The sequence below is a fragment of the Paenibacillus sp. FSL R7-277 genome (genome assembly GCF_000517965.1).
Taxonomy (GTDB): Bacteria; Bacillota; Bacilli; order Paenibacillales; family Paenibacillaceae; genus Paenibacillus_AQ; species Paenibacillus_AQ silagei.
On record NZ_ASPX01000071.1, the window covers coordinates 1 to 57,671 of the forward strand.

Here is a 57,671-nt window from a genome sequence, read left to right on the forward strand (position 1 = left end):
AAAACAGCATACATTGTGGCAGCACGCAGGCGCATGGGCCGAATGTATGCGAAAAACAGCATACATTGTGGCGGCGCGCAGGCGTATGGGCCAAATGTATACGGAAAACAGCATACATTGTGGTGGCGCGCAGGCGCATGGGCCAAATGTATGTTGAAAACAGCATACATTGTGGCGGCGCGCAGGCGTATTTGGCCAAATGTATGTTGAAAACAGCATACATTGTGGCGGCACGCAGGCGCATGGGCCAAATGTATGTTGAAAACAGCATATATTGTGGCGGCACGCTAGTGAGCCCGTTCATGTGATAGGATGGGCAATGATTTATCTTGACAAAACTCCCGGGGTTTGGAGAATAGAGTTGGAAACGCTGCCAACGAAAGAGGGAATTCTGATGCTTCAGAGATTCAGAGAGCTCAACACACTGCGCAATCAGATATTCATCGGTTTTTTGCTGGTGATGCTCATTATTATTCTGGTGTCCGGGGCATTTGTGTATGACCGTGTCTCGATTCTGCTCAAAAATAATGCCGAGCGGCATATCCAGCAGACGGCGGTTCAGGCCAACGGAAGGCTGGATGCGCTGACCGGCCAGATTGACGGTCTGATGGAGCAGGTGGCCAATCATCCTACCGTTCAACAGCTGCTGCTGGAGGAGCTGGACGGCAATGAGGTGTCCTTCAATCAGCGCCAGTCGCTGCTGCAAATTGTCTCCAGCTATCAGGCGTACATGCCGAGTGTAGGCTCGCTGGAGCTATATACCGCTGATTACAGGCTGCTGTTCCCGATTAAGGAAGGCAGCCTGGAGAGCAGGATTAACGAGCAGCATATCAGTGAGGCTAATGCCCAGAAGGGGAGGCTGGTCTGGATCGGCGTTGATCCGCATGATGATCAGAGCCTGCTGGCGATCCGCCAGGTCAGCCTGATGGACCGCTGGTTCTCGCGGGGTGGCTACCTGATGGCCCGCATCCAACGCAGCTACTTCCAGCTCGACGATCCGTTCTCAGGCAGTGACAGCGGGGAGTCTGTGCTGCTTGTGAATGATGAAGGACAGCTCCTCGGGAGCAGCGGAACGCCGCAGGAGGATCTGCTGCCGCTGCTGGAGAGCGGGGATCAGACGGTGAGCTTCCGGGGCAAGGAGTATGTGCAGGTCAAGCTGCGCTCGGACAAGACCTCCTGGACGCTGCTGGTGCTGACACCTGTCAGCTATGTCACCAAGGGACTGTCCGTGCTGCGGACGGTGCTGCTGGTGTCAGGCGGAATCGGAACCCTGCTGTTCCTGATTATATCCTTTCTGTTGTCGACAATGATTACCCGGCCGATTATTCACCTGATCCGGGCGATGCGCAAATCCCGTATGGGGGTGCTGACCCCCAATTCGCAGAAGGTATCGACCATGGAGCTCCGGGAGCTGAATAATACCTACAACGGTATGGTGGCTAATATTAATGATTTGATCAGGGTGGTCTATGAGAAGGAGGTCCTGCAGAGCCGGACCGAGCTTAAAGCCTTGCAGGCGCAGATCAATCCCCATTTCCTGTTCAATACGCTGGAGGCCTTCAACTGGTCACTGGAGGAGAAGGGAGAGGAGGAGCTGGCCGGATTAGTGGTCATGATGTCCAGGCTATTCCGCTACATTATGGGCAGCCCGCACAACAAGGATGAATGGGTCACGCTGAGTGAAGAGGTGGAGCAGATCAGGCGGTATCTGCGGATTATGGAGATGCGGATGGGAGAGCGGCTGTCCTGGGACATCAGGCTTGACCCGCATGAGGCTGCTGTACCGGTACCTAAGCTGCTGATTCAGCCGATTGTCGAGAACGCAATTCTCCATGGAGTAGAGAGTCGAGTCGGCAAGGGCGTGATTGAAGTAATCATCACCCCCTCCTCCCGCAAGGGTTGGACCTCAGTGGAGGTGTCGGACAACGGGCCGGGTATGGATGAGGCCACGCTGCTGGCGCTGCGTGATGCGCTGGATGGCGGGCCCCCGGTCTCTGCCAAGGGCAGCGGAGTCGGGCTGGTGAATGTGCAGCGGCGGCTGAAGCTGTACTATGCGGAAGCGGGCATGAAGACGGAGGGGCTGATCGTAGAGAGCCGGCGGTCTGAAGGGACTGTAATAAGGTTTGAGATTCCAAGCAATGGAGGAGATACCTATGAGTCTGGGCAACAAGACGATTCTAATCGTAGATGATGAACCAAGAACGCGTCAGGGGATTAAGCAGACGCTGGAAGTATGGGCGGCAGGCCGGTATATCGTGGAGACCTGCGACAACGGGGTGGAAGCGCGCGAGCGGCTGCGGCAGGAGCGCGTCCATCTGCTGATCACAGATGTGCGCATGCCGGAGGTGAGCGGGCTGGATCTGATCCATTCGCTGCAGGAAGCTCCCCGGAAGCCGGTGATCATTGTCATCTCCGGCTATGCGGAGTTCGATTATGTGCAGCAGGCGATGCGGCTGGGGGCAGTCAATTATCTGCTGAAGCCGCTGGACAAGTCCGAGCTGCTGACAGTGGTCGAGGATGCGCTGAAGCGGGAGGAGGAGCAGCAGCGCCATGTGAAGCTGGAGAAGCTGGTGGATCACAAGCTGCTGGAGATTGACCCGGAGCAGGCCGGGATGGGGCAGCCGGTTAAGGAGGCCATTGCCTATGTGGAGCAGCATTTGCACGAACAGCTGACGATGGCTGAGGTAGCGGGGATGATTCACCTGAATGCCAGCTATTTCAGCGTGCTGTTCAAGGAGCAGGCCGGGGTCTCCTTCACTGAATATCTGTCCCGTCTGCGGATTCAGCGGGCGAAGGAGTTATTGCTCCAGACCGCGCTGCCGGTCGGGGAGATTGGAGAGCGTGTAGGGTATCGGACGGATAAATATTTCATTAAGGTTTTCAAGTCCTTGGAGGCGATAAGCCCGAGCCGGTACCGTCAGCAGATGAAGGGCGGAGCGCAGGAAATCCAATAGATGTGGTATTTTAGCCAATAAATGTGCCCTTATCTGCCTCAGAGTACGATGCTAGAATTTGAATGATAGCGATTACATGGATAATTACGGCCTTTTGCAATGTGAGATGGGGAGGCAATGGCAATGCGAAGGAATCACATGACCAAGGGGCTGCTCCTGGCCTGCATCTGGCTGCTTGTTCTGACAGGCTGCGGCTCTGCGGGAGAGAATAATAGTGAGCTTGCAGCTACCGGTGCCTCTTCCCCCAAAATAACCATTCATATGATGCACATCTGGCCCGCCGGACTCTCCGCGCAGCAGTATAAGCTGGTCAGCCAGATTATCGCAGAATATGAGAAGGAGCATCCGGGTATTATCATCAGGCAGGATGTGCTGGAGAATGAGCAGTATAAAAGCAAGCTCAAGGTGCTCTCCGCTTCCAATGACCTTCCCGATGTGGGCATAACCTGGGCAGCCGGCTTCATGGAGCCTTATGTAAGAGGCGGATTATTCGCTCCGCTGGATGACATCCTGCATGGCGGGCAGCTTAAGGATAAGTTCCTGAAGAGCACTACTGAGTCTTATGTTGTCGATAACAAGACCTATGCGCTGCCTCTGGAGATGAACATCTCACCGATCTTTTATAATAAAGAGATCTTTGCCCAATATAATCTTCAGGTGCCAACAACATATGAGGAGTTCAAGGCAGTTGTGAGAGCGCTCTCCAGTCATGGTGTGCCTCCGGTGGGGCTGGGTAATAAGGACCGGTGGACAGGCTCGCTGTGGTATATGTATCTGGCGGACCGTATTGCCGGAAGTGAGACGCTCAAGCGGGCAACGAAGGGGACGGGCTATTTCGATGATCCCGGACTGGTGCAGGCAGCAGCGGAAGTGCAGAACCTCGTCGATATGAACGCCTTCAACAACGGCTTCAACGGCTTGTCGTATGATGAGGGCAAATCGGAATTCATGGAAGAAAAGGCGGCCATGTACCTGACCGGTACCTGGGAGTTGCCCAACTTCACGACCAACCCGGAGATTCCGCAGGCCTTCAAGGACAAGGTCGGCTTCTTCAAATTCCCTACGGTGGAAGGCGGGAAGGGGAATTCGGGCGACTGGGTAGGCGGTCCGGGTGTCGGACTGTTCGTAGCGGAATCGTCCAGGGTGAAGGAGGAGGCCAAGGCTTTTGTCGAATACTTCGTCTTCAAATGGGGCGAGGCTTCAGTGACGAGTGCGGGGGTGATTCCGGCGACCAAGGTCGATACCACGAATGAGGAGCTGCCGCAGCTATACGTGGATCTGCTGAATGAATTGAACAATGCCAGCAGTATTACCCTGTTCGCGGATGTGCAGATGAAGCCGCATGCTGCCCAGGTCCATCTGGATATGATCCAGGCGCTGTTCGGCAAAGCAGTCACGCCGGAGCAGTTCGCAGCCAGACATAAGGTTGCAGTAGCCAAGGGGAACTGAGCAGGGGATAAGCTTACAACAAAGGGATGCTAATCAGCCGTATTTCCGGTGGCTGATTAGCATCCCTTATTGGTGTGGCGAGCCGGCCTGAGGAGCTGCCGCAGAATTAGTGCGCCGGAGCCGCCGGAGCGGCTTCCGGCGGTTCGTGCTGGATCAGGCCATGCTTCTCCCACGCTCGGCTCTTCCAGCGGAAGTACATAATGACTGCCCGCACCCATTCGTCGAACGCTGTGGCCAGCCATACCCCGGCCAGACCCAGATCAAGTGTGAACACCAGGAAGTAGCCCAGCGGCAGACTCATGCACACCATGGAGATCATGCCCATGTAGACCGGGAACTTGGCATCGCCCGACGCGCGCAGCGAGTTGATAATGACCAGATTGCAGGTCCGTCCGGTCTCCAGGAAGAAGCTGAGCAGGATGACCTGGGCGCCCATAGCGATAATCAGCTCATTATCCGTGAACAGACCCAGCAGCGGCTTCCGGAACAGAATGACGATCAGGTCCATGATGACTGTGACCAGCAGCGCCCACTTCACACTGGTGAACACCCGTGAGTAAGCCTCCTGCGTCCGTCTTGCACCTACAAGGTGCCCGACAATAATCGAGGTCCCCATCGCTACCGCTACGCTGAACAGGAAGATGTAGTTCGAGATATTAACCGCATACTGGCGGGTAGCCATGGCCTCGGCTCCCAAATAGGTGATGTACAGGGTGAAGACGAGCTGGCAGCACTGGTACATTACGGATTCGAAGGCGGACGGAATACCGATTTTGAGAATCTGCAGCACGTATTTCTTGGAGAGGTGAACGTAATAGCTCCATTTCACGCGTACCTCCATAATCCGGTAGAGCAGCAGGAAGAAGATCAAGAGAGCGATGGAGCGGCTGATTACGGTTGACACGGCCGCACCCTCCACGCCTAGCGCAGGCAGTCCGAAATGGCCGAAGATCAGCAGATAGTTACCGCCGACATGGATAACGTTCATCAGCAGCGATACCGCCATCGTCTGCTTGGTGAAGCCATGGGTCCGGATGGTGGCGGCCAGCGCGTTGATGAGGGCCTGCAGGAAGATCGCGCCTCCGACAATGTTGATATACGAGCGGGCGTAGGCGAGAATGTCACCCTTCACGTTCAGCGCCTGCAGCAGGTGGCCTCCGAGCAGCAGCATCACTGTACTAAGTATGATCCCTACCGCAAGATTCAGGGTAACTGCATTGCCGATCACTCTGGCGGCTTCTTTGGGCTGCTTGGAGCCGAGGTATTGCGACACGACGATCGCCGCGCCGTTCCCGATGACACTAAGCGCCAGAATGGCTATGGCAATAATCTGATTGGCCGCGCCGACACCGGAGACCGCATCATCGGACACCGAGCTGATCATGAAGGTATCCATACTGCCCATCAGCATGAACAGGAACAGTTCCAGGAAGATCGGCCAGGTCAGCTTCATTAAGTTGAATGTCTTGGGCTTGCTTGTTTCCATCATACACCTTCTTATTAGGATTCCCTCGCGGCTGTGAATCTTTGAATCAAATGTATGGTAGCACAGCTGTTGTGAAAATGCAGTAGGATTTCAGACATGCTGCCTGAAAATCCGCCGGCGTCACCCAATAGTATCCTCCAGGTGACTACCTCACTTTAAAGTGCCTACTTCCCTAATCGGCAGTATATCCCTAAACTGAGAAGCAGCACTTCCTAAAATATATTACGGATAAGGAGAACTTACACATATGAAATTACAGTTAGCACTCGATCTGGTGGATATTGCCGGAGCCAAGGCGGTTGTTGCAGAGGTTGCCGAATCTATAGATATCGTTGAGATTGGAACACCGGTCGTTATTAATGAGGGGCTGCATGCGGTGAAAGCGATCAAGGAAGCTTTTCCGGCGCTTACGGTGCTGGCCGATCTCAAAATCATGGATGCGGGCGGATATGAGGTCATGAAGGCAGTGGAAGCAGGCGCGGGCATCGTAACTGTGCTGGGTGTATCTGATGATTCAACGATCCGAGGTGCGGTGGAGGAAGCGAAGAAGACAGGTGCAGAGATCCTGGTCGATCTGATTAACGTGAAGGATCTCAAGGCCAGAGCCGCTGAAGTGGATGCGCTGGGCGTGGATTATGTCTGCGTGCATTCCGGCTATGACCATCAGGCTGAGGGCAAGAATTCCTTCGCAGATCTGAGAGATATTAAGAGCGTGGTTACCCGGGCCAAAACTGCAATTGCCGGCGGCATTAAGCTGAGTACGCTGCCTGAAGTGATTGCTGCGCAGCCTGATTTGGTAATCGTGGGCGGCGGTATTACTAGCGAAGCCGACATGAAGGCAACTGCTGCGGAAATGAAGCGCCTTGTAAGCCAGGCTTAAGCAGCCATGGACACGCAGAATTATGCACAGGAAATTGTGAAGGAGCTGGAAGGCGCTGTCTCCGGGCTGAATGCCGGAGAAGGTGAGGCGCTGACGGAGGAGCTGCTGCGCGCAGGGCAGATCTTCGTGGCCGGTGCCGGTCGTTCCGGCCTGATGGGCCGGGCCTTCGCCATGCGGCTGATGCAGGCCGGGCGGACAGCTTATGTGGTCGGAGAGACAGTAACGCCGGGCATTGGCCCCGGCGATGTGCTTGTACTGGGGTCCGGCTCAGGCGAGACGAAGGGACTGGTCTCCATGGCTGAGAAAGCCAAGGCAATCGGAGCGGCTGTAGTCCTCGTAACCATTCAGCCGGATTCGACGATCGGACGTCTCGCAGATTATACAGTCAAGCTGCCTGGCGCTCCCAAGGAACGGCCGGACGGCGGCTATACTACGCTGCAGCCGATGGCCTCCTTGTTTGAACAGACGCTGCTTGTATTCTATGATGCAGTTATTCTGCGGATCATGGAGCAGACGGGGCAGACCTCCGGCCGGATGTTCGGCAAGCATGCCAATTTGGAATAGCATACGATTTGGAATAGAATAGAGCTTGGAATACAATGTAGCTATCACACGGATGCTTTCCTTGACGGGAGGGCATCCTTTGCTGCTTATGTGCGGTGGGCGATGGATTTGTATTATGATGATAGCCGGAAGGGGGCTAAATATTGGCGACTGAAATTAAAGACCGTATCAACCTGAAGGAGATCAACTGCGAGAAGGAGCTTACGCTCGCTGTGATCGGCGGCAAGTGGAAGCTGATTATACTGTGGCACCTGGGTCTGGAAGGGACTAAGCGGTTCAGTGAACTCAAGAAGCTGATCCCCCATATCACCCAGAAAATGCTGACCAACCAGCTCCGCGAGCTGGAGGAAGATCAGCTGGTATTCAGGCAGGTATATGCGGAGGTTCCTCCGCGGGTAGAGTACTCCCTGACAGAGTATGGACATACCCTGATGCCGGTGCTGCGTATGATGTATGACTGGGGCAAGAATTACGGGGACAAGGTGATCTGGAAAGATGCACCTCACTGTGATAGGTAGCAACTGTAAACGAAGTCGTTCTATTTGTATTGTGCAAAATTAAGTTGTATACTAACATTTGTGAAGATTTAAATAAATGGAGGCTGATAGGTATGCTGAAGACAGAATATAGCCCGCTGCTGGAGACGTTCAAATTCAAGAACGGGATTGAACTGAAGAACCGTGTGGTCATGGCACCGATGACTAATTTCTCCTCCAATGAGGATGGAACCGTCTCCCGGCCGGAGCTGGATTATTATATCCGCCGTTCGGGCGGGGCGGGGATGGTCATTACCGCGTGTGTCTATGTCTCACGCGGCGGGAAGGGCTTCCCGGGTGAATTCGGAGCTGACCATGACGGGCTGATTCCAAGTCTGCGTGAGCTGGCGGAGGCCATCAAGGGCGAAGGAGCGAAGGCCGTGCTCCAGATCTTCCATGGCGGACGCCAATGCCCGCCGGAGCAGCTGGTTGACGGACAGCCTGTCAGTGCAAGCGATGTGCCGGCCGAGCTGCCGGGCGGCGGACAGGGGGCGGTTCCGCGCCCGCTGACAGACGAAGAGATTACCGGAATTATCGCTGATTTCGGTGAAGCGACGCGCCGGGCGATCGAGGCCGGCTTCGATGGCGTCGAGATTCACGGTGCGAACGGATATCTGCTGCAGCAGTTCTTCTCGCCGCATTCCAACAGACGCGAAGACCGCTGGGGCGGGGATCTGCAGAAGCGTCTCGCCTTCCCGCTGGCCGTTCTGCGCAGTGTCAAGGCTGCGGTGAAGCAGCATGCAGAGGGTGCGTTCCTTGTAGGCTACCGCTTCTCGCCTGAAGAGCCGGAAACGCCAGGGATTACGATGGCTGACACGTTTGCTCTAATCGATGCGCTGACAGCAGAGGGGCTGGATTACCTGCATGCGTCCCTCATGGAGCTGTGGTCGCTGCCGCGCCGGGGAACGGAGGACAGCCGTCCGCGTATTGAGCAGATCGTTGACCGGGCAGGAGACAAGGCGCCGGTAATTGGCGTAGGCTCACTCTACTCTGCCGCCGATGCCCTGAAGAGTCTGGACAGCGGCATCAGCCTGGTGGCGCTGGGCCGTCCGCTTCTGATTGAACCGGACTGGGTGCAGAAGCTGGCCGGGGGCCGGGCCGATGAGATTAAGACAGAGCTTGATCCGGCTGCCCAAGCAGAGCTTGTGATTCCGGACCCGCTCTGGAGAGCATTGATCCATACACCGGGCTGGCTGCCGGTTAAGCAATAAAGCAGGCAGACGGATAACGGTCTGTGACCAAAGCAATATAAGAACCCCGTGCTCCCTGTTTCCAGGGCGGCACGGGGTTCTTGCTGTTTTTAATATAATCTTATTTACGCTTTATGTTCCGCCAGACGGGCAATCTCAACGATAACCTGTACAGCCTTCAGCATTACGTCTACAGAAGCGTATTCAAATTTGCCGTGGAAATTCTCGCCTCCGGTGAAAATATTCGGTGTGGGCAGCCCCATATAAGAGAGCTGTGAGCCGTCAGTCCCTCCGCGGATTGGACGGATAACCGGCGTGATTCCGAGGCCCTCCATCGCTTCCCGGGCGATATCGACGATATGCCGGACGGGCTCGATTTTCTCGCGCATATTATAGTATTGGTCATTCATCTCCAGCACGATGTTGTCCGCTCCGTATGTAGATTTGAATTCCTCCACAATTGCGGCGATATTCGATTTGCGGTTCTCGAAGCTGTCGCGGTCAAAATCACGGATAATGTAATGCAGCTTGCTGTGTTCGGCACTGCCTTGCATGGAGATCAGGTGGTAGAACCCCTCGTAGCCGTCTGTGAATTCAGGGGCTTCACCGGCGGGCAGACGGAGATGGAAGGCCATGGCGATTTTGGACGAATGGATCATCTTGCCCTTGGCTGTACCGGGATGGACATTGACTCCGTGGAAGGTGATTTTGGCGGCGGCGGCATTGAAGCTCTCATATTCCAGCTCCCCAAGCGGGCCTCCGTCCACGGTGTAGGCATAGGAAGCACCGAAGGCGGCAACGTCGAACTTATGCGGGCCGCGTCCGATTTCTTCATCGGGGGTAAAAGCGACCCGGATCTTGCCATGCTTAATCTCCGGATGCGCCAGCAGATGGGCCATAGCCGTCATGATCTCAGCGATGCCTGCCTTGTTGTCTGCCCCCAGCAGGGTGGTGCCGTCGGTTGTAATCAGCGTATGCCCCTTGTAACCGCTCAGCTCCGGGAAGCTCTTCGCGGACATGATAATATTCTGGGCTTCATTCAGCACCAGATCCTGCCCGTCATAGTTCTCTACAATCTGCGGCTTCACATTCGTGCCGGTGAAATCCGTGGCGGTATCCAGATGGGCCAGGAAGCCGATCACCGGAACCTCTTTATCTGTGTTGGCGGGCAGCGAGGCCATGACATAGGCATGCTCGTCCACCGTAATCTCCGTCAGTCCCAGCTCCTGCAGCTCCTCTGCCAGCTTATGCGCCAGTACCATTTGGCCTGGAGTGGACGGGCAGCTCTCGCTGTCCTCGCTGGATTGGGTATCCATTTCAGCATACGATACAAAACGTCTAATTAATTCTTCCTTCAATGCGGGTCATCTCCTCTTCAGCTTCGTATGTCTATATTATCACGATCCGGCCCGGGTCTCATACTTTAGGCGGAGGGTGAGGAGTGAAAGGGGATGGAGGCTGGCTGGAGACTAGCTTGGCCGAGAGCAGGTAGCGCTCGGGCGCTGCGCCTACATAAGAGAATGGGTAACAGGTAATCAAGGTGAGTACGGGGTCTCTGCTGGGCTTAATCGCTCCCCGCGTATCTCCGTCAACAATCCGGCTCCCGGTCACTTCATATGTAAAAGTGCCTTCCGCTGTAGCAAGCTCAAGCCGGTCTCCGGTCTCCAGCTCGCCGAGACTGCGGAAGACGGTATCACGGTGTCCGGCCAGGACGCTGTTCCCGGAAGCGCCCGGGGCGGCGCTTGTCTCATCGTGTCCGGCCCCCTGCTTAAGCTCCGCCCGTCCGGTTCCCTCCAGAATGGCAACCCGCTTCTTCAGCTTCGGAAAATAGATCTCCCCGATTACCTCTCCTGCTATATAAGCAGGTTTGTCGCCTGTTGGTGATTCTGCGCTGCTGACCATACCTTCAGGCAGTGGTATTTCTTCTTCAGAATTTAGGGGGAGCCGGGCTTCCTCCCTCTTTTTGTCCCAGATTCTCAGGGCTTCGCGGGCTTCGGCGGGCGCTTTGAGGATCTGGAAGGCGGAATACAGCATAACACACACAGAGAGCAGGAAGATCAGCTTGACGGCTAAAGTGAATCCGCTGCGCATCTTCATGCTCTCTCCTCCTTACTTATACGGGTAGTTACTTCTTCTGGCCCAGCCTGCGGAGCACAAGCACACTAATCATGGCGACAACCAGGCTGGCCGCAATCAGATTGTACCAAGGGCTGGCTGTGTCGGGCAGTCTGCCGTCTTCCTCCGGCCCGCCCAGCGGAAGCGCGTCACCAGTGAGGTTGACCTCCTTCCCTGGTGAAGGGGCTGGTGTGCTGCCAAGTGCAGCGGCTCCGGAATCCGGAGTCGCGGACGGACGGTTGCCGCCGTCTTCCTCTCCTGCCCCTAGCGGAACAGGCTCCTCGCTTACGCTCACTCCATCCGGTGCTGCTGTAGCAGTTGCCGGTGCCTGTGAAGGTGCTGCTGAACTGCCAGGCGATGCACTGCCGGCCGGTGAGGCTGTAGGGACTGTTGTTGCAGCAGGCGGCGTACTGCCAGGGCTGCCGGTGGACCCTGGCGTTGACGTAGGCATAGGCGTTACTGCAGCCGTTGGCGTATCTGTGGGTTGAGGTGTAGAAGTTGGCCCGGCTGTAGGCGCAGGATCTGCTGTGGCAGTGAATTCAAAGGCGACACTTACCGTCTTCTCCTGGAACTCGTTGCCTGCCTCCGGCGGGAACAATACCTTCATTTCGATCGCTTCCTCTTCCCCTCCGGCAAGCGAGCCGATGGTCACTACCCCCGGGGCCTCGCTCATTACCCCTGAGTAGAGGATTACTCCCTCTTTTTGCAGGGTCATTTGCAGGATATTGTACAGATCTGCGTCCCCGGAGCGGAACTGAAAGGCTACTGCATAATCGAACGGATCATTTCCGTCATTGATAATCTTATAATCCGAAGCCATCGTATCTCCCGGCTGCATGTTGTTCATGGTTGCCGTACTGGTCGTATGTGAGTTGACAGTGAGCTTGATCGTATCCTCAGCGCTGACCCCTCCGGCATGCCAGATTACACCTGCCAGAACGGCCAAAATATACGCGCCAATTATAGATGTATGTCTCTTCTTCACTCTCCCCGCCCCTTCCTGTGCAGACCTTCGGCAGCCACCAGCCACAATCCGCCCCGGTTCGCCCTGGTTCGCCCTTCTGAATCATAGTTTGTCGAATAAAGTGGTTTCTTGAAGAACTACTACACATTAAAACGATAGTATAAATCAGAACGAGCATGAACGGATCTGGATGAGCCTGAACGTGCGTGAACGAGGCGGAATGGTAAAAATGCGCTGTTGTTCGTTATAACGAATAATACTTACAGTATAATCAAAATGAAGCATAAAGAAAAACAGAAAAAGATACTTTAAGTGAATGAATTGGGGCGTTTATTATAATTTTACGGCATTTATTTAATATTTACTGCTGTTAACTCATTATTTCTCTGTATATTAGTTGATTTTGTATTTTATAAAGAACGATTTGGGCTGTAAAGGCCCGGCTCCATCATTTCTACTCCGAACACATTTGTTTTTTGCTGCAAGACTAAAATAGCCCATTCAGCTACCTCAATGGAGTTCTCCATAGGTAGTTGAATGGGCTAATTATATAGACTGGCTTGTAATCAGACTAGTACAGTGTCAGGTTTAAAAGGGTGGATAAGCTTGTTAAACTCCACCCCGAATCTAACGGACCGGAGAGATCTTATCCCCACGAAAACGCCACTTTTTGCAGCGTAACGGACTCAGGCGGCCTTATTGTCTCCCTACGAGACGTTTTGGAGCCGAAGTGTAAAGGATAAGGCCCATGGAGTCCGTTACTCGCCCAGTTGGCGACTTTCTTCCCAAATAAGAGCACCTCAGTCCGTTACGCTAAGCCAAACGCCCCTGAAGAACAATCCCCGCTTGGAAAAGATGTAATTTGAAGGGTAATTGCTTCTGCTCCACTATTTTAAATCTGATGAGCTACTACGGCCTTATTACTTCTTCAACAGGTCGGCCACAAGCTCATACGAATGCAAGCGGGCAGAGTGATCATAGATCTGTGAAGCGATAATCCACTCATCGGCACCCGTCTCTTCGAGAATCTGGAGCAGCCGTTCTTCGATCAGGGCCTGGTCGCCCGCAATGGAGTATTGCTGTTTGCTCATAAGCAGTGCTTTCTCCTGGGAGGTCCAGATTCCGTCCAAACTGTCTACAGGCGGCTGGAGCTTGCCGGTGCGGCCACGGATAATGTTCAGGAATTGCTGCTGCTGGGAAGTGGCAAGTCTGCGCGCTTCTTCTACCGTATCCGCTGCCGTAATTCCCAAGCCCACCATAACATAAGGCTTGTCGAGTTCAGCTGAAGGCTTGAAGCTGGTACGGTACAGATGCAGAGCCGGCAGCAGATAATCCGGTGCGAAGTGGCTGGCAAAAGCAAAAGGCAGACCCAGCTGGCCCGCAAGCTGGGCGCTGAAGCCGCTGGAGCCGAGCAGCCAGATCGGGATGTTCAGTCCTTCACCGGGTACGGCGCGGACACCGGCCGGACGGGAGCCTGATCCTTCGGGGTCGAAATACGCCCGCAGCTCGCTAAGCTGCTCGGGAAATTCACTGCCATCGCTGCCGAGGCCGCGGCGCAGTGCTCTGGCTGCCGCCTGATCCGAGCCGGGGGCTCTGCCCAGACCCAGATCAATCCGTCCGGGATACAAGGATTCCAGCGTGCCGAATTGTTCTGCAATCATAAGCGGTGCGTGGTTGGAGAGCATGATGCCGCCTGAACCTACGCGGATGGTGTTAGTTCCGGCTGCGACATGTCCGATAACAACGGAGGTGGCGGAGCTGGCAATGCCGGTCATATTATGATGCTCTGCCAGCCAGTAACGGTTATACCCCCATTTCTCAGCATGACGAGCCAAATCAAGGGTGTTATGAAAAGAATCCGCCGCCGTTCCGCCCTCCCGGATAGGGGCTAAATCCAGTACGGAGAATGGTATGTCGTGCAATTGCTTCACATGAATCCCTCCTATAGTAGATGCATTCCGCATCAGTAGCATTATTTGCAGCCATGAATCAATATACCCGCCAATTATAACATGAAATAATATAATTTACACACTTTAAGTAAGCGGCATGACGGGGAGAGGGAGTGTGAAGGAGAAAGGTCCAGTTACTGAAGGGATGAATTTGGAGTATTTGGACTGAATTTGGACGCTTACAAACGTACAGTAAGGGCTCCGCAGGCAAAAATGTAAGCGTATAACAATTTGCTTGCCAATTTAAGGGAGCCTTGCTATAATCGCTTTGAAAAGCTTTTCTAACTTAAGCGGCTAGGCCAATCCTGATAAGGAGGGCACACGTTTCGGGCTAAAAGAATCAAGAAGGAAGTCAGACTATGAAGCCAACAATCAGAGATGTTGCCAAGATGGCCGGAGTATCCATCAGCACTGTGTCCCGTGTAATGAATGCCCCGGATACGGTCGTGGAGAGTAAGCGCAGCCGGGTCATTGAAGCGATAGAAGCGCTCAAGTATCAGCCTAATGCATTCGCACGGGGGTTAATTTACAGGAAGTCATTCACTCTCGGGCTACTCATTCCCGATATTGAGAACCTGTATTTCGCAGGGGTGATCCGGGGAATGCAGGATGCCTGCATTAAGCTCGGTTACAGCCTGATGATCTGCAATACAGACCGTGACAAGGAGCGGACATTGTCCTATATGGATACTTTTCATGAGAAACAGGTGGATGGTGTTGTGTTCGCCAGTGATATTCTGCACCCTGAGTATTATGAGAAGCTTATAGGCTGCAGAATTCCATTCGTGCTGGTCTCTTCCCATTCCGATGAGTATGAGGTAGCGTCGGTCGAGGTGGATGATGAGAAGGCGGCGTATGATGCTGTGAAATTCCTGATTGAGCTGGGGCACCAAGAGATTGGGATGATCGGCTTCAATCATGATAATTCGGTGTCCGGACCACCGCGGATGGCGGGATTCGTGAGAGCCTTGAGCGAATCGGGGCTGGAGCGTAATATCGGGAAAATCAAGTACGCTAACCACCGCTTTGAGCAGGCCTATCAGGCAACGCACGAGCTGTTCACTGAATATCCGGAATTAACAGCTGTATTCTGTGTAGCGGATGAGTTCGCCATGGGAACGATCTCTTACTTAAAGGACCGCAATATTCTGGTTCCCGGGCAAGTGTCGGTCATCGGCTTCGATAATCTGCGGATGTCGGGGATGTTCATTCCGAAGCTGACAACAATCGCACAGCCTATCTATCAGCTGGGGTACCGGGCGGCCGAGAAGCTGCATGAATTGCTGACCACCGGCAAGGTGGCTGTCATGAAAGAGAAGATGGAGCATAAGCTAATCGTAAGAGAATCCTCGCGTGAGAAATGAGATGTAGTTCCTGCGGGCTGAAGCACGGCTGCCTGGGGATAGGGCAGCACGGTTTCTTTACGCTCTTCTGAAAAGCTTTTCAGAGTGACGCGTTAGAGGAATGTGAGCGAATCGTTTCGGGAACCGTTTCAGGAACTGTTTCAGAAACCTTATCCACAGAAGAAGGTACTAACTGACTATTGGAAGCGCATACATTATTGTGGGATATGGAGAATGTACGTTTGAATTAGCGTTGTTAATGGGTGTGGGTGCCTGTTGTCTGTGAATTACTATAAGGGGGTGAGTTACTGCTCTGCCGGAAGGGGTTCCGGTAATGAAGCTGGTTCAATGCAGTCTCTAAAAACAATTAAAGGGGATGTATGAAACAATGAAGAAAGCTCCAGCACGTAAACTGTCACTTGCGATGGTGTTGTGTCTATCCTTCACCATGATGCTCAGCGGCTGCGGCGGCAATAACACCGCTGCGCCAACGAAGGCCCCGGCGGTTACAGAAGCTCCCACAGCAGCACCATCGGCAGATAACAACGCAGAATCAACAGATAGTCCAGATCCCGCTGCGGCAGGAAGCCCGTTGGATTTGGCAATGAAGGGTGAATATAAAGGCACGAAGGTCACGATGTTCGGCCCGTTTGTCGATGCGGACCAGGTGAAGTTCGAGAGCAGCATTAAGGAATTTGAAGAGAAAACCGGCATTGATATTCAATACGAAGGCTCCAAGGAATTCGAAGCTACGATTAATATCCGGGTCGATGGCGGCAATGCGCCGGATATCGCGGACTTCCCGCAGCCGGGCCTGCTGGCCTCTATTGCCAAGACCGGCAAGGTCATCGATCTGACCGGGGTGCTGGATCAGGCGAAGCTGACGGCCAATTACAATAAGAGTTGGCTGGATATGTCCACCATGGACGGCAAGGATGGCAAGATTATGGCCGGGATCTGGAACCGCAGCAATGTGAAGAGCCTGGTCTGGTATCCGAAGAAGCAATTTGACGAAGCGGGATACACGGTTCCGCAGACCTGGGATGAAATGATGGCCCTGACGGAGCAAATCGCCAAAGACGGTGATCCAGCCTGGGCAATCGGTATTGAGAGCGGCGCGGCAACCGGCTGGGCGGCAACCGACTGGGTAGAGAACATCATGCTGCGGACCACGACGCCTGAGAATTACGATAAGTGGGTAAGCGGTGAGCTGCCGTTCACTTCTCCTGAAGTGAAGAACGCGGTGGAAGTGATGTCCAAGATCTGGCTGAATAAGGATTATGTCTACGGCGGTGCTAAATCCATTGTCACTACTGCATTTGGCGATGCTCCGAAGCCGATGTTCGAGAATCCGCCCAAAGCCTGGTTCAACCTGATGGGGAACTTCATTACCAGCTTTTTCCCGGAAACGGCTAAGGTGGATACAGACTATGACTGGTTCTATCTTCCGCCGATTGATGAGCAGTACGGCAAGCCGGTCCTGGTGGCAGGCGACATCTACGCTATGTTCAATGACCGCCCTGAAGTACGCGCTGTAATGGAGTTCTTCACTACTGGCGAATCGATCAAAAGCTGGGTGCAATCCGGCGGTGTCATTGCCCCGATGAATGATGCTTCCCTGGATTGGTACCAGTCCGAATCCGACCGCCGGATGGCGAAGCTGGTGCAGGACGCTTCGACCCTGCGCTTCGATGGCTCGGACCTGATGCCAGGCAAGGTGGGTGCAGGTACCTTCTGGAAGGGCATGACTGACTATGTGAGCGGAACCGCTACGCTGGATCAGGCCCTGGAGCAGATTCAGTCAGGCTGGAAGAACTAAGAAGCAGGCAGCACGGGGCTTAGACACCAAGAGGTTGAAGGGGCGGTCTTGAGCAATCAGGCCTGCCCCTCAGCTGGTGGTAAAGGGTGCTTATGAAGAGGGCTCTGCTCTAACAGAGCCTATAGGAGGAACCGATATGGATGCACAAATAAGGCCGGAGCCGGGTGCCGCCGGGGCGCAGGCCAATCAGAGAATCAGCGGCAGGGCAGTCCTGCTATCGCTGGGCGTTTTGCTTGCGAATATTGTGGTCAACGGGCTGATTTTCCTGTTTTTCCGCGATTCAACGCTTCAACCGCTGCTGACAGCGGTGCTCGCAGTGTTGTGGGGCGTGCTGGGCGTATATCTGATCTACTACACCTTGACCTGGGCCGTGGAGCAGTACCCGGACCATGTCCGCAGGAAGGTGCTGCCATATGTTTTTGTCGGACCGGCTGTCCTTATTCTCGGTTGGCTGCTGATTCTGCCTGCCCTGCGGACGCTGTACTTAAGCTTCTTCAACGCTTCCTCCGAGAAGTTCGTCGGACTCAGCAATTACGCCGCGATCTTCAGCGACCGTCTGATGGCTACGGCTCTGCGCAACAACCTGCTCTGGGTGTTCGTGGGCACGCTGGCCTGTGTCTGCTTCGGGCTGCTGATTGCCATTCTTGCCGACCGGAGCAGCTATGAGCGGATCGCCAAATCGATTATTTTCATGCCGATGGCTATTTCCTTTGTTGCCGCCGGGGTCATCTGGAAGTTCGTCTATTATTATCAGCCGGGCGATGAGCAGATTGGACTCTTGAATGCGATTGTGACCTATTTCGGCGGTGAACCGCAGGCCTGGACGAGTATGCTGCAGCCGTGGAACAACTTCTTCCTTATTATCATTCTGATCTGGATGCAGACGGGGTTTGCGATGGTTATTTTCTCAGCGGCCATCAAAGGAGTGCCCGAGGATATTCTGGAAGCTGCACGGGTGGATGGTGCGGGTGAGGTGAAGATCTTTTTTGGCATCATGATTCCTTACATCTCTACGACGATTCTGACGGTGACCACCACGATTATTGTCTTTACGCTGAAAATATTTGACGTTGTCATGGTGATGACAGGCGGTCAATACGATACAGAGGTTGTAGCGACGCAGTTCTACCGGCAATTCTTCATGTACCGCAACTTCGGCTACGGCTCTACGCTGGCTATCGTGCTCCTGATCGCGGTATTGCCTGTTATCCTTATTAATCTGCGGCAGTTCCGCAAGCAGGGGGGATTCTAATGGTGGGCACCAAGAAAAAAAAGGGCAGCAAAACGGCCGTCAATCTGATTCTGGGCGTCATCTGCTTCCTCTGGATTCTGCCGACCTTCGGACTCTTCGCCTCCTCCTTCCGTCCCGCAGCGGATATTTTGCAGACGGGCTGGTGGAAGGTGTTCCCCCATCAGGAATGGAAAGCGGGCGGGACGGTGCAGCTTCCCAAGGAGGTTGATCTGCGGGAGCCGATTGAGGTGAACGGCAAGACCTATACGGATGAACAGCTCAAGGCAGGGGTGAAGGCGGATGGCAGCCGCCTGATGTGGGAGAACCGCAGGGCACGCACGGTGAATATGCAAGAGCAGGGCTGGCAGGCGGTGCCTGACCTCACGCTCGACAACTATAAGAATGTGCTGTCCGGCAAGGAGTACACACTCAAGGAAGCGGACGGCAGTGAAACGGTGCAAAAGGGGAGCGGATTGTCGCAGGCGTTCTGGAATACACTGACGATTGCTGTTCCGGCGACGGTGATTCCTGTGCTGATCGCCTCTTTTGCCGCCTATGCCTTCGCCTGGTTACGGTTTCCCGGACGCAAGACGCTGTTCGTCATTATTATTGCGATGCTGGTCATTCCGATTCAGGTTGCGCTCATTCCGGTACTCAAGGATTACACGGCGCTTGGGCTGAACGGCAGTTATCTTGGAATCTGGCTGGCACATACGGCCTTCGGGCTGCCGCTGGTTACGTACTTCATGTACAACTTCATCAGCCAGCTGCCGAAGGATCTGTTTGAATCAGCTTTTATTGACGGCGCCAGCCACTTTACTATTTTCAGCAGACTGATTCTGCCGCTGTCCGTGCCCGCGCTCGCTTCCATCGGGATCTTCCAGTTCCTCTGGGTATGGAATGATTATCTGGTGTCTCTGATCTTCATCGGGAACCAGCCGTCGGTTCAGGTCATGTCGATGAAGATCGCCGATCTGGTCGGCTCGCGCGGCAATGACTGGCATCTGCTGACCTCGGCAGCCTTTATCTCGATGCTGATGCCGCTGGCGATCTTCTTCCTGCTGCAAAAGTATTTCGTCCGGGGTCTGATGGGCGGCTCAGTCAAAGGCTGATCTGTGGCTGGGACAAGAGAAGCCGGCAATCGGGAGGAGAATACGAAGATGAGACCGGAGACAAATACGGAGATAAGTATGGAGATAAGTACGGAGATGAGTACGGAGATAAGTACGGAGATGAAAATAAAGATGAAGTCTTGTGAGCATCCTCCCGCCTTGTACCCTTACAGGGAGTGGAGTATCGAAGAGGAACACTATGAGGATGAATACAATCAGCGGAGCGAGAGTGTCTTTGCACTAGGCAACGGCTATATCGGTATGCGCGGGAATTTCGAGGAAGGCTATCACGGCAAGGCGGGGGCTTCGGTAGCCGGAAATTATCTGAACGGCTTCTTTGATTCTGAGCCGGTGGTCTATCCTGAGGGGGCCTTCGGGTACCCCTCCCGCAACCAGGCCATGCTGAATGTCAGCGATGCCCGTATCATCCGGCTCAGCATCGAAGGCCATGAGTTCCGGCTGGATCAGGGGAAACTGCACCGGTATAAGCGCCGGCTGGATATGCGCAGCGGTATGCTACACCGGGAGCTGGAGTGGGAATCTCCAGCCGGGCACCGGGTACTGCTGGTGATCCGCAGGATGGTTGCCTTGACGCATAAGCATCTGGCCGCTATCGACTATGCGGTGACGGCGCTGAATTTCTCCGGGACACTGAAGTTCGATTCTGCGGTGGACGGCGAGATTGCCCGGCCTGAGGTTACCGGTGACCCGAGGCTGGGGGCGGGCGGCGGCGAATCCCGCCTGCTGCTGGAGGATACCGGATATGACGAAGTCACCGGGGATCTGTGGATGAGGCAGCGGACCCGCCACACGCGGTTTGCGCTGCTGACCGCTGTCAGCCATGCGCTGCAGGCGAAGTCCGGGCGCGAGATGAGCCACCAATTGATCGGGCAGCGCATCTCCGTCTGTTACGCCGCTGCTGTCCGCAGCGGAGAGACGGTGACGCTAACCAAATATATAACGTATCATACCTCCAGAGATTACGGGGAGGAGGAGCTGGCCGGCAGGAGTGCTGAAGTCTTGGCGCTGGCCAAGGAGCTGGGCTTCGCCGGTCTGGCCGGGGAGCAGCAGGCGTATCTGGACAGCTTCTGGGCACAAGCGGATGTGGAGATTAGCGGTGATCCTGCACTCCAGCAGGGCATCCGCTTCAATGCTTATCAGCTGCTGCAATCCGTGGGCCGGGACGGAGCAACGAATATCGGAGCCAAGGGCCTGACCGGCGAAGGCTATGAGGGGCATTATTTCTGGGATACGGAGATGTACATGCTGCCGTTCTTCACCTTCACGCAGCCGGAGATCGCCCGTGCGCTGCTGGAATTCCGTTATGCTACGCTCGGCAAGGCCAGAGAGCGGGCAGCGGTCATGTCGCAGAAGGGGGCGCTGTACCCGTGGCGGACCATTGACGGCGAGGAGAACTCCGCCTACTTCCCCGCAGGCACTGCCCAGGCGCATATCAATGCGGACATAGCCTACGGCCTGAAGCAATATATCCATGCCACAGGCGATATGGAATTTCTGGTTAGCCGGGGTGCGGAGATGCTGTTCGAGACCTCAAGGTTCTGGGCCGATCTGGGCCACTATAACCCCGCGCGCGGAGGGGCCTTCTGCATCGATGCAGTAACAGGGCCGGATGAATACACGGCGATTGTGAATAACAATGCTTACACCAACCTCATGGTGCAGGATCAGCTCCAGTATGCCTATGAGACAGCTCTGCTGCTTCAGCGGGACTATCCCGCGGATTACGAACGGCTGCGGCAGGCGATCGGGTTAACTCCCGAAGAGGCAGAGGGCTGGAGAGAGGCCGCAGCACGGATGTTTATTCCTTTTGACGAGCAGCTCGGGATCTATGCCCAGGATGATACCTTTCTGAGTAAGCAAAAATGGGATTTCGAGCATATGCCTGCGGATAAGTATCCGCTGCTGCTCCACTATCACCCGCTGGTGATCTACCGGCATCAGGTGCTGAAGCAGGCTGATCTGGTAATGGCCCTGTTCCTGCTTGGTGACAAGTTCAGCCTGGCGGATAAGCTCCGCAACTACCATTATTATGAGCCGCTGACAACGCATGACTCCTCGCTGTCTCCTTGCATCCACAGTATTATGTCTGCGGAGATCGGCGATCTGGCCGGGGCATACCGTTATTTCAGCCGCACGGTACGGATGGATCTGGACGATATCAACCACAATGCCAAGGACGGGCTGCATATGGCGGCGATGGCCGGGTCCTGGATGTCGATTGTGAACGGCTTCGGCGGCATGCGGCTGGCTCAGGGGGAGCTGGGCTTTGCCCCCGTCCTGCCGGAGCAGTGGGAGAGCTATCGCTTCAAGGTTACAGTTGGCGGTCAGCTGCTGGAAATCTCCGTTGAACGTGAGGCGGTAGTGTATACGCTGCTGGAGGGGACGGCACTTGCGATCAGACACAAGAAGCAGCCGCTGCAGCTGCTTCCGCAGGAGCCGGTGAGGATGTCGCTGGCGCACCGGCTGGAAGCCGTAATCTTCGATCTCGACGGTGTGATTACAGATTCCGCCGAGGCTCATTATCTTGCCTGGCAGGCCCTCGCAGATGAGCTGGGCGTGCCCTTCAGCCGGGAGAAGAATGAACGGCTGAAGGGCGTCAGTCGGATGGAGTCGCTGGAGATCGTGCTGGAGGGCAGCGCCCTTGCGAAGCTGCCTGAAGCCGGGAAGCTCCGGCTGGCGGAGAAGAAGAACGATCATTACCGGCAGATGATCGGCCGTATCACCCCGGCGGACCTCCTGCCGGGGATCCGGGAGCTGCTCGATTCCCTGCGCGAGCGGGGAATCTCCGTGGGGCTGGCCTCGGCCAGCCTGAATGCGCCGCTCATTCTGGAGCGCCTCGGCGCAGCCCGGTGGTTCCAGGCCGTTGCCGACCCGGCTGCGCTCCGGAAGGGCAAGCCCGATCCGGAGATCTTCCTGCAAGCGGCAGAGCGGCTGGGTGTTCCGCCGGGCAACTGCATCGGCGTGGAGGAAGCAGCCGCAGGCGTGGCCGCGATCCGGGCGGCGGGCATGAAGGCTGTAGGTATTGGGTCGGCCGAGCAGCTTGGTACGGCTGACCTGGTGCTGCCCACTACGGCGGGGCTGGACGCCGGGAAGCTGCTTGAGCTGTTCGCGCGTTAGCCGCGTGTGGAAGGCAGTATCGGGCTGTGAGAGATGCTGTGTGTATAGTAAGGAAGCAGGGGCGTGGCAGGATGTATGCGGAAAACCGAACACATTGTGCTGGCGAGAAGGCACGCGGCCGCAATGTATGCGGAAACCGAACATATTGTGCTACGAGAAGGTGTGCGGGCCAAATGTAAGCGAAAAACCGAATACAATATGCTGGCGGGAAGGTACAGGGTTCAATGTATGCGGAAAACCGAATATAATATGCTGGCGAGAAGGTACACGGGCTCAATGTAAGCGAAAAACCGAATACAATGTGCTGGCGAGAAGGTACACGGGCTCAATGTAAGCGAAAAACAGGCATGACAAGACAGAGGCCTTGTCACCCCCAGGAATGAAAATAAGTCGGGTGCATCAGTCGCATCCCGACTTTTATTTTCGTATTAAACCGAATACAATGTGCCGGCGAAAAACTAAACGTTTTTAATTAAAAGCTGATGTCGTTCATATTACTATGAGATTAAAGAAGCCTCTGCAGGTATGCAGAGGCTTTTTGGCTAGCAGGGCATGAGCTCTAAAGAAGTGAATACATTCATAAATGCGGCGATGGTTGGAGTTTAGTTCGAAGCGAACTTTCGTTGATAGATGTATTCTGTACAATTAAAAACCGTAAAATGGCAGGGTTACCTCTTTTAAGTGTAATCTATACAACTAAATTTGCCCAAAAGGGTGATAACCAGCCGCAGCTGGAATTTTAGTTGTACGAAATACAGCTAAGTGGATTTTCGGCGGCACATCGGATGATTTAGTTGTACGGAATACAGTTAAGTACCTCACCACTCGCGCCTTTATCGGATACAGCCAGCAAACCCTCAGCCCCCACCTACTTTAAGTGGCAGCCTTTCCGGGTAGTAGCCCCCTCAGGTAGTAGCCCCCTCCTCCAGCTCCACAGGCAGAATGTGCGCAGCGGCTACGCTGTGGCCCTGCACCTGCTGCAGGATCAGGTCCACGGCCAGCTTGCCGATCGCTTCCATTGGCTGGCGGATGGTGGTGATCGGCGGGTCGAGCAGGCTGCGGAGCATGATGCCGTCATAGCCGACGATCTTCACATCCTCCGGGACGCGCCGTCCTCTGGTGCGGCAGGCCTTCAGGGCATAGGCGGCGATGATATCGCTGCCCGCAAAAATCCCGTCCACCTCAGGATGCTCCGCAAAGAGCTGCCCGAGCAGCTGCTCGTAAGCTTCGAAGTCGAAGCTGTTGTTGTCGGTATGGAGGGTGACATACTCCAGATTGTGCTGCTTCGCCATATCCTCAAAGGCCACACACCGCAGATGGGATAAGATATTCAGCTTGGGATGCCCGCCGATATGGGCGAGGTGCCGGCAGCCCTTTTGAATCAGAAGAGTGGTAGCCAGCTTGCCTCCCTCATAATTATCCGAGCAGACATAAGGGATATCCGGTGAGATCTGCCGGTCGAAGGTCACCAGCGGCAGATTCATCTGCCGGTAGGCTTCCACCTCCAGTGTATGGCTGCCCATAATAATCCCGTCTACCCGGCTTGCGCGCAGCATGTGGATGTATTCCTGTTCCTTCTGCTTGTCCTGCCACGAATTGCAGAGCAGCAGCTTATAGCCTTCCCGGTAGGCATGTTCTTCAATATGACTGGTTAATTCGCCGAAAAAAGGCAAAGACACATGCGGAATAATCAGTCCGATGATGTTGGATTTCGAGCGGCTAAGGGAGCGGGCCAGTTCGTTCGGCCGGTAATTCAGCTCCTCCATCGCCTGGTGAACCTTGTGCTTCAATTCCTCGCTTAAGTAACCCCTGTTGTTCAGTACCCGGGATACGGTGGTTGCCGATACGCCAGCCTTCAGCGCAACGTCTTTGATGGTCGGCATGGCCTGGCCTCCTGTCTGAGCAGTCAACTGCAGATTCATTCTAACGTGAGCGGTCTGCTCTGTCCAATATCGACGGCTGCTGTCGCTTTTTGTTGTTTCTAAAAACATCTTTTCCCCCTATAATTGTATCAAAGCAGTCCCCGTAATGAAGCCCCATGAATACATTATCCTTCAACTTGTCAGATTCCGATTATGAGATAGATGAACGGGAGTGTGCGAATGAGTGTAGATCATATTCATCTCAGGTTGTTAAGAAGCTTGCTTGTGCCTCTGTTGATCTTCCTGTGTACAACAGCCCCGGCAGGAGCTGCATTCGCTGCAGCCGAGGAGCTTCCCGCCCGGAACGTGCTGGTGCTGCATTCCTATCAGAAGGGCTTTGCCTGGACCGATGACCAAAGTGCCGGAATAGAGGAACGTCTCAAAGGCACAGCTAATCCCCCCGTCATTTACACTGAATACATGGACTGGAAAAGGTACCCTACGCAGGGTAACCTCGAACATTTCTACGAAACCATCCGCTTCAAGTATCAGAACATCCCTATTCATACGATCATCACAACGGACGATGCGGCGCTGAGCTTCGCGATGAAGTACCGCCATGAGCTTCTGAACGATGCTCCGATTGTTTTCAGCGGGGTCAACGAGCTGGGGGTGGACAGCCTACCGGATAAGCGCAACATGACAGGCGTTATTGAGAAAATCGATGCAGCGCCCACCATCCGCATGGCCATGGACCTTAATCCTTCGCTGAAAAAGGTGTATGTCGTCTTCGATAATTCGGAGAGCGGGCTGTCGACCGGCCGGATGGTGATGGATCAGATTAGCTCCTTGAATCCGGGGCTTGCGCTGTTCCCGATGAACCGCATGTCCATGGAACAGATCAAAGCTACGGCATCGGCGCTGTCCCCGGACAGTATTGTGCTGATGACTACATATTATAGTGACTCTACCGGAAGAATTGTGGAGTTCGACAGGTTCGCAAGCGAGCTGGGCAAGAGCAGCAGTGTTCCGGTGTATCATATCTATGATTTTGCATTGAACCATGGCGCCTTCGGCGGGAGCCTGATCAGCGGCAGAATGCAGGGGCAGACGGCGGCCGATCTGGCGCTGCGTATCCTGAAGGGGGAGCGTGCCGGGGATATCCCGGTGGTGACCGACAGTAATGTACGCAAGGTGTTTGATTACAATGAGCTGCAGCGGTTCAAGATATCACCGGATAAGCTGCCGGAGGGCAGCGAAGTGATTAACGAGCCGTTCTCCTTTTATCAGACCTACAAGGTACTGGTGCTGAGCATCGTGGTTGCCTTTGCAGTGCTGGTAACCTTCATTCTGGTGTTGTTATTCTATGTGCAGCTGGTCAGAAGGATTAGAAGCAACCTGGAAAAAAGCAATGAACGCTTCAGCCTGGCAACCTACGGCTCGGATGCGGTAATCTGGGACGTTGATATGTCTACGATGATCTATTATTTCTCGGACAGCTGGTATGAGGTGCTAGGATATGCCCGGGATGAGCTGAATGAGAGCCGCGGCGGCTGGCGGGATATTCTCCATCCGGAGGATGCCGAGCAGGAGAACCGGCTGCGTATCCAGCATCTGGAGGGTCGTTCTTCTTACTACTACGCTGAATACCGGATGCGGAGCAAGGCAGGCGAATACAAGTGGTTTCAGGCCCGGGGCAAGGTGCTGCGTAATGCGGGCGGCGGATATATCCGGTTTGCCGGGTCAATGGTGGATGTCACGGACCGCAAGGGTTATGAGAGTAAGCTGCAGACGAGCTATCAGGAGCTGGAATCGACCTATGAGGAGCTGACTGCCCTGCAGGATGAGCTGCTGGAGCAGTATAACAAGGTGGTGGAGAATCAGGCGCTGCTGCAGACCAGTGAGGAGAAATACCGGCTGCTGGCTTATAATGACGTGCTTAGCGGTCTGCCGAACCGGCTGTCGTTATCCGAGGAGCTGGAGCGGTTCATTGAAGAGCATTCCGGCGGCCATGCGGCGCTGTTCTTCCTGGATCTCGATAACTTCAAGTACATTAATGACTCCATGGGCCATACCTTCGGGGATGAGCTGCTGGTGCAGGTCGGGGAACGGCTGCTTAGCCGCTCTGACGGGCGCAGTAAGCATTTCCGCTTCGGCGGCGATGAGTTTGTGATTCTGTTCAAGGATGTGACGGAGGCAGGTGAGGTGATCCGCTATGCGGATTCCCTGGTACAGGGCTTCATGGAGCCGTTCCAGCTTCATGCAAGTGTGGTGCATATCACGGCCAGTATCGGGATTGCCCAATACCCGGAGAACGGGAAGAGTGCGGAGGAACTCCTGAAGAATGCCGACATTGCCATGTACAAGGCCAAAGAAGCAGGCAAGGGCAGTTATATGATCTACGGGCAGGAGATGCAGCAGTATTTTGACGAACGGATGATTATTGAGAATCACTTAAGAAGCGCGGTCTCCAATAATGAGCTGTCGCTGCATTACCAGCCGCTGGTGGATACCGGCTCCGGCGAGCTCTGGGGCTTCGAGGCGCTGATCCGCTGGAACAGCCCGGTGCTCGGCTTCGTCTCCCCCTTATCCTTCATCCGCATTGCCGAGGACTGCCGCCTGATCGTCCCCATAGGGGAGTGGGTGCTGCGCGCCGCCTGCCGGTTCACCAAGGATCTGCAGAATCAGGGCTATGAGGGCTATCATATCTCGGTTAATATCTCGGTCATTCAGCTTATGCTGGATGACTTCACGGAGATGGTGCTGAGCGTGCTGGAGGATACCGGGCTTGCGCCGGAGTATCTTGAGCTGGAGATTACAGAATCCATCTTCATGGAATCCTTCGAGGCGATCAGCTCCAAGCTGGAGGCGCTCAAGGAGAGGGGCATTGGGATTGCGCTGGATGACTTCGGAACGGGCTATTCCTCACTCAGCTATCTGAAGCAGCTCCCGATTACTACCCTGAAGATCGACAAGTCCTTCATCGACAGCATCGATACCCCGAACAATAGGTCGCTGGCCAGCTCCATCGTCACCATCGGCCATGATATGGGACTGAACGTTACGGCTGAAGGGGTTGAGACCCCGGAGCAGCTTGCTTTTCTGGAGCGGACCCGCTGTGACAAGATTCAGGGCTACTATATCAGCAAGCCTATTCCGGAGAAAGAGGTCGCGGGCTGGGTGGCTGGGCGGATTGCGGGTTGAGGTGAGGATCAATCCATACTACACCACAAAGGAAACCTTCCTTCTATATAAAAGAGGTTTCCCTGCTGCTCCTGCCCCGGCGCTATTTCAGCAGCTTCCGCGCCAGCTTGACCTTGCTGCCGTAGGGCGGGTAGACAATGCCGAGGTCAAGACGGGTGCCTCGCTTAACAATGCTTTTGTGATGGGAGAAGAGGTCAAAGCTGTATTTGCCGTGGTAGCCGCCGATCCCGGAATTCCCGACACCTCCGAACGGCAGCCGGGTGCTGGCTACATGGGAGATGGTATCGTTGATGCAGCCGCCGCCGAAGGACACCTCGGTCATCACCTGTTGCTCCACCTGCTTATCGCGGGTGAACAGATAGAGAGCGAGTGGCTTCGGACGGGCGTTGATGCTCTGGATGGCCTCCTCCAGCCGGGTATACTCCATAATCGGCAGCACAGGCCCGAAGATCTCATCCTCCATGGAAGCGTCACTCCAGGCCGCCGGATAGATCAGAGACGGCTCGATATATAGCTCCTCGGGAATGACCGTCCCGCCCAGAATCAGCTTATCGCGGTCCCGCTCCAGCATCTCCCCGATCCGCCGCAGCTGGCGTTCATTCACGATCCGTCCGTAGTCTGTGTTCTGCCGGATGTCTGTGCCATAGAAATCAGTGACGCAGCGCTTCATCCGCTCAATCAGCTCGGCTGCTACCTCCCTATGGACCAGCAGATAATCAGGCGCAATACAGGTCTGTCCCACATTGATCAGCTTCCCCCAGACAATCCGCTTCGCTGCAGTCTCCAGGTCGGCGCTCCGGTCTACGATTACTGGGCTTTTGCCGCCCAGCTCAAGGGTGACGGGTACCAGGTTCTTCGCCGCCGCTTCCATGACAATTCTGCCGACAGGCACACTCCCGGTGAAAAAAATATAATTGAACGCCGCATGAATCAGCAGATTCGTCGTTTCCTTCTCACCCTGTACTACCCGGATATAGGCGGGATCAAAGGTCTCCCGGATCATGTCCTCAATGACAGCGGAGGTAGCGGGCGTGCTCTCGGAGGGCTTCAGTACGGCGCAGTTCCCGGCGGCAATGGCACCGATTAACGGCTCGATCAGCAGCTGGAACGGGTAGTTGAACGGCCCGATAATTAGCACCGTCCCGTAAGGCTCGGCTATGATTCTGCTCCGTGCCGGGAACAGGTGCAGCGGTGAGCCTACCTTCACCGGCTTCATCCAGCGCCGTAGATGCTTCATCATATAGCCGATGCTGTCCAGCGTGAATCCGATCTCTGTGGCGTAAGCCTCGAATTCGCTTTTATGCAGATCCTGGTTCAGTGCAGCGATAATCCGGGCTTCATTGCGTGAGATGGCCTCCTTCAGCTTCTGAAGCTGCTCCAGCCGGAAGCCGGGGGTTCTCGTGACTCCGCCGGTGAACCATTGTCTGTGCTCAGCCAGCAGCCGGTCGATCTGTTGTGCAGTGTATAGTGGCATGCTTGTATCCTCCTTGGTGATTTGCGGTTCCTATAGATTGCCTGCCGAAGAGGGCAGAGTCTGGATGTAATCATGCATCCGGCTCCGGTTCAGCAGGGTGATTTCATTGCCCTTGAATTCGATCCAGCCCTGGTCGCGCAGGAATCCCAGCTCCCGTGACAAGGAAGGGCGGGCGGTATTCATATGTTCAGCCCATTCCTTCCGGCTGAAGGGGAGCTTCAGCCGATCGGACTCCTGCTGCTCTCCCTGCTCCAGCAGGAAGTCTACGATACGGCGGCGCAGCGGTCCGGCGGACAGGTTCTCGATCTTCCGGTTCACGAGCACCAGCCGCTCGGACAGATTCTCGATGAAGCGGGTAAGGATATCGGTGTCGGCCGCGAATAATCTCAGCAGCTCCTGCTTGCTGATGAACATCACCTTGCAGGGGCCTGTGGCCGTGACGGTGGCGGGCACGGTGTTATTCCTGCGGAATAATACAGCTTCGCCTATGGTCTGCCCTTCCTTCAGGTGGGCGATGGTTACACTGCTGCCGGTAGGGTGTGTCTTCTGCACCTCAATGCGGCCGGAGAGCAGAATCCCAAGCCGGTCCGCCGGATCACCCTCTGCCAGAATAATCGCATTCTTATGGTAGGAGCTGACAGCGTAAGCCAGTGTATGCAGCAGCTGTTCGATCTCATCTGCGGACTTTCCGCGAAATAGCAGGCAGGATTGCAGCGAAGCGGGCTCCGGTCTCATACTTTTCCTCCCGATGTGTTGTGATTGGTAACATTCGTTACCGATTGATAGACGAAAGTCTACTACAATTATTGGTAACTGTAAAGGCGAGGCACAGAGCGATTCCATTAATGATAAGGAGTGATCAGGTAATGAGCGAAATGTTTTGTTTCCAGTGTCAGGAGGCAGCTAAGGGGACGGGTTGTACGATTCAGGGGGTGTGCGGCAAGACCAGTGAGGTAGCTAAGCTGCAGGATCTTCTGGTGTATACACTCAAGGGCATCGCCATCTTCGCGCGCAGCGGGCGTGAGCTGGGGATTACTGATCCGGTGACGGAGAAATTTATCATAGAGAGCTTGTTCGCTACGATTACCAATGCTAACTTTGTGCCGGAATATTTCAACGCGAAGGTCCGGGAAGGACTGGCCCTGCGGGATCTGTGGCGCAGCAGAGTGGCTGATGCCGGAGTGATGGCCTATTTGTCGGAGCATGACGCAGCGAACTGGAATGCAGTGACTGATGAAGAGCTGATGGACAAGGCGGCAACCGTCGGTGTGCTTGCTACGGAGCATGAGGATATCCGTTCCTTGCGCGAGCTGCTGACCTATGGCCTGAAGGGAATGGCTGCTTACATGGAGCATGCTGCGGTACTGGGCTTCTATGAAGCAGGAGCACATGCTTTTATGGAGAAAGGCTTGGCTGCAGCACTGGATGACAATCTAAGCGGCGGTGAGCTGACGGCTCTGGTGCTGGAATGCGGCAAGTTCGGCGTGGATGTGATGGCGCTGCTTGACCGTGCGAACACCGCAGCCTACGGCAATCCGGAGATTACCACAGTCAATATTGGGGTAGGCACGAACCCTGGTATTCTGATCAGCGGTCATGACCTCAAGGATATGGAGGCGCTGTTGAAGCAGACCGAGGGTACCGGAGTGGATGTGTATACGCACAGTGAGATGCTGCCGGCCCACTACTATCCGGCCTTCAAGAAGTATAGCCACTTCGTAGGCAACTACGGCAATGCATGGTGGAAGCAGAATGAGGAATTTGCCAGCTTCAATGGTCCGATTCTGATGACTACGAACTGTATTGTGCCGCCGAAGGACAGCTACAAAGACCGGCTGTACACGACAGGCAACACCGGGTATCCGGGAATTCAGCATATCGCGGCAGGCGCGGACGGAGAGAAGGATTTCTCGGCGCTGATTGAGCAGGCCAAGAGCTGCAGCGCTCCGGTGGAGATTGAGACAGGCGAGATTATCGGCGGCTTCGCGCATGCGGCTGTAATGAATGTCGCGGATCAGGTGGTTGGAGCGGTAGAGAGCGGCGCCATCAAGCAATTCTTCGTCATGGCCGGCTGCGACGGGCGGATGAAGAGCCGGAATTATTACACCGACTTCGCAGCAGAGCTGCCGAGTGATACGGTGATCCTGACCGCCGGCTGTGCCAAATACAAATATAACAAGCTGGCGCTTGGCGATATCGGCGGAATTCCCCGCGTGCTTGATGCCGGCCAGTGCAATGACTCCTATTCTCTTGTGGTTATAGCGCTTAAGCTGAAGGAAGTGTTCGGTCTTGCAGACATCAACGATCTTCCGATCTCCTATAACATTGCCTGGTATGAGCAAAAAGCGGTGATTGTACTGCTGGCGCTGCTGCATCTGGGCGTGAAGAACATTCACCTGGGTCCTACACTTCCGGCCTTCCTGTCGCCTAATGTAGCTAAGGTTCTGGTAGATACCTTCGGTATCGGCGGTATTACTACCGTACAGGAAGACATGGAGCGGTTTATTGCTGCGGTATAATACAATACAGCTTCAGCATTAGCCAAAATACACAAAAGCGAGTCTCCGTATAAGGGGGCTCGCTTTTGTATATGAATATGAACGTCACCGTCAGCGCTTACGGCAGCCGGTAGACTGCAAACGGCTCGCTGGTGCGGAAGGCGGCGCTGGCCTGGTCAAGCTGCTCAAGTATTCCCGCATCCGTTGAAGCGGAGAGACTCTGCAGATTATGTTGTACCTGCTCTACTGTAGTTGCACCGACAATCACCGTGGAGACGGCGGGCCGGTTCATCAGCCAAGCCAGGGATAGAGCTGCAGGTGAGGTGCCCAGTCGCTCCGCAATGGCCTGAACCTGCTCCCCGAGCGAGATGCGCTCCGGGGTAAGGAAGCGGCGGAAGTTCGGATCGGTCTCTGCTCTGGAGCCGGCAGGGACCTTGCTGCTGCCAGTATATTTGCCGGTAAGAATGCCGCCCGCCAGAGGGAAGTACGGGATGATGCCCAGACCCTGATCCAGGCAGAGCGGAAGCAGCTCCGCTTCGGGCGTGCGGTCAGCCAGCGAATAGCTGCACTGGATAGAGATGTATTTCGCCCAGTTACGGGCTTCGCTGATTCCAAGCGCCTTCATCAACTCCCAGGCGGCATAATTGGAGGCTCCGATATAGCGCACCTTGCCTGCGGAGATCAGATCATCCAGCGTACGCAGCGTTTCCTCCAGCGGTGTGTAGGGATCGAAGGTGTGAATCTGATACAGATCCACATAGTCGGTCTTCAGCCGGCGCAGGCTGCCCTCCAGCTCCTGCATCAGATGATGGCGCGAAGAGCCGCTGCCGCCGGGTCCCTCATGCTTCGGCAATCCGGCTTTGGTCGCCAGCACTGCGTTATGGCGTTTGCCTTCAAGCGCAAGGCCGATGATCCGCTCCGATTCAGATCCGGCATAGATATTGGCGGTATCGATGAAATTGATGCCCTGATCCATAGCGGTGTGCAGAATGCGGACCGAGGTTTCCTGATCTGCCCGTTTGCCGAAGGAATTGGTTCCAAGACCCAGGGCGGACACCTGCAGGCCGCTATTGCCCAGACGGTTATATCGCACGCTCTCACTTCTCCTTATATAGTAGTAGTCTTAGCAGGAATCACGCACAAGCAGCTTGCCGCCGGACTCCAGGCGGCTGTCCTGTGACCGGGCGAGATTAATCACCGCATGCTCCTCCTGGAGCAGCTCAATCTCCTCACCCAGCTTAAGCAGCAGCCTGGAGAAGCGGCTTAGGACACTGTCCGTGATGTACCCGGTGAATTGTCCCGGATGGGCGAATACCTCAAGCATCTGCCAGAGCTGGTCCGTGCCGGAGCCGAACGCCCCGTTCATACGGCTTAGCGCAGCCTGAAGATCACGGATCAGGCTGCCCAAGTGGCTGTATTTATCCTCCAGCAGCAGCATGACTACCAGGCCGTAATTCACGGATTGCTGGCGGGATTCCACATTCTTGGCCAGCTGGCGCGCTGCCTCAAGCAGTCCGTCCGTCTCTGTCCGCAGCAGGCATGCGAGGCTGTGCAGACGATGCTGCATTACCCCGGCGTGTCCGGCGTACAGGCCGCTGCCGGTGACCTGGCCGCTAACGTAAATACTGCCGGTGGCTATAATTGTAGATTGGCGGATATCGCCATAGACGTACACATTCCCGAGGGCTTCAATTCGTACAGGTCCTTCCAGATCTCCCGGTACAATGATGTCACCTGCGAACATAACATCGCCCGCAGGATCTGTCATCTCTCTGGCCAGAAGACTGACCGGAGGGAAGTCACATATCCGGACGCTGCCGCTTCCTCCGCAGATACGGGGCCTGCCGGTGTGCCGGGCTACGATATTGCCACAGGGAAGGAGCTTGGCATGATTACCGGCAGCAAAGTAGATATCCTGCGGCGGGGGAGGGGGCAGGACCCTTCCGTCTGTGTCGAGGCCGGGAATGCCTTCTTCCGGCGGCAGCTTGCGGGCGAAGACTTCGCCTGCAAAGGCAAAGGGGGCTCCCGGGAAACGGAGATACTCCAAGGGTTCCGCAGGCTTCTGACCCCGGGCTCCCTGTCCCTGAAGCATCCGGTTCCCCTCCAGTGTATGCTCAGGCAGCAGGAATTCCAGCCGGGCTTCCTTGCCGGGCAGCGGGGCTCTGCCTTCAGCGATGCATACGGGGAGATATGTAGGGTTCGTAAGCTCCGCGTACAGGGCGGGAATGTTCAGGTTGCGCAGAATAAAACGGTTGTCCAGTGAGGCGATAATCTGTTCTATGGTGAGCGTGGACAGCAGCATCGCCGGATTGGGCTGGGCACGGACGACCGCTTCGAAGGCGGCGGGGCAGTTGACCAGATTCCAGGCGTACTTCTCTGCACGGTATAAAGTGAAGTGGACCTTGAGCTTGTCAGGCGATACGGTAATTTCATATTGCGGCTTCTCACAGATCTCCCAAGTGATATAATCCGCCCTGGTCACCTCGGTCGGCTCTGTAACGGTCTTCCAGTTGATCTTCAGGACAACAGGGTGGACCGCAGAAATGCGGGCGGGAGCACCTCCGGGGAGCGGGGGAGTAATGAATATCTGGTTGTCCTGCACGAGGATAATTCCATTCTTATCTCCAGTTGTCCCGTCAGAAGCTCGGCCCTCCACAGAGAATGAATCCAGGAGACCTTTACGTTCGAGCATCAGGGACTCTACGAATTCATATCGGCTTGGTTCGATATCCTGCTGCGGCATGGTTGTAACCTCACTTTTTCGTATGATCAATGGCAATTCGTACAGAAAAAGAACATCATCAAGCCTGGGAGGCTTTCCCTCCTGAATAGCTGGCTTAAGTGGTCTCTATTGGCAGCCTGGCAACCGTAAACGCAGATTCCGGCGTTCTTAGGCCCATAGCTTTGCGTCCTGCCCTTTCGGGAAGTTTGCCTTTAGAAATAGATCAATGATATACATCCTGTAGAGGTGGGAGTTATGGTCGACTGTAATCGACAAAAAGAGTCATAAATAGTTCTTACGCGTCATTAACTTCTGCAAACAAGCTTAATTCTAGTACTTAAAGAGCTATTTTTCAACTATATTATGCCTATTTATCAAAAAACTCGAAATATGCAGCTCTATTTCGACAAAAAAACTGGTTTCCCAGCGCTTACAGCTTATGGAAGAGGCAGGGGGAGGAAAGTATGAGCATTCAACTGTTGGGACACCCTGGGCTTGGTAAGAATCGGAGTGTTCTTTTTTGATAAGCGATTTTGCGAGTGTTAATGTTATGTATATGTTAACTGTGTAAATAAACACAAACATTCAGTGTATTATTTCGTAATAAAACCGAAGACATCGCAAATTCATTGTAATATAATCTAACTCATACCAAGGAAACGCGAATTAATGTTAACTAATATAACATTAATAGAGATAGCGACATCAGGAGAGGAGCATAAACCATGCAGATTGCAGCAACACCTTACATCTGGCCTTATGACGGGGCTGTGGACCCGGCGAAGACAGCGCTGATGATTATCGACATGCAGACGGATTTTTGCGGCAAGGGCGGTTACGTCGAGAGAATGGGTTATGACCTCTCATTAACAGCGAGGGCGATCCAGCCCATTCAGCGGCTGCTGGCCCGTATCCGGGACATCGAAGGCTTCACCGTGATCCATACCCGCGAGGGGCATAAGCCGGATCTGTCGGATCTGCCGGCGAACAAGCGGTGGCGCAGCCGCCAGATCGGGGCCGAGATCGGCTCCGAAGGACCGGCGGGACGAATCCTCGTGCGGGGGGAGCGCGGCTGGCAGATCATTGATGAGCTGGCGCCTGCCCACGGAGAGTACATTATAGACAAGCCGGGCAAAGGGAGCTTTTACGCAACAGACCTGGACCTGATCCTGAAGAATAAAGGAATTACCCATCTGATTCTGACCGGTATTACTACCGATGTCTGTGTACACACCACGATGCGGGAAGCCAATGACCGCGGGTACGAGTGTCTGATCCTTGCAGATTGTACAGGAGCGACGGATGAAGCGAATCACCTGGCGGCGCTGAGTATGGTTCAAATGCAGGGCGGAGTGTTCGGCAGTGTAAGTGATTCACAAGCGGTGCTGAAGGCGCTGGAGCAATACTAAATCATTCATAAACGGGGGAATAACCATGTGGAACAAGTCCAGAACAAAAGCGCTGATGCTGTTAACCTCGCTAATGCTGCTCCTGACCGCCTGCGGTAACAATACGGAAGCCGGGAAGGCTGAAGGCCAGGGAGCGGAAGGCTCGGGCGAGCTGAAAAAGGTGGTGCTCCGGCTGAAGTGGATTCACCAGGCGCAGTTTGCCGGCTTTTATACCGCAGTGGAAAAAGGCTTCTATAAAGAAGCGGGGCTGGATGTTGAGATCCGCCCGGGGGGCTCGGATTTCCCGGCTGTGCAGATGGTAGCTTCCGGCAGTGAGGAGTTCGGAGTTACCGGTGCCGACCAGATCGTCATCGCCAGAGAGAAAGGCGTCCCGGTCAAAGCGTTGTCCGCGATCTACCGCAAAACCCCGTTCGTCATGTTCACGCTCAAAGAGTCAGGGATCAAGACGATGGAGGATCTGGTCGGGCAAAAGGTGGGCATTAAGCTGGGCGGCAACGAAGAGCTGACCTTCCGGGCCATGGAGAAAAGCGCGGGTATCGACCCTTCGCAAATCGAAGAGATGCCGGTCAAATATGATCTGAGTCCGCTGTTAACCGGTCAGGTCAAGGCCTGGCCCGGATATGTCATTAATGAAGTGCTGGCTGTAGAGGAGCAGGGCAAGGAAGTGAATATTATCGACCCGAACGACTATGGCATCAATTTCTATGCTGATACCTTGTTCACTACGGAGTCTATCATCAAGAAGGACCCGGAGATGGTCGCAAGCTTCGTGCAGGCGTCTATGCAGGGCTGGGATTATGCAGTAAAGCATCCGGAGGAAGCGGCGGAATTCGGTCTGAAGTATGGCGAGAAGCTGGATCTGAAGCATGAGGTCAATATGATGAAGGCCAGCATTCCGCTGCTGGATCCGGAGAAGCTCCCGCTGGGCTCAATGGACGAGGCATCTTGGGAGACATTGCAGAAGAATCTGGTCGAGCTGGGATTTGTGAAAAAGGAACAGGACATCGGCGGATTGTTCACCAACGAGTTTTTGAAATAAGGAGGGACCCGATAATGACAACAGCGATCAAAGAACAGCTGGATGCTGCCGCCGCGCGGCATCCCGGTACCCGGGAAACCATGCTCTCCCTGCGCAATTGCTCTCTTTCTTTCGGCAACGTGCCTGTGCTGGATCAGGTCAGCCTTGATGTATACCGCAATGAGTTCATTTCGATTCTTGGACCAAGCGGCTGCGGGAAATCCACAACACTCCGGTTGATGCTGCGGCTGTTAAGCCCGGAGGCCGGTGGAGAGGTGGCGTATGCTTCACCTGATCTGTCCCTGGGCATGGTCTTCCAGAAGCCGGTCCTGATGCCGTGGCTCAGCGCGCTGCAGAATGTCATGCTGCCGCTGGAGCTGGGCGAGAAGAAGAAGTTCAGCAAAGCCGAGGCACGTGAAAAAGCAGAAAGTGCCCTGAGCCTGGTCGGCCTCCAGGATTATCTGAACCACTTCCCGCATCAGCTCAGCGGCGGGATGCAGCAGCGGGCAGCGATTGCCCGAGCTCTGGCGGCTGATCCGACGGTGCTGCTGATGGATGAGCCGTTCGGCGCACTGGATGAGCTGACGCGTGAGAAGCTGAATTTCGAGCTGCTGCGGCTATGGGAGAGCCCGGAGACCAGTCTAAGCAGCATTGTGATGGTCACCCATTCGATCCATGAATCCGCGCTGCTGTCGGACCGGGTCGTGATGATGTCTCCCCGGCCTGCCGGTGTGACGGATATCATTCCGGTGACGCTGCCCTCCCCGCGTGAGGCGGGCATGGAGGAGCTGCCGGAATTTCACCGGATTGTCAAGGAACTGAGAAAGCGGGTGAAGCATCTATGACGGTCAAAATCAAAGACACCCTGTACCCGGTCACGTTTGCGCTCGGCTTCCTGCTGCTGTGGGAGTTGGCTGTACGTCTCCTGTCGGTTCCGATGTATCTTCTACCTGCGCCTACGCAGGTAGTCTCGGCTATCAATGGCTCGCTGTGGTCGCATACGCTGGTTACGCTGGGCGAAGCGCTGACCGGGTTCATTCTCGCCAATATCCTCGGCCTGGCTACCGCAGTGATTTTTGTTCATTCCAAGCCGATTGAGAAAGGGATGTTCCCGCTGGCCATCGCCCTTAAGACTACGCCGCTGGTGGCGCTGGCCCCGCTGCTGGTCGTCTGGCTGGGGACCGGGTATACCTCGAAGGTAATCGCTTCGATGCTGATCTGTTTTTTCCCGATTCTGGTGAACAGTGTCAAGGGGCTTAAGGCCATTGAATACGAAGCCTGGGAGCTGTTCTCCACCTACAAAGGGACGAAAAGCGAAATCTTTTGGAAGCTGCGCCTGCCGACGAGTCTGCCTTATATCTTCTCTGCCCTCAAAATCTCCACCTCGCTCGCGATAGTCGGTGCCATAGTCGGCGAATTTGTCGGAGCGAATAAGGGACTCGGTTATGTAGTGCTTGTCTCTTCCTATCATATGGATACGCCGGTGATGTTCTCGGCCATTATTGCTTCGGCGCTGTGCGGCCTGCTGCTGTTCTGGTGTATCGGGCTGCTGGAGAAACGGGTTATTTTCTGGACAAGGAGCGATGATCTATGATGAACTGCTCGGTCATTCGAATCCCGGCAGGCGCGCCGCATGATATGTCGGGATTAAGCGCAGCGGTGGAAGCAGGCCTGTTCCGGCCGGAGGAAGTGGTCGCGGTGCTGGGGAAGACGGAGGGAAACGGCTGTGTGAATGATTTTACACGGGGTTATGCTGTGATGGCCTTGAAAGGATTCTTTGCTGAAGCGGCAAAAGGAGGAGCTGCCGACATCTCTTATGTGATGTCCGGCGGTACGGAAGGGGTGCTCAGTCCGCACTTCACGGTTATCAGCCGCAGCGGGCAGAAGGAGCCGGGTATGGTCACTGATGGCCTGAAGTCACTCGCCATTGGAGTCGCCAGAACCCGGAGCTTCCGGCCGGAGGAACTGGGACGGCTCCCTCAGGTGGACGCCGTGGCGGATGCCGTGGCCCGTGCGGTCATGGATGCGGGCATCACCTCACCGGAGGATGTGCATTTTGTACAAATCAAATGTCCGCTGCTTACCGCTGAGCAGATCTATGAGGCACACAACCGTGAGGTATCGCTCGTCACAGAGGATACTTATAAATCGATGGGCTATTCCAGAGGAGCTTCTGCACTGGGTGCCGGGGTAGCGCTGGGTGAGGTGGATCGTGCGGCCTTGCAGGAGGAAGATATCTGCACGGACTGGACTCAATTCAGCGCGGTAGCCTCCACTTCGGCGGGCAGTGAGCTGTCCTGCTGCGAAGTGATTGTGTTCGGGAACTCACTGTCTGCGGACGGCCCGTACCACATCGACCATGCCGTGATGCAGGATGCTGTGGATGGCGCTGCGCTTCAGGGCCTGCTGGACCGTTATCCCGGTGAAGAGCTGGTGCAGGTGCTGGCCAAGGCGGAAGCCGATCCCGATGGCGTCATCCGCGGACGCCGCCATATCATGCTGGATGACTCGGATATCAATCATACCCGCCATGCGCGGGCTGTAGTCGGCGGTGTGCTGGCCTATGTCGGCGGCGACCCGATGATCTACGTCTCCGGCGGAGGCGAGCATCAGGGGCCGAAGGGCGGAGGACCGGTGGCGGCTGTGTTCCGCCGCAGGTAGCAGAGCTTTTTGACAGGAGCAATGTATTATCACTATCCATCATGGGGGAATCGAATATGCATACACAGGAAACGAAAGTGCTGGCAGCAGCAGATATGACATGGGAGCTTATGCCGAATCACATAGAGCTGTATCACCGGGAGATTGTCTCGGCAACGGAGGCGGACCGCCTGGGCATCCGCATGAGCTCGATTCTGTGGGAGAAGCTGGGGATCGGCGGCCAAGTCTTGCCGCATTATCATGATGTAGTCGAAATCATTCATATTACCGTAGGAGAGGTCAAGCTGCTATGTGACGGGGAGTGGTACAGCTACCGGGCCGGAGATACGTTCCATGTGCCTGCGGGCGTAGTCCATTCTGTCAGGAATACAGGGGATTCTCCTTCGGAGCAGATCAGTATTTTTGTACCGGCGGAGGCGGAGGTGCCGTCCAACAGCTTCTTCGGCACTACACTAATCGAGGATATCTATTCTTCCAAGCTATAGTAAAGGCGGCGGAGCCATGGGCAGCAATGTAATTACCGGTTTGACCTGCAGCGATATCCTGCTGATTCCCGACCTGAAGGAAGCGGCCCTGCTGGCTGGGGCCGGGGGCCTTGGACGTTATATTAACCGGGTCAATGTAATGGAGGTTCCCGATGTCATTGACTGGGTCCGTCCGGGAGAGTTCCTGATTACAAGCGGCTTCCCCTTTCATAACCGGCCGGAGCTGATCGCCGAGATTATTCCCCAGCTGAACCAGAAGGGAGTGTCCGCGCTCGGGATCAAAACCAAACGTTATATCGATGAGATTCCGCCGAGGGCGTTGGAACTCGCGGATCAGCTGGGCTTCCCGATCTTCGAGCTGCCCGCCTCCACCTCCTTCTCCGATGTGGTCCGCGACATTATGGAGCGGGTGCTGGTGCAGGAGGCGCGGGAGCTCTCGCAGCTGCAGAGCCGGTTCCAGAAGCTGTCGAAGCAGCTTCTCCATGGCGACGGGATTGAGGATTTCCTGCTGACGCTGGACGGGATGCTGCATAATCCGGTCGTCCTGCTGGATGATACCGATCAGGTCTTCTGTTCTCCGCAGGCGGATGCGCTACAGCTGGAGGAGCAGCTTCCGGCCTGGATACAGCTTCGCCAGGAAGGCAGTCTCGGCATTACATTCCTCACAGTTGGAGAACGGCGTATCCGAGCTTATGTCTCGGCTGTCAATGACAAGGGAGCAGAGCAATGTCTGCTGGTGCTGCTGGAGTGGAACAGCGAGCTATCGGTAGTGGATCAGTTAACGATTGACCGGGTCGGTATACTGGTCGGACTGGAGATGATCAATGCCGGGGCCCGCCGCGAGGTGGAGCTGAAGTATGTGGACCAGTTCCTGCAGGACTGGATCAGCGGCCGGATTGCCGCTGCCGAGGATCTGAAGCTGCGTGGCGCAGCCTGCGGCTGTCCGCTACCGGAGCGTCCGCTGCGTGCTGTAACCATCGGATGGCTGGAGGATAAGCCGGAGCTTAAGCAGCTGCAGCAGGTAGTGAAGCGGGTGCGTGCCCGGGCAGACCTTCAGCATGTGAAGCTCACCATCCTTGAAGGGGAGCTGGTGCTGACCGTGCCGGAGCAGCCGGAGCTTCCGCTGGAGGAGACGCTGGGTCGTCTGCTGGCCGAGATGAACCGGATAGTTGTCAGCGGGAGCTGCGCCTTCTGTATTGGCGATCTTGCGGACGGCCCTGATCAGGTGCGGTTCAGCTATGAATCCTCCCGCAAAATCGCCCGCATCCGCCAAATCAGCGGCTACAGCGGGTCTTATGTCGATTACCGGAAGCTGGGTGTCTTCCGGCTGCTGTACCATCTGCCCGAGCTGGAGGAGATCACCGAGTACAGGGATCAGTATATTGCTCCGCTGCTGGAGCACGACCGCAAGCATAATGCTTCGCTGCTCCAGACGCTCCAGCTGTATTTCAAATGCAACCGCAACGTCAAGCGGACCTCCGGCGAGCTGTTCACTCATTATAATACGGTCACCTACCGGATCGACCGGGCCTGTGAGCTGCTGGGATTAAGCCAGGATGACGGTGACGATATGCTGGAGCTGCAGCTTGCGCTGAAGCTGCATGAGATGGGCAAGGGCCGCAGGTCCGGCACCGATACGCAGAGAAGGAGATGAAGCCTGATGACAGCAATAACAGAATGGCCCGCGAAGCTGACAGCCGGCTGGCTGCGGGAACAGTATTTGAGCGGCACGCTGGACCCGGAGGAGGTTATCCGGGAGATCATCCGCCGCGCTGCGCGGGATAAGGACATGAACATCTGGATTGAAGCGCCCGCCGTGGCGCAGATCGCTCCCTACCTGGCAGCGCTCAAAGAGCTGAATCCGCAGGAGCATCCCTTGTGGGGCATTCCATTCGCGGTGAAGGATAACATCGATGTGAAGGGGCTGCCCACGACGGCGGCATGTCCTGAATTCGCTTATCAGCCGGAAGCCGACGCAGCGGTTGTAGCGAGATTGGTGGCTGCGGGGGCGATCCCTGTCGGCAAAAGCAATCTGGACCAGTTCGCCACCGGACTCGTCGGTGTGCGCAGCCCTTACGGCGAGACGCATAATGCCCTGCGTCCCGAATACATCAGCGGCGGCTCCAGCGCCGGTTCGGCGGTTGCTGTAGCCCGGGGCCAAGCGGTATTCAGCCTGGGCACTGATACCGCCGGCTCGGGCCGTGTGCCGGCCGCACTGAACGGGCTGGTCGGCTACAAGCCCAGCCTGGGCGCCTGGCCGGTGCGCGGCGTAGTGCCGGCGTGTGCCAGCCTGGATTGTGTCACCGTATTCGCGCACAATCTGGAGGATGCACTCACGGTGGACCGCGCAGCACGCGGCTTCGATGCAGCCGATCCGTGGTCACGTTCCGTGAAGCGGGAGGCTGCCGCTCTGCCCGGGAAGCTGCTGCTGCCGGAAGCGCCGCTGGACTTCTACGGGCCCCATGCGGACGAATACCGCCGGACCTGGGAACGGGCCGAAGCGGCGGTTCAGGCGCTGGGGCTGCCGGTTGAACGGGTGGACTGTACGCTGTTCTCCGAAGCGGCAGCCATCCTGTACGACGGCCCCTGGGTAGCCGAACGCTGGGCGGATCTGGCCGGATTCGTAGAGAGTCACCGTGAAGCAGTGCTGCCGGTAACGGAGTCGATTCTCTCCTCCGGGGCCGCGGAGCGCCACACTGCTTCGAGCCTGTTCCAGGCCATGCACCGCTTGCAGCAGTATAAGCGGGAAGCGGAGCTGCTGCTGCGGGATGCGGTGCTGGTCCTGCCGACCTGCGGCGGAACCTGGACCCGGGAGCAGTTGGCTGCGAACCCGGTAGGGGCCAACTCCGATATGGGCCGCTACACCAATCACTGCAACCTGCTCGACCTGTCGGCGGTGGCAATTCCCGCCGGGGAAGCGGCGGGGAACCTGCCGTTCGGCATTACGCTGTTCGCTCTGGCGGACAGTGAGCATCTGCTTGCCGGAGCCGGGGCGCGGTTTCTGGCGGAGGGGGATGATGGTGAGAGTGGGGGGAGTTCTGCCGGGGCCGAGGCCCAACTTCTGGCAGAGCACCAATCGCTGGAGCCGGAAGCTGGCGGATGTACTAGTGGTGCAGGTGGTACTGCTGGGGCTGACGTTGGTGAGGCTGGAGGTATTGGTGCTGCTACTGGCGCTGCTATTGCTGCCGAATCACCAGCGTCCGGCATGGTTACACTTGCGGTCTGTGGGCTGCATATGCGCGGCTTCCCGCTGGAGAAGCAGATGCTGGAGCATGGCGCGCACTTCTGGCAGGAGGCGCGGACTGCTGCCTGTTATGAGCTGGTCAAGCTCCCTACCGTGCCGGCGAAGCCGGGTCTGCTGAGACAGGCGGCAGGGGGAAGCGCTATCGAGCTAGAGCTGTGGCAGATGCCGGTGGAATCGCTGGGCGCGTTCGCCACGCTTATCCCGGCCCCGCTGGGTCTGGGACGGGTGGCGCTTGCCGATGGCCGCGAAGTGACGGGCTTCATCTGCGAAGGCTATGCCGCCGCCGGAGCTGAGAACGTTACAGCCTACGGGGGCTGGAGATACCTGCCTGCTGAATAAATACCGCTTTCAGCGTGCAGCTCTGCATGCCGATTAACTGCCGCTTTCGGCGTTCACCTCTGCGTGCGTTATACTAAGGTGGAATTTGTGTATCCCATTTCGTGTCACCGGGATACATGTAGTAATTAGTTGGATTTTCTCCATTTGCTACTGGTGAAATACCTCCTATGGGAACAGCAGATGGATAAACAACACTTATTTTGCTCGCTTTTAAGGGATTCCATAGAATTCGGCGGATTAGATGTACTTTATCCAACCGCTTCAGTCAAATCGGTTAAGTTGGCTGAATTAAGTGTCATTTTTCCAACTATTATTACTTTACGTCTGCCATCCAAGCTACTTTACCTGCGCGCATCCCATCCCGTCAACAAGTTGCAGAAATCCCAAAAAAGGACTCTCCCAAGCTTATAGCTTGTGGAAGAGTCCTTTTTGTATGAATTGGATGGCGCGTGCAGGCTGTGCCTTGACATGCTGTGGTACGGTGGAAAGGGCCGCATAATCGGCGCGTTCGATCTCTTCAAGAATCCGGTTCAGGTGGGAGAATACCGCACCGAGATCACGGAAGGCCGCGAGCGGGCACTGATCCTGCAGCTCCGAGAACCAGGCGAGCTGCACATCGCGGGCTCTTCTCAGACTCTCGGGGAGTGACCGGCCGCTGCATTCGGCATCCGATAGCGTCCGTGTGCCGTACAGGGCGATACAGTCTGCCGTTGCGGTTACAACCTCCAGCATCCAGTCGGCTGCGGCATAATGGGCCGGCAGCAGGGCGATCTCTTCGCTTATGGCTTTGACATAGGAGTGGACCTTGATGAGATGGGTGGTCGTCTGTGTCAGCTTGCCAATGTCCTTGCGGCACTGGTAATGAGACAGCGTGTAATGCATCTCCTTCTGCAGCCGGTCGCTCTTCTTCAGCAGCTCGCCGGAGCTCTCAAGAGCAGCCTTGGCCTGTGCGGCATCCCGGCCGCTTGCAGCGAATCCGGTTAAGGCATCGGATAAGGTCAGGCTGCCCTTCAGCGCCAGGTCCTTGACCTTGACGAAGCTCTTGGGCGGCACGATAATCATATTGATGATGAGGGCAATCAGCACGCCGATCAGCGTCTCGGCGACTCTCCAGACGATATATTGGTCATGATAGAAGGTGAGTGCAAGCACCGAGGTAACACCGACCTGCGAGACGGCCTGGATGTTAATCCGGCAGGCTGTAGCCACCCCGATGCCGATCAGCAGCATCAGCAGAATCGACAGCGCACCCACATCGAAGAATTTGCCTACGATCAGGCTGACGATGCCGCCGAGGACCACGCCGGTCATGCGGTAGACGCCTTTTTCAAGGGAGGCCTTGACACTGCTCTGGGTAATCAGAATCGCCGCCAGCGGCGCGAAGTACAGGTAATGGTCTCCGTAGATAATGTGCACAGCCAGCCACGAGAGCGAAGCGGCGAGCGTAATCCGTATCATATATAAGGATAATCCGAACTTTTCAAGGCGCTCCTGTAAGCCCTCGTTCATGTTTGTCATCTTCTTTCATGTAAATAGGAAAAATTTTATGGTTTTCATCCGTTTTCATTATAGCACCTCAAAACAGGCTGGAGGCGGGCAAGATTTTACGAACTTGTTAAGTTTTTGTGCGCGATTTCACAATGTAAGCTATCGCATATATTGCAGGATTCATTTATGCTATATATATTGAAGTCTGTCGAACCAAGGCAAGAATTGTCGCTTATCCGTGCTAAGCATGCTGCTGCCGGATTGTCTCCCGCAAGAAGCGGGTAAAATAGGTTGTACTACATAAGTAAGGGAGGTTGTTAGCTATAGCTACCCCGGAAGGCACTATTATTTCTTTTGACCAGGTGATTAAGCAATACGACGACGAAGAGGCTGTACTCAAAGGCGTGAGCTTCGAAATTGAACGCGGTAAATTCTACACGCTGCTGGGCCCTTCGGGCTGCGGAAAAACGACCATTCTGCGTCTGATCGCCGGCTTCGCGGAGCCGACGGAAGGTTCGATCTATCTGAACGGCAAAATTATCAACCACATTCCCGCCAATGAGCGGCAGGTCAATACGGTATTTCAGGACTATGCGCTGTTTCCGCATCTGAACGTATTCGAGAATGTGGCGTTTGGACTGCGCATCAAGAAGCTGAAGAAGGATGTCATTCATCAAAAGGTGCAGGAAGCGCTGCGCTTCGTCAACCTGGTCGGCTATGATCAGCGGGCCATTAATGAAATGTCCGGCGGGCAGAGACAGCGTGTGGCCATTGCGCGCGCCATTGTCAACGAGCCGCAGGTGCTGCTGCTGGACGAGCCGCTCTCGGCGCTTGATCTGAAGCTGCGTACGGAGATGCAGTATATTCTGCGGGAGATGCAGCAACGGCTGGGCATCACCTTCATCTTCGTCACCCATGACCAGGAAGAGGCGCTGGCGATGTCCGACTGGATCTTCGTCATGAACGGCGGCAAGATTGAGCAGAGCGGCACGCCTAATGATATCTACGATGAGCCGATCAACCGGTTCGTGGCCGACTTCATCGGTGAGTCGAACATTGTACCGGGTGTGATGATTGAGGACTATGTGGTTGAATTTAACGGTCACCGGTTCGAATGTGTCGATGCCGGTCTGCGGCCGAATGAAGCGGTGGAGATTGTCATCCGTCCCGAGGATCTGGAGATTGCTACAGTTGAGGCGGGCAAGCTGAAGGTGCGTGTGGATTCGCAGCTGTTCCGCGGGGTTCATTACGAAATCAGCTGCTATGACGGCTCCGGCCATGAATGGCTCGTCCATTCCACCCGTAAGGCGGAGGTTGGCTCCGAGATTGGGCTGTATTTTGACCCTGAAGCGATCCATGTTATGCGTTTCGGTGAAACGGAGGAAGAGTTCGACAAGCGTCTGGAGGCTTACGCCGAGGTGGAGAGCCATGATGACTAAGGGCAAGTCGTATTATCTCATCCCGTACTACCTGTGGATCGCGCTGTTTGTCATTGCGCCGGTGCTGCTGGTGGTCTACTATTCCCTGTTCGATCTGGAGGGGAAGCTGACGCTGAATAACTACGTCAATTTCTTCACACCTGTCTATATGAGAATGATGCTGAATTCGTTCTGGTATGCTTTTCTGATCACAGTGTTCTCGCTCCTGGTGGCTTATCCGGCCGCTTATCTGCTGACGCGAACGAAGCACAAGCAGCTGTGGCTGCTGCTGATTATTCTGCCGACCTGGATCAACCTGCTGCTGAAGACGTATGCCTTCATCGGGATTTTCGGCACCTTCGGCCCGGTCAATAATTTCTTTGATCTGATGGGTCTGGGCGAGCAGCAGATACTTTTCACGGGCTTCAGTTTTGTGTTTGTGTCAGTGTATATTTTCATTCCTTTCATGATTCTGCCGATCTTCAGTGCCCTGGATGAGATGAATCTGTCGCTGGTGGATGCTGCGCGCGATCTGGGTGCATCGGGATGGACAACGTTCCGGCGGGTGGTTTTTCCGCTGACGATCTCGGGTGTACGCTCCGGCTGCATGGCGGTGTTCATTCCGGCGCTGTCGCTGTTCATGATTACGCGTCTGATTGCCGGAAACCGGGTGATTACGCTCGGTACCGCGATTGAGCAGCACTTCCTGGTCACTCAGGACTGGGGTATGGGCTCTACCGTTGCGGTGTTCCTGATCGCCATTATGGCGCTGTTCATGATTCTGACCGGCGGCTCCCGGAAGGGGGTGCGCGGATGAAGAACAGACGCAGGGTTAAGAACAAGAATGGCATCGCCAATATCTATCTGGTGCTGGTCTTCCTGGTGCTGTACGCGCCGATCTTCTATCTGATGTACTACTCGTTCAACAGCGGCGGTACGATGCACAAGTTCGAAGGCTTCACGCTGGATTATTACCGTGAGGTAGTTGCCGATACCCGACTGATGATTATTGTGATTAACACACTGGTCATCGCCCTTCTGTCATCGGCCATTGCGACCATCATAGCGGTAATCGGTGCGCTGGCGATCCATCATGTCCGCAGCCGCCGGGCCAAAAACACACTGCTCTCGCTGAACAATGTGCTGATTGTCAGCCCGGATGTCATTATCGGTGCCTCCTTCCTGATCCTGTTCACGATTGTCGGGATCAAGCTCGGTTTCACCTCCGTGCTGCTCTCGCATGTGGCGTTCAGCATTCCGATTGCGGTCATTATGATCCTGCCGCATCTGCAGGAGATGAGCCCGACCCTGACGGATGCCGCGCGTGATCTCGGCGCTACGCGCCGGGATGTGCTCACGAAGGTCATCCTGCCGATCATCAAGCCGGGAATCTTCAGCGGATTCTTCATGGCCCTGACCTATTCCCTGGATGATTTCGCAGTCACCTTCTTCGTCACGGGCAATGGCTATTCCACCCTGTCGGTGGAGATCTATTCCCGTGCCCGTCAGGGGGTCTCGCTGTCGATTAACGCGCTGTCGACGCTGATTTTCCTCTTCACAATTCTGCTGGTCATCGGTTATTACTACCTGAACCAGCGTAAAAGCCGCCCGGCGGCACAGATTGCCGAGCCGGTGGCCGAAGCGGGGGTGCCTAGATGAAGCAGCTAGTCAATACGTTCCTGGCGATTCTGATCGTCGCCTTCGGACTGATGTTCCTGGCCTCCCGGCTGAACTCGGCCCAGGGCTATTCTGGCGGCAACACGCTGACTATCTATAACTGGGGCGACTATGTGGACCCCGATCTCCTGAAGCAATTCCAGGAGGAGACCGGGATTACGGTCATCTACCAGACGTTCGATTCCAATGAAGCGATGCTGACCAAGGTAGAGCAGGGGGGTACGATCTTCGATGTTGTGATCCCCTCTGACTACGCGATCGCCAAGATGCGGGAAGAGAATCTGCTGCTGCCGCTGGATCACAGCAAGCTGCCGAATCTCGCCAACATCGATTCCAAGTTCATGAATCTGTCCTTCGATCCCGGTAACAAGTATTCGGTTCCTTATTTCTGGGGGACGGTGGGGATCATCTTCAACCCGGAGATGACGAAGGGCATCGATTTCAGCAGCTGGAATTCCTTATGGGACAAGCGGCTGAAGAATAATATCTTCCTCGTGGACGGAGCCCGTGAGGTCATGGGCATGGCGCTGAACAGCCTGCACTATTCCGTCAACGACACGAAGGAGGAGCATTTGCAGGAGGCACTCGCGAAGCTGAACAAGCTGTCTCCGAATGTGAAGGCCATTGTGGGCGACGAGGTCAAAATGCTGCTCGCCAACGAAGAAGCGGCGGTCGGCATCGTCTGGTCCGGCGACGCTTCGGAGATCATGGATGACAACGACAAGCTGGACTTTGTCGTGCCGGAGGAAGGCTCGAACAAATGGTTCGACAACATGGTCATTCCGCGCACCGCCGGCAATGTGGAAGGCGCGCATAAGTTCATCAACTTCATGCTGCGGCCGGATGTGGCGGCCCAGAATACGGAATACGTCGGCTATTCCACGCCGAACGTTCCCGGCCTGAAGCTGCTGCCGGAGGACATCTCCGGTGACGAGCGCTTCTACCCGCCCGCCGAGCTCACCGACCGGCTGGAGGTCTACGACAACCTCGGCAAGCGGATGCTTGCCCACTATAATGAGCTGTTCCTGATGTTTAAGATGAATAAGAAGTAGCTGGCGTAAGCGCCGGAAGAGTACAGAAGCCCCCTGCATGCGCGTATTGCGTAGGCGGGGGGCTTTTGCTTGCCAGGGGGTAAGGTGGAAGTGGGTGGCGGGAGTTGCAAAGGGGATAGGGGAGCGGGACTATAACGGCGTGGAGGAATGGGGACTGACGAGGATTGAAGGAGTGGGGTGCTGGCGGCTGATGGTTTGATAGAGGATAAGAACGGTGTTGCCGATGCTGGTGGAGTAATCTATGTTGGTGGAATCGGGTGATAATGCTGCGGAAGCGGGTAACAGATGGATTTTGTCCACCTACTGATGAGTATTAATGGGTTGTGGGGGAGAGAGTTGGAAAAACAGCACTTAAATTTCCCCAGATCGCCCTATAGCGGCAAAACCAGGAGCAGCAGTTGCTGGTTTTCCACTTGTTGTCGAGTATTCCTTGGGAATAGCGAAATTAAGATGCGTTTTTCCAATTATTTGCCGAAGGCTAATTAAAATATTCCAGTACACCGCGCTTCAACTCATATCGTGCGGTTCGTTCCTGATTGCTGGTGGGAACCGGTACGAGCCAGCCCTTGTCAGACAGACTTCGCAAGGTGCGGACAGCGGTTCTGTAATCAATTGAGAAATGCTGCTTTACATCCTGCGGGCGAATAGGCCGGGCTAGATGAACGGTTAACCGGATGACCTCCTGCTCCATCAACTGTACGCGCGATACTGGGGTTGCCGCAGGCTGATATCTGCCCAGCACCATCCGCAGCAAGGTTATGCAGAGCTCGGGACGCTGTTCAACATCATCGTATGCGAAGGAAATCACATGATAGCCCATGGCGTACAGGAAGGTCTCGCGGTTCAGCTCGCCGCAGTATTTGTTGCGGTCCATATCACGTACATGCGAAGCATAGCCTTTGATTTCGATCAGCAGCTTTACGTATCCGGGCAGCCAAGCAAAGTCAGCGAAATAAGATCGTCCCCGCCAATCCATCACCTCATACTCCGGGTGAAGTCCGGTAAAATGTCCCCGCAAAGGCCACCATACATTCTTCAAGAACAGCACCTCGGCATGCCGATGCCCCCTTTCCAAGCGTGCTCTTCGTTCCCCCTCAGGTCTGCAATTCAAGTGTCCGCTGATAAATTGTTCATGTGCTTCTTCAAAAGTCATGCTCCTCATCCTCTCCGGAAAATAGAAAACGCCCCGGCTTCCCCATAAAGGGGTAACCGGGACGTTCTTCGTCTCGCTGGTATAAGTATAGGGTAAATGCTGGGGGAAAGCTAGAATGCAGCAAGAAGTGCGCCTAATTCACGCCGATTCGTATACGGATGGGTATCACTGCATAGAACTATAAGCTTGATGAAATGATGTTGCTTTTGAATTTCGTGCTGTTCTAATTAAAAGTTTGTATTTTTCCATTTCTTCTTCTCCTGCTGTATACCTGTATTGTTCAAATAGATCAACACAAGTAATGGCTATACTTTCGTTGTTGATTTTAGCGGAGGATTCCAGGCTTCGCAGTACATTCGTAAACTTCTCATAATACTTATTGTGAAGGTAATAGGCTGCTAATTCAGCAAGAAAGCGGGCATGCTTGTCTGCCATAACTTGCTGGTTATATTCACCGAATTCGGAGTTATATGTTCTGTAAGGGATGTAACTAGAGAAGCGCTCAAGAATATGGTCTATATTCCAATTATACCGATTTGCAGATTTAACAATGTTATACATTGCCGTGAATATCTCGTCTGGCTGGGTAGATATAAATTCCACATAATTATTTAGTACCTCTAACTGCCCATCGAGTATACGATACAAATAGATATTTGCTCTACCCCACTCCTTGAATTGGGCTAATATCCGCTCTTTTTCGTCATTAGTTTCTTGTATCCAAGGCACATCTGTATAAAGGCTTACACGCTCTATTGCAGACTTATAGTCCCCATATTCCATACAGACACTTGATAAAAAGAGATGGGAACGGAGAATATATAAATACAGCGGACTTGAAGGTGATCTTTCGTTGTCCGGTTTACGTTTCGAGCGGAGCTGGAGATTGTAACGGAGGGTAGCCAGCTCAAGCATTTTCTCGGCAAGCTCGTTCACCTTGGACCACTTTTGCAGAGAGTAGTAGACATCCAGCAGGTCTTTCAATCCGTCCAGCTGATCCGCCTCATTCAGCCGGTCGATGAAGCATTCGAACAGGATGGCTACCCGCAGATTACTGCTCTGGTCATCACCGAGGCCAATCCGGAACAAGCGATATTGGCATATTGCCAGCCGTTCGGAATTCTGATATTTCTCACTGGTGCTCACATTCTCATACAATAATGCTGCTGCGTGCCACAATCCCTGCTCGAACAATCCTTCTGCAACTTCGAATAGCATAGGGGCATAGACCAGATTCTCCAGCAGGTTCCTAACTACCTGTTCAACACAGTCAAGACGGCCGAGCGCCGCTGAACGCACAAGAAACGGCCGCAAGCGCCGCCAGGTGGGGGCCGAATGATGAAAGCATTCGTCCACGTATAAGGTATAGAAGTAGTCCTCCGGCAGGCCCATACCCCGGGTAATACGCTCCAGATGATCCATGGCAATCGGTTGACGGTCTTTAACGACACGGCTGAGTGTGCCGGAATTAATTCCTGAAGAGATGGCAAACTGATTAATGGACAGGCCCTGATTAGACAAATATGCGGTTACCTGATCGCGAATCGTGGTTGTGGACTTCATATAACACCACCTGACCTAATCCCAGTAATTAGATTTTTATTTCATTGGTGTAATAATATGTGATAATATTCCAATGGTCAATAGAGCGGATTAGTAGATACAGTGAACAAAAGGAAGGGCAGACATGGAATGTCCCTGGTTAAGTCTTCCGAGACATTGAAACGCCCCGGTTCCTTTGCGGGGATAACTGGGGCGCGTTTTTGATTCTACTTGTACTATTTAGACAGGAGCTTGGTTGCTAACGGGGATGGTTACTTCACAGCGGTCCGCATCCGGTAGCTAACCGGTACCTGCAAGGTCCGGCCCTGGAAGAACTCCTCTACCTGTGCCGAGAATTCTGCGATGTCCTGCACAAGTGAGGCCGGGCTGAGCTTCAGGAGGGACTGGACGCCGCCCTGGCTGAGGGCCAGCCCGATATAGCGCTGTGCATCGCATGACTCCATATTGTGAAAAACAATCTCTCTCGCGTACGTAAACCGTCCGCTGGCTTTGATCCGGTTCAAATGACCTTCCTTGTCCCATTTGCTGGCCTGGTCGGCACCGGGCTGAAGCTCTGCAAGCAGGGCATCGGAAGCCGCAATCAGCCGGTTGTAACGGGCTTCAATAGCGGGCTGCAGCACCAGAGGCCAGTCACAGTCGTAGGCGGCAAAGACTCCGCCGGGCCGCAGACAACGGGCGATTTCCTGAAGAGTGCTGTCCGGGTCCATCCAGTGGAACGACTGGGAGCAGGTGATAATGTCCACACTCTCCGTATCGAAAGGAAGCTGGTTGGAGTAGCCCTGCACAAAAGACAGGTTATCCGCTCCGCTGCCGAGAAGACGGAGCTTGTCCTGAGCCTTGCCCAGCATATCCGGGTTTGGCTCCACTCCGGTTACCGCATCGGCGGCATCCTTCCACAGGAAGGTAGACAGACCCGTGCCGCAGCCAATATCTGCAACATGGGCAGGACGGTGGCCCAGATAACTGGTGAGCAGTTCAATAACCATTGGCGGGGCTTCCGGCCGGTAACGGTCGTAGTCATTTTGGTACCCCAAAAAACGGTCGATATTAGCCTTGCTGTTGCCTGAAGGAATCATAGGAAGGGCCTCCTCGCTATAGGTAGCTAAGTGTAGGATAAGTTAGTCATGCCTGCTGTTCAAAAGGAACGGAGGGTCATGAAGCTCCTCCTGCTAACGCAAAAGCGCCGGATCAACCGCAGGCACAAGCCCTTCGGCAGCAGCCCGGTTCAGCAGTGCAGAGATGGCCGCATAGCCGTCCTCGCCAAGGCTCATCGTGAATTCATTGACGTACAGATCAATATGCGATTTGGCCACTTCCGGCGATAGCTCCTGGGCGTGGCTTAGCACGTATTCCTGGCAGTCCAGAGGATGGTCCCAGGCATACTGGAGTGAGCTGCGAATCCAGCCGGTAATGGCTTCAGGGTCCAGATCGCGGCGGGCAATAATCGCACCGAGCGGAATAGGCAAGCCGGTATCGCTCTCCCACCAGCTCCCGAGGTCAGTCAGCAGGTTGAGATTGTAAGACGGGTAAGTGAAGCGGGCTTCGTGGATGACGAGTCCGGCATCGATCTCCCCCTTCTGTACGGCAGGCATGATCTCATCAAAAGGCATAACGACGATCTCGGCCGGACCGCCCTGCACCTGCTGTGCTACCCAAAGACGGAACAGCAGGTATGCCGTAGAGCGTTCGCTCGGGACGGCAATTCTGCGGCCGGACAGCTCGCGCGGATGTTTGATGGCGCCTGCGCCTTTGCGGGTTAGTACAAGCGGGCCGCAGCCCCGTCCCAGCGCACCGCCGCAAGGGAGCAGCTTGTACCTGTCCAGCACCCAGGGAAGGGCGGCGTAGGAAATCTTGAGCACTTCAGGCCCGGCGCCGTCTGCTGCAAGCCCGTTCGTAATATCGATATCGGCAAACATTACATCCAGCTGGGGTGCGCCGGGAATCAGGCCATGCGCCCAGGCATGAAAGACAAAGGTATCGTTAGGACAAGGGGAATAAGCAATATGAAGCTCTTGTGTCATTACAGCACCTCCCGTAAAATAGCCGCCGCCGCTGCCAGAGCGTCCAGCGCTTCATTGATCTTCCACGCGGCCCGGTCGCGCGGACCGACCGGGTTCGAGATCGCGCGCAGCTCCAGCGCCGCGATTCCCAGCGCCTGGGCGGCCACGGCGACCCCGTGGCCTTCCATCGCCTCCGCCGCCGCCTCCGGGTGGCGTGCGGCCAGAGCCGCGGCCGTCCCGGCGGTGCCGGTCGCGGTGGACACGGTAAGCACGGGGCCCGTGCTTACCGTGAGGCCGGCCGCTGCCAGCGCGGCCGCAAGGGCCTGTACCGTGCCGCCCGGCGCAGGCACGGACACGCTGCCGAAGCCGAGCTCGGCAGCGCTGCGGAAGCCCTCCGGCGTCTCTGCGCCGAGGGCCGCGTCCCGCATCTCGCTGGCGACGACCAGCGAGCCTACGGGTGCGCGTCCCGGGAAGCCGCCGCCGATCCCGGCGCTGACTACGCAGCCGTACGAGCCGGCTGCCAGGGCGGCGGCGGTGCCAGCCGCAGCCGCAGCGGGGCCGGCGCCCGCCGCGATGACGTCGAACCTGCGGCTGCCGGCGAGGCCGCGCAGGACCGCCTCGCGCTCAGCCGCGACTGCCGTCACGATCAGCACGCGCGGCGCGGGGGCTTCTTCCGCCGCAGCACTGCGCGCGGCGGCCCCGGAATGATGATGAGCCTTCGATTCCATAATCAGCCTCCTTTTGTAGCCTTGGTATAAGTTAGGATAGGATTCATTTGAAGTATTAGGAATAACCAATAAGTTGCTTGCTAAGAGCCGATTGCTTCGGTGTATACTCACCTTTTGAAAGTCTACGCCGTTTTAGAGAACAAATCAAATATGCGGAGCGGGAGATAGATGGATTTTGTCCACTTGCTGATGAACGAATAAACCCTGCTAAAACAGCAGCTGGATAAAAGGCACTTAATTAAGGATGATCCGCCCAAAGTGGCGAAATTCAGCTCTATTAGATGTAGATTTTCCACTTGCTTCCGTATAAATTACGAAAATAGAATAACTAAGATACAGTTATCCACTTGCTTATTGCGGGAGTTGGAGGGGGTGATTGTTGCGCGGGTTGGGGGGGGATTTACCCGCAGAGGTTAGATTTTTTGTAAGAATTAGGCTTCACATGACCGCAGCATAGAGCGATCCTTCCTTGCGCCGGGCGGAATGAAAATTAATTCACCTCCCGCGCTTGACAGACTGCTTCCAATAACGTATATTTATCTTAACTTAAAGATAATTAACTTGAAGATAAATGCAGCCGGTCAGGAGGTGTACCAAATGAGCAGCAAGAATAAGACAGCAAGAACAGAGACAGATACTACGCTGGAGCAGGAGCAGGCAGCATCGCTTAAATTGTTCGTCGTTCTGTCGAAGGCGTACAAGAGCCTGATGGATCAGGCGGTGAAGGATATGAAGAGTCACGGGCTGGCCTCGGCGGAATTTATGGTGCTGGAGGTGCTGTATCATAGAAACCGGATTCCACTTCAGCAGATTGGCGAGAAGATTCTGGTCACCAGCGGCAGCATCACCTACAATATCGACAAGCTGGAGAAGCGGGGACTGCTGAAGCGCGTTCCTTGCGAGGATGACCGCCGTGTTACGTATGCCGAGATTACGGAGGCGGGACGGGAGCTGTTTGATGATATTTTCCCGCAGCATGTCGATTCTATTCACAGCCTGATGGGCGGACTGGACAGCGAAGAGAAGGCTCAGGCGACGCTGCTGCTGAAGAAGCTGGGCAAGGGAGTATAGAAGTGAGTCCGTAGCAGCCCAGCTGCGGTAAGGTTGTCTGCTTGTTAGCAAGCTGAACGAAAGAAGAGAATAATAGCTCAGCAATTTTTTTAGCAAATATCTTAATGTTAAGATAATTAAAACCAAGAGAATGGAGAGTGTTTAATATGGTTAGTGTAGGTTTATTGTTGATGAGATTGGTGATTGGTGTAGCGTTCATCGGGCATGGTGCACAGAAGCTGTTCGGCTGGTTCGGCGGATATGGACCTAAGGGAACAGGCGGCTGGATGGAGTCGATTGGTATCAAGCCGGGCGTGCGTATGGCGGTGCTGGCAGGTCTGATGGAGCTGGTCGGAGGCCTGCTGTTCACTCTGGGTCTGCTGACTCCGGTGGCTGCGGTGCTGATTGCGGCAACGATGCTCGGTGCCATTGTGAAGGTTCATGCTCCTAACGGATTCTGGTCCACAGCGAACGGGATTGAGTTTCCTTTAACGGTGCTGGTAGTCGCTGTAGGTATAGCGCTGACAGGCGCGGGTTCGATTTCACTAGACGCAATATTCTTCAATTAAAATAAGCGCATCATCATCACAACTATCAGGAGGGTTCACTCATGACTATGCATACTGCAGGGATTCATCATGTTACCGCTTTTGTTGGAGACGCTCAGCGTAATGCTGATTTCTATGCCGGAATTCTAGGCCTGCGGCTCGTCAAAAAAACCATCAATTTCGACGCCCCCGAGGTCTACCACCTCTACTTCGGCAATGAGCAGGGTGCGCCGGGTACGATCATCACATTCTTCCCTTGGGCTCATGGCCGCAAAGGCAGAATCGGCGGAGGACAGGTCGGTGTGACCACTTATGCTGTACCGGCCGGCTCCTTCGGATTCTGGGAGCAGCGGCTGGCCGCTTACCAGATTCCTGTGACTAAGGTTACCCGGATTGGCGAGTCGTATCTCTCTTTCGCGGATTTTGACGGACTGCGGATTGAACTGGTGGAGCGTGAAGAGGGTGCGCTGAGCACCTGGTCGTTTGGCGGCGTTCCGGTAGAGCATGCGGTTAAAGGCTTCGGGGGTGCTGTCCTCTACAGCACAGCCCCGGACCGGACAGCGGATACACTCTCCCGCACCCTGGGAATGGAGCGTATCGCTGAAGGGGACGGCTACATCCGCTACAGAGCTTCAGGCAATATCGGCAATATTATTGATCTGAAGGCCACTCCAGTTCCGCAGGGCGGCGGCGGTACAGGTACCGTTCACCATATTGCTTGGCGGGCCGCAGATGACAAAGAGCAGCTGGAGTGGGGACGCCGGGTTCAGAGTCACGGCTACCAGCCGACTCCGGTGCAGGACCGCCAGTACTTCAATGCCATCTACTTCCGGGAAGAAGGCGGAATTCTGTTCGAGATTGCAACCGATCCTCCGGGCTTTGCCCGTGATGAAGCACCGGAGGCGCTGGGGCAGAAGCTGATGCTTCCGGCTTGGTTTGAGCCGCAGCGTGCGGCGATTGAAGCGAACCTCAGCCCGTTTGAAATCCGTGAACTGGAGGTGAAGCCGGTATGATTCATGTATTTGAGCAAGGTACAGACGTAACCCAGCCAACACTGGTCTTATTCCACGGCACAGGCGGCAACGAGCGTGATCTGCTGCCGCTTGCAGAGCTGCTGGCACCCGGAGCATCTGTGCTGGGCATCCGCGGCAACGTACTGGAGAATGGCATGCCGCGTTACTTCCGGCGGCTGGCGGAGGGGATTTTCGATGAGGAGGATCTGATCTTCCGCACCCATGAGGTGAAGCAGTTTCTGGATGAAGCGGCTGCAAAATACGGCTTCGATGCTGATAACCTGGTAGCAGTCGGCTATTCTAACGGCGCGAATATTGCGGGCAGCCTGCTG

The 57,671-nt window shown here is 55.2% G+C and carries 47 protein-coding genes and 1 riboswitch (1 of these 48 running past the window's edge); of the genes, 31 read left to right on the top strand and 16 right to left on the bottom strand.

Going from position 1 to position 57,671, the window contains the following annotated elements:
* From C173_RS35055 to C173_RS21090, 4 genes are all read left to right on the top strand, one after another.
* Positions 1-308 (top strand): hypothetical protein (locus C173_RS35055; protein WP_036728092.1); only part of this gene is annotated, 308 nt, incomplete at its 5' end.
* 86 nt (positions 309-394) lie between these two features.
* Positions 395-2,191 carry a cache domain-containing sensor histidine kinase gene (locus C173_RS21080; RefSeq protein WP_036728290.1) on the top strand — a complete coding sequence of 599 codons (1,797 nt, stop codon included), beginning with the start codon at positions 395-397 and terminating at the stop codon, positions 2,189-2,191.
* Positions 2,154-2,954 (top strand): response regulator transcription factor, encoded by an 801-nt coding sequence (locus C173_RS21085; protein ID WP_036728093.1) that lies wholly within the window; start codon positions 2,154-2,156, stop codon positions 2,952-2,954. The genes C173_RS21080 and C173_RS21085 overlap by 38 nt, the downstream gene beginning before the upstream one ends.
* A gap of 123 nt (positions 2,955-3,077) precedes the next feature.
* Positions 3,078-4,403, top strand: coding sequence for an extracellular solute-binding protein (locus C173_RS21090; RefSeq protein ID WP_036728095.1), 1,326 nt, complete (start codon positions 3,078-3,080; stop codon positions 4,401-4,403).
* A gap of 106 nt (positions 4,404-4,509) precedes the next feature.
* Here C173_RS21090 and C173_RS21095 read toward each other — a convergent pair whose 3' ends face one another.
* Complete coding sequence (locus C173_RS21095) at positions 4,510-5,889, bottom strand: MATE family efflux transporter (protein WP_036728096.1); 1,380 nt, start codon at positions 5,887-5,889, stop codon at positions 4,510-4,512.
* A gap of 247 nt (positions 5,890-6,136) precedes the next feature.
* On the opposite strand from C173_RS21095, the gene hxlA reads away from it, so the two are divergent.
* The 4 genes from hxlA to C173_RS21115 all read left to right on the top strand — a co-directional run bounded on the left by hxlA (position 6,137) and on the right by C173_RS21115 (position 9,080).
* On the top strand, positions 6,137-6,769 hold the full coding sequence (hxlA, locus tag C173_RS21100; protein ID WP_036728098.1) for a 3-hexulose-6-phosphate synthase: 633 nt from the start codon (positions 6,137-6,139) through the stop codon (positions 6,767-6,769).
* 6 nt (positions 6,770-6,775) lie between these two features.
* Positions 6,776-7,333: a 6-phospho-3-hexuloisomerase gene (gene hxlB / locus C173_RS21105; protein WP_036728099.1), complete on the top strand. Its 558-nt coding sequence runs from the start codon at positions 6,776-6,778 to the stop codon at positions 7,331-7,333.
* A 143-nt stretch (positions 7,334-7,476) separates the two neighbouring features.
* The gene (locus tag C173_RS21110) at positions 7,477-7,851 is read left to right on the top strand and encodes a winged helix-turn-helix transcriptional regulator (RefSeq protein ID WP_036728101.1); all 375 of its coding nucleotides are present in this window, start codon (positions 7,477-7,479) and stop codon (positions 7,849-7,851) included.
* Between the two features lie 95 nt (positions 7,852-7,946).
* Complete coding sequence (locus C173_RS21115; protein WP_155991606.1) at positions 7,947-9,080, top strand: NADH-dependent flavin oxidoreductase; 1,134 nt, start codon at positions 7,947-7,949, stop codon at positions 9,078-9,080.
* Positions 9,081-9,184: 104 nt separating this feature from the next.
* On the opposite strand, the gene pepT is transcribed toward C173_RS21115, so the two are convergent.
* From pepT to C173_RS21135, 4 genes are all read right to left on the bottom strand, one after another.
* On the bottom strand, positions 9,185-10,417 hold the full coding sequence (gene pepT / locus C173_RS21120; protein ID WP_036728104.1) for a peptidase T: 1,233 nt from the start codon (positions 10,415-10,417) through the stop codon (positions 9,185-9,187).
* Positions 10,418-10,475: 58 nt separating this feature from the next.
* Positions 10,476-11,156 (bottom strand): sortase, encoded by a 681-nt coding sequence (locus tag C173_RS33005; protein WP_051478246.1) that lies wholly within the window; start codon positions 11,154-11,156, stop codon positions 10,476-10,478.
* A gap of 28 nt (positions 11,157-11,184) precedes the next feature.
* Positions 11,185-12,159, bottom strand: coding sequence for a hypothetical protein (locus C173_RS21130; RefSeq protein WP_036728108.1), 975 nt, complete (start codon positions 12,157-12,159; stop codon positions 11,185-11,187).
* 899 nt (positions 12,160-13,058) lie between these two features.
* Positions 13,059-14,102 carry an LLM class flavin-dependent oxidoreductase gene (locus C173_RS21135; RefSeq protein WP_051478247.1) on the bottom strand — a complete coding sequence of 348 codons (1,044 nt, stop codon included), beginning with the start codon at positions 14,100-14,102 and terminating at the stop codon, positions 13,059-13,061.
* Between the two features lie 347 nt (positions 14,103-14,449).
* Here C173_RS21135 and C173_RS21140 point away from each other — a divergent pair, with 347 nt between their 5' ends.
* The 5 genes from C173_RS21140 to pgmB all read left to right on the top strand — a co-directional run bounded on the left by C173_RS21140 (position 14,450) and on the right by pgmB (position 22,733).
* Entirely contained in the window at positions 14,450-15,454 is a 1,005-nt protein-coding gene (locus tag C173_RS21140) for a LacI family DNA-binding transcriptional regulator (protein WP_036728109.1), read from the top strand.
* A 367-nt stretch (positions 15,455-15,821) separates the two neighbouring features.
* Positions 15,822-17,252, top strand: a complete 1,431-nt coding sequence (locus C173_RS21145; protein WP_036728110.1) for an ABC transporter substrate-binding protein — start codon at positions 15,822-15,824, stop codon at positions 17,250-17,252.
* Between the two features lie 136 nt (positions 17,253-17,388).
* Complete coding sequence (locus C173_RS21150; RefSeq protein WP_051478249.1) at positions 17,389-18,504, top strand: carbohydrate ABC transporter permease; 1,116 nt, start codon at positions 17,389-17,391, stop codon at positions 18,502-18,504.
* Entirely contained in the window at positions 18,504-19,595 is a 1,092-nt protein-coding gene (locus C173_RS21155; RefSeq protein ID WP_036728111.1) for a carbohydrate ABC transporter permease, read from the top strand. Before C173_RS21150 ends, C173_RS21155 begins: the two co-directional genes overlap by 1 nt.
* A gap of 48 nt (positions 19,596-19,643) precedes the next feature.
* Complete coding sequence (pgmB, locus tag C173_RS21160; protein ID WP_235191974.1) at positions 19,644-22,733, top strand: beta-phosphoglucomutase; 3,090 nt, start codon at positions 19,644-19,646, stop codon at positions 22,731-22,733.
* 905 nt (positions 22,734-23,638) lie between these two features.
* On the opposite strand, the gene C173_RS21170 is transcribed toward pgmB, so the two are convergent.
* Entirely contained in the window at positions 23,639-24,616 is a 978-nt protein-coding gene (locus tag C173_RS21170) for a LacI family DNA-binding transcriptional regulator (RefSeq protein WP_036728113.1), read from the bottom strand.
* 219 nt (positions 24,617-24,835) lie between these two features.
* Here C173_RS21170 and C173_RS33010 point away from each other — a divergent pair, with 219 nt between their 5' ends.
* Positions 24,836-27,799: an ABC transporter substrate binding protein gene (locus C173_RS33010; RefSeq protein ID WP_051478250.1), complete on the top strand. Its 2,964-nt coding sequence runs from the start codon at positions 24,836-24,838 to the stop codon at positions 27,797-27,799.
* Positions 27,800-27,881: 82 nt separating this feature from the next.
* Here C173_RS33010 and C173_RS21185 read toward each other — a convergent pair whose 3' ends face one another.
* Together C173_RS21185 and C173_RS21190 are read right to left on the bottom strand one after the other, a co-directional pair.
* Positions 27,882-29,273: an aldehyde dehydrogenase gene (locus tag C173_RS21185; protein WP_036728115.1), complete on the bottom strand. Its 1,392-nt coding sequence runs from the start codon at positions 29,271-29,273 to the stop codon at positions 27,882-27,884.
* A 30-nt stretch (positions 29,274-29,303) separates the two neighbouring features.
* Complete coding sequence (locus tag C173_RS21190; protein ID WP_036728116.1) at positions 29,304-30,008, bottom strand: Crp/Fnr family transcriptional regulator; 705 nt, start codon at positions 30,006-30,008, stop codon at positions 29,304-29,306.
* 131 nt (positions 30,009-30,139) lie between these two features.
* Between C173_RS21190 and hcp the strand changes: the two genes are divergently transcribed.
* On the top strand, positions 30,140-31,792 hold the full coding sequence (hcp, locus tag C173_RS21195; protein ID WP_155991602.1) for a hydroxylamine reductase: 1,653 nt from the start codon (positions 30,140-30,142) through the stop codon (positions 31,790-31,792).
* A gap of 97 nt (positions 31,793-31,889) precedes the next feature.
* Here the strand turns inward: hcp and C173_RS21200 are convergent, their stop codons facing one another.
* Together C173_RS21200 and C173_RS21205 are read right to left on the bottom strand one after the other, a co-directional pair.
* The gene (locus tag C173_RS21200) at positions 31,890-32,864 is read right to left on the bottom strand and encodes an aldo/keto reductase (protein ID WP_036728118.1); all 975 of its coding nucleotides are present in this window, start codon (positions 32,862-32,864) and stop codon (positions 31,890-31,892) included.
* 30 nt (positions 32,865-32,894) lie between these two features.
* Positions 32,895-34,544, bottom strand: a complete 1,650-nt coding sequence (locus C173_RS21205; RefSeq protein ID WP_235191975.1) for a flagellar assembly protein A — start codon at positions 34,542-34,544, stop codon at positions 32,895-32,897.
* A 77-nt stretch (positions 34,545-34,621) separates the two neighbouring features.
* Positions 34,622-34,714, bottom strand: a riboswitch (cyclic di-GMP riboswitch).
* 504 nt (positions 34,715-35,218) lie between these two features.
* On the opposite strand from C173_RS21205, the gene biuH reads away from it, so the two are divergent.
* Genes biuH through C173_RS21245 form a run of 8 tightly spaced genes read left to right on the top strand, consistent with a single transcriptional unit; the run spans position 35,219 to position 43,649 of the window.
* Positions 35,219-35,902, top strand: a complete 684-nt coding sequence (gene biuH / locus C173_RS21210) for a biuret amidohydrolase (protein WP_036728124.1) — start codon at positions 35,219-35,221, stop codon at positions 35,900-35,902.
* Between the two features lie 25 nt (positions 35,903-35,927).
* Complete coding sequence (locus tag C173_RS21215) at positions 35,928-36,941, top strand: ABC transporter substrate-binding protein (RefSeq protein ID WP_036728127.1); 1,014 nt, start codon at positions 35,928-35,930, stop codon at positions 36,939-36,941.
* A gap of 14 nt (positions 36,942-36,955) precedes the next feature.
* On the top strand, positions 36,956-37,765 hold the full coding sequence (locus C173_RS21220) for an ABC transporter ATP-binding protein (protein WP_036728130.1): 810 nt from the start codon (positions 36,956-36,958) through the stop codon (positions 37,763-37,765).
* Positions 37,762-38,514, top strand: coding sequence for an ABC transporter permease (locus C173_RS21225; protein ID WP_036728133.1), 753 nt, complete (start codon positions 37,762-37,764; stop codon positions 38,512-38,514). Before C173_RS21220 ends, C173_RS21225 begins: the two co-directional genes overlap by 4 nt.
* On the top strand, positions 38,511-39,581 hold the full coding sequence (locus C173_RS21230) for a ring-opening amidohydrolase (protein WP_036728135.1): 1,071 nt from the start codon (positions 38,511-38,513) through the stop codon (positions 39,579-39,581). The genes C173_RS21225 and C173_RS21230 overlap by 4 nt, the downstream gene beginning before the upstream one ends.
* A 56-nt stretch (positions 39,582-39,637) precedes the next feature.
* The gene (locus C173_RS21235; RefSeq protein ID WP_036728136.1) at positions 39,638-40,066 is read left to right on the top strand and encodes a cupin domain-containing protein; all 429 of its coding nucleotides are present in this window, start codon (positions 39,638-39,640) and stop codon (positions 40,064-40,066) included.
* Positions 40,067-40,082: 16 nt separating this feature from the next.
* The gene (locus C173_RS21240) at positions 40,083-41,720 is read left to right on the top strand and encodes a PucR family transcriptional regulator (RefSeq protein ID WP_036728137.1); all 1,638 of its coding nucleotides are present in this window, start codon (positions 40,083-40,085) and stop codon (positions 41,718-41,720) included.
* A gap of 6 nt (positions 41,721-41,726) precedes the next feature.
* A complete protein-coding gene (locus tag C173_RS21245) occupies positions 41,727-43,649 on the top strand; it encodes an allophanate hydrolase (protein WP_036728140.1) in 1,923 nt (640 codons plus the stop codon).
* A gap of 405 nt (positions 43,650-44,054) precedes the next feature.
* Here the strand turns inward: C173_RS21245 and C173_RS33015 are convergent, their stop codons facing one another.
* Positions 44,055-45,158 carry an FUSC family protein gene (locus tag C173_RS33015; protein WP_051478252.1) on the bottom strand — a complete coding sequence of 368 codons (1,104 nt, stop codon included), beginning with the start codon at positions 45,156-45,158 and terminating at the stop codon, positions 44,055-44,057.
* A gap of 293 nt (positions 45,159-45,451) precedes the next feature.
* Here C173_RS33015 and C173_RS21255 point away from each other — a divergent pair, with 293 nt between their 5' ends.
* The 4 genes from C173_RS21255 to C173_RS21270 are packed head-to-tail and all read left to right on the top strand — an operon-like array spanning position 45,452 to position 49,284.
* Entirely contained in the window at positions 45,452-46,576 is a 1,125-nt protein-coding gene (locus tag C173_RS21255; RefSeq protein WP_200869578.1) for an ABC transporter ATP-binding protein, read from the top strand.
* A complete protein-coding gene (locus tag C173_RS21260) occupies positions 46,566-47,372 on the top strand; it encodes an ABC transporter permease (protein ID WP_036728143.1) in 807 nt (268 codons plus the stop codon). The genes C173_RS21255 and C173_RS21260 overlap by 11 nt, the downstream gene beginning before the upstream one ends.
* On the top strand, positions 47,369-48,214 hold the full coding sequence (locus tag C173_RS21265) for an ABC transporter permease (protein ID WP_036728153.1): 846 nt from the start codon (positions 47,369-47,371) through the stop codon (positions 48,212-48,214). The genes C173_RS21260 and C173_RS21265 overlap by 4 nt, the downstream gene beginning before the upstream one ends.
* Positions 48,211-49,284 carry an ABC transporter substrate-binding protein gene (locus C173_RS21270; protein WP_036728155.1) on the top strand — a complete coding sequence of 358 codons (1,074 nt, stop codon included), beginning with the start codon at positions 48,211-48,213 and terminating at the stop codon, positions 49,282-49,284. Before C173_RS21265 ends, C173_RS21270 begins: the two co-directional genes overlap by 4 nt.
* 478 nt (positions 49,285-49,762) lie before the next feature.
* On the opposite strand, the gene C173_RS21275 is transcribed toward C173_RS21270, so the two are convergent.
* The 5 genes from C173_RS21275 to C173_RS21295 all read right to left on the bottom strand — a co-directional run bounded on the left by C173_RS21275 (position 49,763) and on the right by C173_RS21295 (position 54,728).
* Entirely contained in the window at positions 49,763-50,332 is a 570-nt protein-coding gene (locus tag C173_RS21275) for a hypothetical protein (protein WP_327196474.1), read from the bottom strand.
* Positions 50,333-50,602: 270 nt separating this feature from the next.
* On the bottom strand, positions 50,603-52,000 hold the full coding sequence (locus tag C173_RS21280; RefSeq protein WP_051478253.1) for a helix-turn-helix domain-containing protein: 1,398 nt from the start codon (positions 51,998-52,000) through the stop codon (positions 50,603-50,605).
* A 251-nt stretch (positions 52,001-52,251) separates the two neighbouring features.
* A complete protein-coding gene (locus tag C173_RS21285; protein ID WP_036728160.1) occupies positions 52,252-53,076 on the bottom strand; it encodes a class I SAM-dependent methyltransferase in 825 nt (274 codons plus the stop codon).
* A 93-nt stretch (positions 53,077-53,169) separates the two neighbouring features.
* Positions 53,170-54,021: a 1,4-dihydroxy-6-naphthoate synthase gene (locus C173_RS21290; RefSeq protein WP_036728161.1), complete on the bottom strand. Its 852-nt coding sequence runs from the start codon at positions 54,019-54,021 to the stop codon at positions 53,170-53,172.
* Entirely contained in the window at positions 54,021-54,728 is a 708-nt protein-coding gene (locus tag C173_RS21295; RefSeq protein ID WP_051478254.1) for a futalosine hydrolase, read from the bottom strand. Before C173_RS21295 ends, C173_RS21290 begins: the two co-directional genes overlap by 1 nt.
* Positions 54,729-55,325: 597 nt before the next feature.
* Here C173_RS21295 and C173_RS21300 point away from each other — a divergent pair.
* The 4 genes from C173_RS21300 to C173_RS21315 all read left to right on the top strand — a co-directional run.
* Positions 55,326-55,799 carry a MarR family winged helix-turn-helix transcriptional regulator gene (locus tag C173_RS21300; protein WP_036728164.1) on the top strand — a complete coding sequence of 158 codons (474 nt, stop codon included), beginning with the start codon at positions 55,326-55,328 and terminating at the stop codon, positions 55,797-55,799.
* Positions 55,800-55,945: 146 nt separating this feature from the next.
* Positions 55,946-56,347 carry a DoxX family protein gene (locus tag C173_RS21305; protein WP_036728167.1) on the top strand — a complete coding sequence of 134 codons (402 nt, stop codon included), beginning with the start codon at positions 55,946-55,948 and terminating at the stop codon, positions 56,345-56,347.
* A gap of 41 nt (positions 56,348-56,388) precedes the next feature.
* Positions 56,389-57,339 carry a ring-cleaving dioxygenase gene (locus C173_RS21310; RefSeq protein WP_155991603.1) on the top strand — a complete coding sequence of 317 codons (951 nt, stop codon included), beginning with the start codon at positions 56,389-56,391 and terminating at the stop codon, positions 57,337-57,339.
* On the top strand, positions 57,336-57,671 hold the 5' portion of the coding sequence (locus C173_RS21315; protein ID WP_036728168.1) for an alpha/beta hydrolase. 282 nt of this gene lie beyond the right edge of the window; only the first 336 of its 618 coding nucleotides appear in the window; the start codon lies at positions 57,336-57,338; the stop codon falls past the right edge of the window. Before C173_RS21310 ends, C173_RS21315 begins: the two co-directional genes overlap by 4 nt.

What these genes read in the sequence shown, in the direction of transcription:
- C173_RS21080 (WP_036728290.1), top strand. Translation starts at nt 395, where the DNA reads ATGCTTCAGAGATTCAGAGAGCTCAACACACTGCGCAATCAGATATTC.
- C173_RS21085 (WP_036728093.1), top strand. Translation starts at nt 2,154, where the DNA reads ATGAGTCTGGGCAACAAGACGATTCTAATCGTAGATGATGAACCAAGA.
- C173_RS21090 (WP_036728095.1), top strand. Translation starts at nt 3,078, where the DNA reads ATGCGAAGGAATCACATGACCAAGGGGCTGCTCCTGGCCTGCATCTGG.
- C173_RS21095 (WP_036728096.1), bottom strand. Translation starts at nt 5,889, where the DNA reads ATGGAAACAAGCAAGCCCAAGACATTCAACTTAATGAAGCTGACCTGG.
- hxlA (WP_036728098.1), top strand. Translation starts at nt 6,137, where the DNA reads ATGAAATTACAGTTAGCACTCGATCTGGTGGATATTGCCGGAGCCAAG.
- hxlB (WP_036728099.1), top strand. Translation starts at nt 6,776, where the DNA reads ATGGACACGCAGAATTATGCACAGGAAATTGTGAAGGAGCTGGAAGGC.
- C173_RS33005 (WP_051478246.1), bottom strand. Translation starts at nt 11,156, where the DNA reads ATGAAGATGCGCAGCGGATTCACTTTAGCCGTCAAGCTGATCTTCCTG.
- C173_RS21135 (WP_051478247.1), bottom strand. Translation starts at nt 14,102, where the DNA reads ATGCGGAATGCATCTACTATAGGAGGGATTCATGTGAAGCAATTGCAC.
- C173_RS21140 (WP_036728109.1), top strand. Translation starts at nt 14,450, where the DNA reads ATGAAGCCAACAATCAGAGATGTTGCCAAGATGGCCGGAGTATCCATC.
- C173_RS21145 (WP_036728110.1), top strand. Translation starts at nt 15,822, where the DNA reads ATGAAGAAAGCTCCAGCACGTAAACTGTCACTTGCGATGGTGTTGTGT.
- C173_RS21150 (WP_051478249.1), top strand. Translation starts at nt 17,389, where the DNA reads ATGGATGCACAAATAAGGCCGGAGCCGGGTGCCGCCGGGGCGCAGGCC.
- C173_RS21155 (WP_036728111.1), top strand. Translation starts at nt 18,504, where the DNA reads ATGGTGGGCACCAAGAAAAAAAAGGGCAGCAAAACGGCCGTCAATCTG.
- pgmB (WP_235191974.1), top strand. Translation starts at nt 19,644, where the DNA reads ATGAGACCGGAGACAAATACGGAGATAAGTATGGAGATAAGTACGGAG.
- C173_RS21170 (WP_036728113.1), bottom strand. Translation starts at nt 24,616, where the DNA reads ATGCCGACCATCAAAGACGTTGCGCTGAAGGCTGGCGTATCGGCAACC.
- C173_RS33010 (WP_051478250.1), top strand. Translation starts at nt 24,836, where the DNA reads ATGAGTGTAGATCATATTCATCTCAGGTTGTTAAGAAGCTTGCTTGTG.
- C173_RS21185 (WP_036728115.1), bottom strand. Translation starts at nt 29,273, where the DNA reads ATGCCACTATACACTGCACAACAGATCGACCGGCTGCTGGCTGAGCAC.
- C173_RS21190 (WP_036728116.1), bottom strand. Translation starts at nt 30,008, where the DNA reads ATGAGACCGGAGCCCGCTTCGCTGCAATCCTGCCTGCTATTTCGCGGA.
- hcp (WP_155991602.1), top strand. Translation starts at nt 30,140, where the DNA reads ATGAGCGAAATGTTTTGTTTCCAGTGTCAGGAGGCAGCTAAGGGGACG.
- biuH (WP_036728124.1), top strand. Translation starts at nt 35,219, where the DNA reads ATGCAGATTGCAGCAACACCTTACATCTGGCCTTATGACGGGGCTGTG.
- C173_RS21215 (WP_036728127.1), top strand. Translation starts at nt 35,928, where the DNA reads ATGTGGAACAAGTCCAGAACAAAAGCGCTGATGCTGTTAACCTCGCTA.
- C173_RS21220 (WP_036728130.1), top strand. Translation starts at nt 36,956, where the DNA reads ATGACAACAGCGATCAAAGAACAGCTGGATGCTGCCGCCGCGCGGCAT.
- C173_RS21225 (WP_036728133.1), top strand. Translation starts at nt 37,762, where the DNA reads ATGACGGTCAAAATCAAAGACACCCTGTACCCGGTCACGTTTGCGCTC.
- C173_RS21230 (WP_036728135.1), top strand. Translation starts at nt 38,511, where the DNA reads ATGATGAACTGCTCGGTCATTCGAATCCCGGCAGGCGCGCCGCATGAT.
- C173_RS21235 (WP_036728136.1), top strand. Translation starts at nt 39,638, where the DNA reads ATGCATACACAGGAAACGAAAGTGCTGGCAGCAGCAGATATGACATGG.
- C173_RS21240 (WP_036728137.1), top strand. Translation starts at nt 40,083, where the DNA reads ATGGGCAGCAATGTAATTACCGGTTTGACCTGCAGCGATATCCTGCTG.
- C173_RS21245 (WP_036728140.1), top strand. Translation starts at nt 41,727, where the DNA reads ATGACAGCAATAACAGAATGGCCCGCGAAGCTGACAGCCGGCTGGCTG.
- C173_RS33015 (WP_051478252.1), bottom strand. Translation starts at nt 45,158, where the DNA reads ATGAACGAGGGCTTACAGGAGCGCCTTGAAAAGTTCGGATTATCCTTA.
- C173_RS21260 (WP_036728143.1), top strand. Translation starts at nt 46,566, where the DNA reads ATGATGACTAAGGGCAAGTCGTATTATCTCATCCCGTACTACCTGTGG.
- C173_RS21265 (WP_036728153.1), top strand. Translation starts at nt 47,369, where the DNA reads ATGAAGAACAGACGCAGGGTTAAGAACAAGAATGGCATCGCCAATATC.
- C173_RS21270 (WP_036728155.1), top strand. Translation starts at nt 48,211, where the DNA reads ATGAAGCAGCTAGTCAATACGTTCCTGGCGATTCTGATCGTCGCCTTC.
- C173_RS21280 (WP_051478253.1), bottom strand. Translation starts at nt 52,000, where the DNA reads ATGAAGTCCACAACCACGATTCGCGATCAGGTAACCGCATATTTGTCT.
- C173_RS21285 (WP_036728160.1), bottom strand. Translation starts at nt 53,076, where the DNA reads ATGATTCCTTCAGGCAACAGCAAGGCTAATATCGACCGTTTTTTGGGG.
- C173_RS21290 (WP_036728161.1), bottom strand. Translation starts at nt 54,021, where the DNA reads ATGACACAAGAGCTTCATATTGCTTATTCCCCTTGTCCTAACGATACC.
- C173_RS21295 (WP_051478254.1), bottom strand. Translation starts at nt 54,728, where the DNA reads ATGGAATCGAAGGCTCATCATCATTCCGGGGCCGCCGCGCGCAGTGCT.
- C173_RS21300 (WP_036728164.1), top strand. Translation starts at nt 55,326, where the DNA reads ATGAGCAGCAAGAATAAGACAGCAAGAACAGAGACAGATACTACGCTG.
- C173_RS21305 (WP_036728167.1), top strand. Translation starts at nt 55,946, where the DNA reads ATGGTTAGTGTAGGTTTATTGTTGATGAGATTGGTGATTGGTGTAGCG.
- C173_RS21310 (WP_155991603.1), top strand. Translation starts at nt 56,389, where the DNA reads ATGACTATGCATACTGCAGGGATTCATCATGTTACCGCTTTTGTTGGA.